This window comes from Arthrobacter sp. SX1312 (assembly GCF_002929295.1).
Taxonomy (GTDB): Bacteria; Actinomycetota; Actinomycetes; order Actinomycetales; family Micrococcaceae; genus Arthrobacter_D.
This window is the reverse complement of sequence record NZ_PJIM01000002.1, coordinates 1,153,383-1,209,052: the sequence shown is the minus strand read 5'-3', so window position 1 is coordinate 1,209,052 and position 55,670 is coordinate 1,153,383. Positions and strand designations below refer to the sequence as shown.

The following is a 55,670-nucleotide window of genomic DNA, read 5'->3' as shown; positions in this document are numbered from 1 at the left end:
GGGTGCGGGCCGGGGAGACGAACGTGGACTGGAGTGATGCGGCCGAGGAGCTGAGGACGGCGATCGACATCAGGATGGCGAACGGACCCATCACGGGACCGGCCAGCGCAGCGAAGATGCTCTCCTGGTTGTCCGGGTTGCCCGCTCCGAGTTCACCCTCCCCGACGCCCGCGAAGGAGAGGGTCGCGAGGGCGACGGTGAGGTAGATGACCACGATGACGACGACGGTGAGGGCGCCGGCGCGGCCCGGGGTCTTCTCCGGGTTCCTGGTCTCCTCGTTCATCGTGAGCGTCACGTCCCAGCCCCAGTAGATGAAGATGGACAGCGAGACGCCCGCGGCGAAGGCGGAGAACGAGCCGACGGCGAACGGGTTGAACCACTCCGCGCTGATCGGCGTGGCGTCGAAGGCGGTGCCGTTGGCGACGTGGACGAACGCGGCGATCGCGAACCAGGCGAGGACGACGACCTGGAAGGTCACCAGCACGTACTGGACCGCCTTGGTGGTCTCCATCCCGCGGTAGGAGACGTAGCAGGCGAGCGCGATGAAGACGAGCGTCGTCGCGATGTTCACCGGCAGGTTGAGCGTGAGGTCGGCGATGCCCGGGTTGTCGAGGACCTGCGCGAGCATCAGGTAGAAGAAGTCGACGGCGACCGCGGCCAGGTTGGAGAGCACGATCACGGTGGCGGCGATGAGTCCCCACCCGCCCATCCAGCCGACCCACGGCCCGAACGCACGGGTGGCCCACGTGAAGGTGGTGCCGGAGTCGGGCATGGCGCTGTTGAGCTCCCGGTAGCCGAGGGCCACGAGCAGCATGGGGATGAAGCCGACCAGGAAGATGGCCGGCAGGTTGACCCCGACCTCGGCGACCGTGGGCCCGAGGGCCGCGGTCAGCGTGTACGCGGGGGCCACGCAGGACACCCCGATGACGACGGCGCCCAGCAGTCCGACGGTTCCGTCGTCAAGGCCCTTCCTGCTGAGCCCTGTTCCTTCCCGTGTTGTCTCCTCGATACTCATGCGTCCGCCTCTGTGGTGTGGGAACCCGGGCCGGTGGTGGTACCGGGTGTTGAGTACGTACGCGGGACGACGACCATGGGGATGGTCAGCGTACGCAGGATCTTGTTCGCCGTGGAGCCGAGGAAGATGCGCATGTGCTGCGCGAGGCGGCTGGACCCGACGAGCAGCACCTCTCCCTCGTCCCAGGCCAGGGCCTCGATGGCCTCCTCGATGGAGGAGCCGTGCGCCGTCTCGACGCTCACCCGCCCGCCGGCGGCGAGGGCGGACGCGGCCTCCGCGAGCCGGCGGTTCGCCGCGTCCTCCATGCCCTCCGGGTCCGAGTGCCCTGCATCGAGTGCGACGAGGGATACGAGGCGCAGCGGGAGGCCGCGGCGCTGCGCCGAGGCCACCGCGACCGAGACGACGTCGTCCGCTCCCGCCCTGTTACCGACCGCGCAGGTCATGCGGGTGACGGGATCGGTGCGGCGGTAGGACTTGGGCGCCAGGGCCACCGGGACGGGTGAGGCGTGGAGGAGGCTCCGGGCCACGTTGCCGATGCTGAACCGGTTGGCGAGGCCGCGGGAGCTGGCCCCGATCACGATCAGGGACGCCTCGTTGTCCTCCGCCGCCCGGATGAGGCCCTCGGCGTTGGATTCCGCCCGCACGATCACGCCACGCGCCGGGACGTCGTCCGGCACGAGCGCGAGGCCCTGGTCCATCCACTCCTGCAGCTGGTCGGTCAGGAGGCTCTCGAAGCCCTTGCCCCGCTGGTGGATCCCCGCGTAGGGGGAATGCTGGGGGGTGACGAGCACGAGGTCGAGGCTCGCGCCCTGGCGGCGCGCGAGGGCGACGGCGAGGCAGACGGCGTCGTGCCCGCGCTCATCGGCGGTGTATCCCACGATGTAGCGCATGGTCATGCCCCCCGACCGGTCGCGGCGGCCTGCACGCCGGTGGACAGGACGCGATGGAGTTCGGCCGCGGTGTGCCGGCCCATCCGGACGGCGCCGTCGACGTGCTGGTAGCCCTCGGCCGCGATGTCGGAGCAGGACCAGTGGATGGGGCCCACGGGCGTGCGCTGGTCCCGGCCGTACCGGTGCAGCCCGCCGAGGTCGTAGCTCGAGGCGTACGCGCCGCGCGTCCACTCCTCCGCCGCCCAGTCCGACTCGTAGTACACCTCCGGCTCGAGCGCCTTCGGGCCGAGGAAGTTCGCGATCGCGGAGAGGATGCGCTCGCGGCGCTCGTGCGGAGGCAGCTCGAACATGGCGTCGGCCTTCTCGTCGGAGACGAAGCCCACGAGGGTACCGCGGGGGTCCTCGAAATTCGTGTTGTCGTAGACCTCCTGGACGATCGACCCCGCACTGAAACCCGTCCCCGAGAGCCCCTCCTCGCGCCAGAACGGGGTGCTGTAGACGGCGTGCACCTTGATTACCAGGCCGAGCGACTGGTGCTGGTGCATCTGGTGCTGGCGGCGCGGCAGCGGCGGGTCGTAACTGATGCGCGAGTAGAGATTGGGAGGGACGGCGACGACGGCGTACCGCGCCCGCACCGTCGTCGTGTCCGAGACCACCGTGACACCCTCGGTGGTGTCGGGGCCCTCCATGCCGCTCCAGCGGAGCGTGCGCACGGGGCTCGAGAGGATGACGTCCTCCCCCAGCTCGGCCGCCATGCGCTCCGACACGGACTGCATGCCGCCGACCACGCGCTTGTCGAGGATGAAGTCCTCGTCCACCAGGTTCGAGAAGGACCCGGCGGTCGCCGCCATGAGGATCGCCTGCAGGGTGGAGAACGAGTGCGCCGGCTTCGTCAGCATGCCACCCGCGATGAAGAGGCCGATGTTGTCACAGGCCTCCTCGTCGTCGGACTGCTGCCGGAGCCAGTGGTGGAAGGAGATGGTGTCGAGGGCGCGGGCGTCCGGGTGGTTCCACGGCGCCTCGGGCCCGGCCTCGTCGACGAGCCGGTCGAGGATCACGATGAGGCGCTCCATCTCCTCGCGCGTGTAGTCGCTGACCGGGAACATCTCCCCGCTGTAGCGGATCGGTTCCCCGTCCGGGCCGATGTACACGGAGTCGCCCTCCCGGTACCGGGAGAAGGTCTTCAGGCCCAGCTCGTGGAGGAGGTCGATGAGCGCGGTCTGGTCCGGCGACACCCACTGCCCCCCGACCTCGAGGACGGCGCCGTCGATGACGTCCGTGTGGGTGCGTCCGCCGACGCGGTCCCGCGCCTCGAGCACGGCGACCGAGTGCCCGGCTCTCCTCAGCCCGCGTGCGGCGGTGAGGCCCGAGGGTCCTGCTCCGATGATGACGACGTCGCGTTCGATGGTGTTCACGTGATCCTCCTGGTGCTGCATGGCGCAGGCCACAAAATGAATGGTATTCATTATTGGGCCCACTATAGCTACATGGCCACCCGGAGGGAAGGGTCCGCCCGTAGGGTTGATGCCATCGCAACAGAGAGCAGGATCGATGACCTCAGCACTACCGACCCCCCGGCGCGCCGGGCGGCCGCCCCGCAGCGTCCTGTCCAGGGACCGCATCACGGCGGCGGCGCTCGACCTCATCGCCGCGGAGGGCTACGAGGGCCTGACGATGTCAGCCCTGGCGCGCCGGCTCCGGGTGGCGCCCTCCGCCCTCTACAACCACGCCGCGTCGAAGCAGGAGGTGCTCCGCTGGGTCCAGGACCACGTCATGACCATGGTGGACTTCGGCGCGTTCGCCCTGGAGCCCTGGGATGAGGCGGTACGGCAGTGGGCCTGGTCCTACCGCGAGGTCTTCGCGCGGCATGCCCCTCTGGTCCCGGTGATCGCCGTCCTGCCGGTGACCGATGCCGCGGAGACGCTGCGCATGTACGAGGAGGTGGCTCGCGGCTTCGCTGCGGCGGGCTGGCCCGAGGACCGCATCGTGCCCGCGATCGTGGCCCTCGAGTCCTTCATCTACGGCTCGGCGCTCGACGTCGCCGCGCCCGGCGACATCTTCGACTCCGGCACGCTCGCGGAGGAGTTCCCGGTGTTCACGTCCGCGGTGCGCAGCGCCTCGGAGGCGGCGGGAGCCGGACGGGCCGCGGATGCCGCCTTCCGGGCCGGGCTCGACGCCATGATCGCGGGCCTCCGCCAGCAGCTGGCCGCCCATTCCTCCTGACCCTCCCGTCCCGCGAGGGGCCGCCGGATCGGACCGACACGCCTGCCTTTTCCTCGGAAGCCTGATTGCTAGGGTGCTTAGCTTTACGAATCCCCGGCGGGCTGTTACGGTACGTGACAGGTCAAGCAACGGCCGAGCCACCCACAGATCCTCAGAGGTTTCCGATGTCCGTTGCACCCCTCCCCCCGAGCCCCGATTCCCTGCCTGCCGCGCGCGCCGCTCACGGCCCCTCGTCCGATGCCGACGTCGTCGATCCGGCGACCCGGGAGGCGCCCGACGCCGAGACCCCGGAGGTCCCCCGCGACCTCTCGTCGGTCTCCACCCGGGAGCTGCGCATCCTGTGCAACGAGCTCTACCGGGCGCTCGATGCCGATTTCCCGCCCTATGGCGTGCTGGACGACTACGAGGCGGTCGTCGAGGCGATCACCGACCGCGAGACCCGTGCCAGCGAGCGCGCGGAGACCGAGCAGCTCCGCGAGAAGTTCCGCGACAATCCGGCGGCCTCGCGCTTCGAGCTGTTCCATGACGGCGTCATGGTCGGCTACGTGAAGTACGATCTGCGGGCCGGCCGCCTGCGCCTGCTGCAGACCGTCGTGGGATCCGACCATGACCGGTCCGGCCTCGAGGCGGTCCTGGTCCGCAAGGCGCTCCTGAACGCCCACCGGCGCCGCCTCGCGCCCGTCCCCTACTGCGAGCATGCCCAGGCCTTCCTGACCGAGAACCCCCACTTCCAGGCCCTCATCCCGGTCGGCTGACCTCCCCGGACCACGACGAAGGCCCTGCAGCACGGACTGCTGCAGAGCCTTCGTCGGGTGTCGGGGGTCAGCCGGCGCTGACCGCGCGGATGGCGGCCTCGAGGACGTCGAGGCCGTCCTCGAGGAGCTCGTCGGTGATGACGAGCGGCGGCAGCAGGCGGACCACGTTGCCGTAGGTGCCGCAGGTGAGGATGATGACGCCCTCACGAAGGCACTGGGCGGCGATCGCCTTCGTGGCCTCGGCATTGGGTGTCCTGCCGCCCGGTTCCACGAACTCGATGGCCAGCATGGCGCCGCGTCCTCGGAGTTCCCCGATGATGCTCCGCTCGCCGAGCTCGGTCTGCAGGGCGGCGACGCGCTCGGAGACCCTGGCCTCGATGCTGCGGGCGCGACCGGCGAGGTCGTGCTCCTTCATGGTGCCGATCGCGGCCAGTGCCGCCGCGCAGGCGACCGGGTTGCCGCCGTAGGTGCCGCCGAGCCCGCCGGCGTGCACGGCGTCGAGCAGGTCCGCGCGCCCCGTGATGGCCGAGAGCGGCATGCCGCCGGCGATGCCCTTGGCCATCGTGACGATGTCGGGCACCACGCCCTCGTGGTTCACGGCGAACCATTCCCCGGTGCGGCAGAACCCGGACTGCACCTCGTCGGCGATGAACACCACGCCGTTGGCCTCGGCCCACTCCGCGAGCGCGGGGAGGAAGCCCTCGGCGGGCACGATGAAGCCGCCCTCACCCTGCACGGGTTCGATGATGATCGCGGCGACGGACTGCGCGCCGATCTGCTTCTCGATCATGGTGATGGCGCGCTGCGCCGCCTCGGGGCCCGTGATGGACGGGTTCTCCTCGCGGAACGGGTAGCTCATGGGGACGCGGTAGATCTCGGGCGCGAAGGGGCCGAAGTTCGCCTTGTACGGCATGGACTTGGCCGTCAGGGCCATCGTCAGGTTGGTGCGCCCATGGTAGGCGTGGTCGAACGCGACGACGGCGTCGCGGCCGGTGGCCAGCCGCGCCACCTTGACCGCGTTCTCGACCGCTTCGGCGCCGGAGTTGAACAGGACCGTCCGCTTCTCGAAATCGCCCGGCGTCAGCTCGGCGAGCTGCTCCGCGACGGCGATGTAGCCCTCGTAGGGCGTCACCATGAAGCACGTGTGCGTGAAGTGCCCCACCTGCTCCCTGACCGCGGCGACCACCGCGGGGTCCGACGCGCCGACGCTCGTCACGGCGATGCCGGAGCCGAGGTCGATGAAGGAGTTGCCGTCGACGTCCTGGATGATCCCGCCGTCGGCGTCCGCCGCGTACACGGGTACGCCCGAGGCGACGCCCTTGGCGACGACGGCGGAGCGGCGCGCGGCCAGCTCGGTGGATTTCGGGCCCGGGAAGTCGCCGGTGATGCGGCGCTTCTGCTCGAGCCGGAAGGTCGGCGCGACGGCGCCGGGGGTGGTTGCGATGGTCATCAGGGGGTTCCTATCCAGAAGGGGACTGTCAGACGTCCAGCACGCTCATGACGTGCTTGATGCGGGTGTAATCCTCCACGCCGTACATGGAGAGGTCCTTGCCGTAGCCGGAGTGCTTGAAGCCGCCGTGGGGCATCTCGGCGGTCAGCATGATGTGCGTGTTGATCCAGACGGCCCCGAAGTCGAGGTCGCGGGACACGCGCATCGCGGTGCCGTGGTTCGAGGTCCAGACGCTGGAGGCCAGCGCGTAGTCCACGCCGTTGGCGAGCTCGATCGCCTCCTCCTCGGTGGCGAACGTCTGCACCGTCACGACGGGCCCGAACGTCTCCTGCTGCACCACGGAGTCGTCCTGCCGGGCGCCCGTGACGATCGTCGGCTCGAAGAAGTAGCCCTTGTCCCCGGCGCGCTTGCCGCCGGTCGCGATGCTGCAGTGGGCGGGCAGCGCGTCGATGACGGCGTTCACGGCGTTGAAGTGGTTGATGTTGTTCAGCGGCCCGAAGTAGTTCTCCGAGTCCTCCGCGCTGCCGGTCGTCAGGGTGGCCGTGTGCGCGACCATGGCGGCGACGAACTCGTCGTGCGCCTGTTCCTGCACGAGGACCCTGGTGATGGCCGTGCAGTCCTGGCCTGCGTTGAAGAACGCGAACTCGGCGATGGCCTCGGCGCTCTTCCTGAGGTCGGCGTCCGCGAAGACGACGGCGGGAGCCTTGCCGCCGAGCTCCAGGTGGGCCCGCTTGAGGCCCTTCGCGGCGCTGGTCGCGACCGCGATGCCGGCGCGTACGGATCCCGTGATGGACACCAGGCCGGGCACGGGGTGCTCCGTCATGGCGGCGCCGGTCTCGCCCGTGCCGAGCACCACGTTCAGGACGCCGTCGGGCAGGATGCCCTGCGTGAGGCGTGCGAGGACGAGGGTCGACTCCGGGGTGGTGTCGCTCGGCTTCAGGACCACCGTGTTGCCCGCGGCGAGGGCGGGGCCGATCTTCCAGATGGCCATGAGGAACGGGTAGTTCCACGGCGCCACCTGGGCGACGACGCCGATGGGCTCGCGGCGCACGTAGGAGGTGTGGCCCTCCATGTACTCGCCCGCGGACTTGCCCTCCATGAGCCGCGCGGCGCCGGCGAAGAACCGCAGCTGGTCGGCGCCGACGGCCACCTCCTCGGCGGCGATCATCGCGCGCACCTGGCCCGTGTTGCGGTGCTGTGCCTCGACGAGCTCGTCACTGGCGGCCTCGACGGCGTCCGCGAGCTTCAGCAGCATGAGCTGGCGCTGGCTCGGCGTGGTCCGCTTCCAGGTGGTGAAGGCACGCGCTGCGGCGCGCATGGCGTCGTCGACATCCGCGGTGGTGGAGACGGGCGACTGCGCGACCACCTCGCCGTTGGTCGGGTTGACGATGTCGAGGAGCTCGGTCCCGGCGGGCGTGACGAACGCTCCGTCGATGTAGTTCTGAAGGGTCTCGGCCACGCTGCAGTGCCTTTCACGAGGAGGGAGTCGGCGGCGCGTACGGGTACGTCCGGCCACGGGGTATCGACATGACGCTACCGGGGCACCACGGGGCGTGCCAGAGCTATCTGCACAGCGCTTGCCGCTTGCGTACGTGCAGGGGCACAACGCCCCCTACGCTGGACCCATGGCCATCACCCTCGCCGACCTGCTGTCCGATCCCGCCCTGGGCCTGGTCGTGGAGGGCGGCTCGGAACCGCCCGCCCAGCCCATCCAGTGGGTCGCCGTGACCGAACTCGAGGACCCGCGGCCGTTCCTCGGCGGGGCCGAGGTGGTGCTCACGACGGGCGTGCGGCTGAAGACCGGCGCCGCCCAGCGGGCCTTCGTCCGGCGGACACACGACGCCGGGGCCCTGGCCATCGGGTTCGGCGTGGGGCTCACCCATCGGAGGATCCCCGCGGCCCTGCTCGCGGAGGCGGACGCCGTCGGCCTCCCCGCGTTCCGCGTCCCGTACGAGGTCCCGTTCATCGCCATCGGCAAGAGGGTGGCCGACGCCCTGTCCGCCGATCACTACGCCGGGCTCGAGGACCTCCTCGAGGGGCACGCCGTCCTGGCCTCGGCGCTGCTCGGCGCGGGAGGCCTCGCCGCACTCCTCGGCGAACTCGCCCGGATGCTCGGCACCGACGTCGCGCTGTTCCAGTACGGCGCGTGCATCGCACGTGCCGCGGGCCCGGCTGCCCGCACCCCCGGCGGCGCAGCCGCCCCCCGGTCCCACGCGGTGGCACCGGATCCCAGGACGTGGCATCGGCTGCCGGTCGCCACCGGCCTCAAGGACCGCTGCACTCTCGCCATCGCCGAGCCCTACGCCCGGACCGCCGTCGTCGACTACGCGCAGAGCCTGATCTCGGTCGAGCTCAGCAACCAGGCCAGGAACCGGACCGGCGCCCGCGCGGCGTCGGGCCAGTTGCTCGAGGACGTGGTGCGCGGCGCGCTCGCCGGCACCGAGGCGGCGGCCCGGCTCGCCAGTTCGGGTATCGATACGACGCTCCGGCACAGCGTGCTGATCGTCGACGTCGCCTCCGGTCAGCGACGCGCACTGCGGACCCTCCCGCTGCCCGACGGCTGGAACGGAGCCGCCACGGGGCTCGTCGACGACCGCCTCGTGCTCGTCCTCCCCGCCGGGGCGCCCGACCCCACCGAGCTGAGCCGCTACCTGCACGGCGCCGGGCTGACGGCACGGGTCGGTGTGGGCGGCACCTACGCGCAGCCGAACGGCCTGCGGTGGAGCTACTTCGAGGCACGCGAGGCGCTCCAGCGGGGCCAGCCCCTCAACTTCGCCGACCGCCTGAGCCTGACGTCGCTGCTGATGGCCAGCGCGGACGTGCCGCTCGCCGACCTCGCCGCGGAGACCCTCCGGCCGCTCGAGGCCTTCGACAGCGCGCACGGCGCGGGACTGCTGACCACGCTGCAGCGCTACCTCGACCTCGACGGCTCGGTGGCCGCCGTCGCCGCGGACCTCGACCTGCACCGCAACACCATCCGCTACCGGCTCCAGCAGGTCGTGGCGCTCACGGGCTACGACCCGGCGGTCACCGCGGACCGCGTGCACCTGTACCTGGCCCTGCGCGTCCGGGCCCTGGGCTGACGCGATCCACCCCTGCCACGGCACCATCCCGCTCGCCGGCCCACGGCCGTGCGATAGTTGACGCACGCACACCGGTCTCACTGTTCTTCGGGGGTATTCGTGACTCTGCTTTCTACCGACGAGGTCGACCTCCAGGAGCTCGCCCGCCAGGCGGTCCTGCAGGAATACCGGCTTCCCTACGGCGAGGCCGGCGGGAAGCCCGTGGAGAAGCCCGACTACGAGACACCGCCGGAACTGCTCAACCTCGTCAAGCTCGCGGTGCGGGTGAGCGGCATGGACGCCGGCGTCATCAACATCATCACCGCGGACCAGCAGCACCAGATCGCCGCCGTCGGAGTGGACGCCGCGGTGTGCTCGCGCGACGACTCGATGTGCTCCAAGGTCTTCACCAGCGGGGCGATCACCGCCCTGGCGGACGCCTCCCTCGACCCGCGGTTCGCCGACAACCCCTTCGTCAACGGCGGCATCGCCCACGTGCGCTCCTATGCGTCCGTCCCGCTCGTGACCGGGCGCGGCGCGGCCCTCGGCACCCTCTGCGTGTTCTCGCCGACGGTCCGGGCGTTCCAGGCGGAACAGCGGGAAGGGCTGGAGATCCTCGCACGGCAGGTCGTGGAGGTCCTCGAACTGCAGTTCAAGACACGTCAGCTCGTCGAGGCCCTCGAGGTGGTGCGGCGCAGCAACGAGGACCTCGCAGGATTCGCGGCGCGTGTCAGCCACGATCTCAAGAACCCGCTGACGGCGATCCTCGGCTACACCGAGCTCAGCGAACAGGACGACGACGTCGCACCCGCCGGGCCGGCGGCGCGCTACTTCAGCATCATCCGGGGCAGCGCCAGCCGGATGCTGTCCACGGTGGAGGAGGTCCTCGAGTTCTCCCGCATCGGCGGGACCATCAATCGCCGGGCGGTCCGCCTGAACACGATGATGAACGCCGTGCTTCAGGACGTCCTGCCGCTCAGCAGCGCCTGCGACGCCGTGGTGACCGTGCAGGACGCCGAGCTGACGGTCGATCAGGCGCAGGTCACCGCGCTGCTGCAGAACCTGGTGGCGAACGGCATCAAGTACTCGACACCCGGGTGTCCCCCGCGCGTCGAGGTGATCGCGAGCGTCGGTGAGACGCAGGTGCTGCGCGTCGTCGACCACGGCAAGGGCATCGACCCGGCGGACCGGCAGCGGGTCCTGGAACCCCTGGTGCGGCTGCACCGTGACGGCGATCCGGCCGGCAGCGGGATCGGCCTGGCGACGTGCGCACGCATCGCCGCGGCGCACGGAGGTTCGATCGGCCTCACGGAGACACCCGGCGGCGGCATCACGGCGACCGTGGATCTCGGGCCGGCCTGACCGGGTTCCCGGGTCCGGCACCCGGATCCTGCACCGTGCTGACGGGCCTGCGGTCGGCCTGCCCGGACGCTAGAGTCCCTGCGCCTGCAGTTCCTGGACCTGGTCCGCGCGGGCGAGCGGGAGGCGGAACGCGAAGGTGGACCCTTCGCCGACGACGCTCCGGCAGGTGATGGTCCCGCCATGGCGTTGGACGATCGCCTGGGAGATGGCGAGCCCGAGGCCCACCCCCGGGATCGCCGCATTGCGGGCTCCTGCGGTCCGGAAGAACTTGGAGAAGACGCCCTTCTGCTCCTCCGCCGTCATACCGCTGCCCTGGTCGGTCACGCTGCACTCCACCTCGCCCTCGACCTCGCGGGCGCGGATGGTCACGCGTCCACCGGCCGGGGAGTACTTGATCGCATTCGAGAGCAGGTTGTCCAGCACCTGGCCGATCCGGGAGGCGTCGCAGAGCGCGACGAGCCCCGGATCGGTGAGGTCCTCGAAACGCACCAGCGGGTTCGTGTTGCCCTGCTCGGCCGTGGACACGCGCCGGCCGACGAGGTCGGAGAAGTCCGTGGGCACCGGGCTGATCTCCGGGGACCCCTCCGCGGTGGAGAGCAGGTCCACCACGAGCTTGTGCAGCCGTTCGGAGTTCCGTGACACCACCTCGAGGCCGGAGGCGACCTCGGGGTCGAGGTCGGGCGTCCCCAGCAGCAGTTCGAGGTAGCCCCGGATCGCGGTCAGCGGGGTCCGCAGCTCGTGCGAGACGGTCGCCACGAACTCGTCCTTCGCGTTCAGGGCGGTGACGAGTTCCGTGACGTCGTTGAACGTCACCACGGACCCCTCTCGGTCCCCGGCCTGGTTGGTCATCAGCCGGGACGACGCCGAGAGCACCCGCTGTCCCGGTCGCTCGCCCCACCAGAGGAGGTAGTCGGAGAACACATGGCCCTCCGCCGCGCGCCGTGTCGGCCGTCGGGCCGCCGGCAGATCCGTCTCGCCGTCCTGCTGGAAGATCCGCAGGGCCGCCTCGTCGGACTCACCGGTCCCGCCGGCGAGCGCGCGGAACTGGTCCAGCTTGCGGTTGGCGAGGACCGTCCGCCCGGCCTCGTCGACGGCGGTCACACCGATGTCCACGCTGTTGACCACGGTGTCCAGCAGCCGTTCGCGGCGCGCACTCTCCTCGAGCAGCACCCGCAGGGCGCGGTCCTTCTCCTCCACGACGGCCTGCTGCGCCATCATGCTCGCGGTCATCACGCGGATCGTCACGCCGATGGCGAGCATGATGAAGGGCAGGAGGAAGGACTGCGTCAGTGACTGCGACGTGACCTCGACGTCCGTGACGAAGACCGGCGCCCAGACGATGCCCAGCGAGGCGAGGAAACCTGCGGCGAGGAGGGCCCGCGGATACAGGCCGGACGCGGCGAGCCAGATGATGGGGAACACGGTGAGCAGACCCACCCCGGTGATGACCGTGCCTGCCCCGTAACGCATGAAGCCGATCGGGACGAAGTCGAGCAGCGGGATCACGAGGAAGGCGGCGTACGGGAGCCGGTCCCACGGCACGAGGACGCACAGCGCGAGCAGCACGGCCTGCAACCAGAGACCGATCATGAAGGACCGGCTGGTGAAGAGGTCCGGATGGAAGAGCAGGCCTCCGACGAGGATCAGCAGGACCGTGAGCGAGAGGGGCAGCTGGCTGAGGATCACGCGTGACCGCAGCGTGAGTTCGTGGAACTGCCTCGTGTCGAGCGTCAGGTAGGAGAGCACTCTGTCCATCTGATGGCCGCGCCCCCTGGTGCTCGTCGAACTCGTCCGTCGGAATGAACGGGGCGATTCCCGCCCGCAGCGAAAGAATAACGCGGCAGCCCCGTCATTCCGGGGCGTGAAAGACGGTCGACCCCTCAAGATCGCCTCAAGTTCGCCGCAACAACCCGGTGATTCGGGCGAAGCCGTGTGCCGCGTCCGGAAGGCCGCGCACCGTAGCGTTTAATGAGGACCATGACTGTCGCCCCGGAGATCCGCCGTGCCCTCGTTGTCGAGGACGACGTCGATATTCGGGGCCTGCTCGTCCAGATCCTGAAGCGCGAGGGCTTCGAGGTCACCGAAGCCGCGACCGCGCGCGAGGGGCTCCGCCTGGCACGCGCGGGCGCCGATCTCATCACCCTGGACCTCAACCTGCCCGACGGCGACGGCGTGGAGATCTGCCGCGAGGTCCGCACCTTCTCCGACGCCTACATCCTCATGATCACGGCCCGCACCGACGAGATCGAACGCCTCACAGGCCTCGAGACGGGCGCCGACGAATACATCAGCAAGCCCTTCAGCCCCCGGGAGCTGGTGGCCCGCATCAACTCGCTGTTCCGCCGCCAGAGCCACCAGTCCGCCGTCGACGTCGCGAACGCGGACGAACGCCAGCGTGCCGCCGAGGTGCAGCAGAACCTGCTCCCCCGCGACCGCCTCGTCCTCGACGACTTCGAACTGGCCGGGCGCTTCAGGCCGTCGAGGAGCGTCGGCGGTGACTTCTACGACTGGTACCCGACGCCGGACGGCCTGCACTTCACCGTCGCCGATGCCATGGGCAAGGGCATGGGCGCCGCGTTGGTCGCGGCGACCGTCCGCGCGATCATGCGCTCCGTCGCGTCCCAGCCGAGCCTCGAGACCGCGTTCGCGACGGCGGCGCGGGCCACGGAGGCCGACCTCGACCACACCAGCTCCTTCGTCACGCTGTTCCACGGCCGCCTCGATGCCGCCAGCGGCGTCGTCGGCTACGTCGACGCCGGGCACGGCCTCGCACTGCACGTCGCGGCGGACGGCACCGTGACCCGCCTGCCCTCGGCGGGGCCGCCCGTCGGTGCGTGGCCGGACCAGGTCTGGCCCGCCGCCACCCTGCGCCTCGAGCCCGGCGATTCGCTCGCGATCGTGAGCGACGGCCTGCTCGACATCTACGAGACGGTCGACCAGTTCACGGAGGCGGTGGCCGGCGTGGTCTCCGCGGCGGCGGGCGCCGAGGAGGCCTGCGCGGTGCTGCTGGGTCTGGCGGATGTCCCCGAGGTCGCCGACGACGTCACGGTCGTCATCCTGCGCCACGCGCGGGGCTGACGCTCCCGGCCGGAACCGGGCCGGCAGGACCCGGCTCGCGCCCGACGCACGCGACGATTCACGAGATCCAGCACATGCCGACAGGCAGCGGAAGAGGGAAGAGCAGATGGAATTCACGGTCCAGGACAAAGGCCATTACACCGAGGTCGCGGCGAACGGACGCCTGAACATGGTCGCGGCACCGAAGCTGCGCAAGGTCGTGGACGAGGTGGTCAACGGGGGCGGGAAGCGGATCGTCGTGAACCTGGCGGACACCAGCTTCATGGACTCCTCGGGCCTCGGCGCGCTCATCGGCTGCCTGAAGCTGGCCCGGCAGTCCGGCGGCGACCTGCGGATCGCCGCCGTCCAGCCGCAGGTCACCATGGTGCTCGAACTCACCAGCATGAACCGGGTGCTCACGCCCCATGCAACCGCCGGCGAAGCCTTCGGCAATGACTGACATCCTGGCACGGCGCACCCTCGAGGAACCCGCGGCGGAGCAGGCCATCGAGGACCTGCACGTCCTCCTGGAGCAGTTGTGGCTGGACGCCGCCTTCGTGCCGGCGCCTGACCAGATGGCCTTCACCACCGCGGTGATCGAGGCTGCGAGCAACGTCGTCCAGCACGGCGTCCCCACGGAGGGCGCCACCCTCCTCCTCGGCGTCGAGCTCACCGTCGCCGTCGAGAGGCTCCGCGCCGTCATCAGCGAGATCGGCGCCGCGCCGCTGGACCCTGTGCCCGACCTCGCGGGACCCTCCGACCTCCCCGGTCCGGACGACGACGCGCTGCTGGAGGACTACGACGAGTCCGGGCGCGGGCTCTCGATGATCCGCGCCCTCGTCACCACCGTGACGGTGGAGCGTGAGGGCGACACCAACGTCTGGGTCCTGTCCCGGGACTCCGGCCAGGGCTGACCCGTCGGCAGCCGGCTCTCCCGGGACTCAGGATTCGGGGGGGCCTGTCACGGGAGGGCCGGCCTGCCGAGGAACGCGGCGATGTCCGCATAGACCTCCCGGGACTCCGGGAGGCGCGGGAACGCCGGGAACACGTGGAAGCCGCCGGGGTGGACCTTCATCTCGACGGCGGCACCGGCCGCGACCGCACGGTCCCGGAAGACCACCGCGTCCGCCATGCAGACGTCGCGCGTGCCCTGATAGATCCGCGTGCGCGGCAGGGCCGCCAGCAGATCGTCCGGTGCGCAGGCAGGGCTGACCAGCGGCGTCCGGGGGTCGTCGCCGTCCGCCCACCACAGCCCCGCCTGCACGCCGCCCGCCACGGAGAGCATCGGATCGACGGCGTCGTAGGCCGGGATGTCGGGGTTGGTGGCGGTGACGTCGAGCCAGGGCGAGAAGGCGACGACACGACCGGGCGCGGGAAGCCCGGCGTCCCGGAACGCCCAGGTCTGTGCGACGGCGAGCGCGCCGCCCGCCGAGTCGCCCATCAGCGTGACGTCCTCGGGCGCCGACGTCGTCAGGACGTCGCGGAACACGGACACGAGGTACGGGAAGGCCTCCCGGTAGCTGCTCTCGGGTGCCAGCCTGTACAGGGGCACCGTGACGGCGGCGCCGGTCCGCTTCGTCAGTTCGGCGATGATCCACCAGTGCGGCCGGGCCAGCTCGTTGATGTAGATCCCGCCGTGCGTGTAGATGATGTGCGAGCGGGTCGCGCCGAGCAGCGGGCGGACCGTGATGGTCCTGATGCCGTCGATCCGCTTCTCCTGGATGGTGTGTGTCTGTTTCAGCGTCCACGGGATGGCGGCCGCCGCCGGGTAGCTGCGGCCCGGGTACTTCGCGTTCACCCAGTCGGTGCCGTCCAGGTTCCTCTTCGTCGGCAGGAGGCCGATCAGCCGGGCCGCCACGCGCATCGCGCGTGAGCCGTCCTTCGCACTCGGCTCCGTCGTCGTCGTGCCGCCCGCGTCCGTGCTCGTCATGGGCCCAGCCTAGTGCCGGGCCGGCCCGGCCCGTCTGTCATGCTGGATGGGCCCTCCTGGCGCCCGTCCCCCGGGCCCCGCGGGCGCCCCCGCCGGAACGCCGAAGGATGAGATGGATACCGCTTCACACGTGGCGCTCGGCGCCGACCTCCTCGGCGTGTTCTTCTTCGCCGTCTCGGGATCCCTGCTGGCGGCCCGCAAGGGCTTCGACCTCGTGGGGTCGCTCCTGCTCGCGTCCCTGGCCTCGCTCGGCGGCGGGGTGGCCCGGGACCTGATCATCAACGTCCCGCCCGCAGCCTTCACGAATCCCGCCTACCTGGTGCCCCCACTGCTCGCCACCGTGCTCGTGTACTTCGTGTTCTCCGGCGTGGAACGCGGCATGCGCGTCCTGGTCGTCTTCGACGCCGGCGGGCTGGCCCTGTTCTGCATCACCGGCACCCTCAAGGCGCTCGATGCCGGCCTGCACCCGGTCTCCGCCGCCCTGCTGGGCGTCACCACCGCGGTCGGCGGCGGTCTGCTGCGCGACGTCGTCGCGAACGAGGTCCCGCAGCTCTTCGACCCACGGGACATCTATGCGCTCCCCGCCATGCTGGGCGCCGTCGTCGTCACCGTGCTCTACCTGACCGGGACCTTCACGCTCGTCACGGGGACGCTCGCCGCCTCCCTCGTGTTCTCCCTGCGGGTCCTCGCCTGGCGCTACGGCTGGCACGCGCCGCTCGCCGCGCGGACGCGGGACGCGCAGAGGTAGCCCGGGCGTCGGACGCGGCCGCTAGGATGGGGGTATCCCCAACCCCACTCCTGGAGTACTTGTGACTGAGCTGTTTTCCGACAAATTCCGCGCCCTGGTGCCCCAGTACTTCGAGGACGAGTGGGCCGAGGAGGACGGCCTGTCCGACGACGAGCTGGCCGAGATGCTCGAGGGCAAGGACTTCGACCTGCCCCTGGCCCTGCGCGACTTCTACCGTGCCGTGGGTGCCACCGAGGACATCATGGAGGCGTTCCACTTCTTCTGGGATCCCGACGAACTCGAGATCGAGGACGGCTTCCTGCTGTTCCTCGAGGACGAGGACGAGGAGTACACCTGGGGCATGCGGGCGGACCAGCTGGACGTCCCCGACCCCATCGTCTGGCGGCGCAACAACGTCCGCGGCGAATGGCAGAGCGAGGAGGGCACCTTCAGCGAATACGTGCTCGACCTGTTCGAGTGGGTCTTCGAGGAGGACGACGAGGACTGATGCCGTTCGCCCACCACGCGCCGGAGGGGTACCGGTGCCCGTTCTGCGATCTCGCGCGGGGGGACTTCGGCAACCCGAGGAACCTCTGCCGTCCGGGCGACGTCATCTACGCCGACGACCTCGCACTCGCGTTCATCGCCTCGCACGGCTTCGACCCGAACCCCGGCCACGTCCTGATCACCCCGCGTGAGCACGTCGAACTGCTGTACGAACTGCCGGACGCCGCCGCCGCCCGCATCATGACGCTGACGCGCGACATCGCGATCGCCATCAAGCTCGCCTGGGAGCCCGACGGCGTCTCGACCCGGCAGCACAACGAGCCGGCCGGCAGCCAGCACGTGTGGCACTACCACCAGCACGTCCTGCCGCGCTGGCACGACGACGGCTTCTACTTCACCCCGAAGCGGCCGATCGTGGACCCGGCGATCAGGGCGCGGAAGGCCGACGAGCTGAGGGCCTTCCTGCCCCGCTGAACCACGGCGGGAGTCGGCGATGCGGGGAACGACGGCGGGGGCTAGACGTCCCGGCTGACCACGGCCTGCGCGAAGCTCGCCAGCGCGTGCTTGACCACGCTGTCCGGGAGCGGTTCCAGCGCGGCCACGGCCTCGTCAGCCCACTGCTGGGCCACGGCCCACGCCTCCTGGGTCTGCGGGTGCTCGCGCACGGCGGTGACGGCGGCGGCGAGGGCGTCGTCGGAGGACAGGTCGCCGTCGACGAGCGCGACGACGTCGGCGGCCGACCGGTCGCCCGCGGCCGCGGCGCGGCGCAGCAGGATGACCGGGAGGGTGGGGACGCCTTCGCGGAGGTCGGTGCCGGGAGCCTTGCCCGACGTCACCTTGCGGCCCGTCACGTCGATGACGTCGTCCGCCAGCTGGAACGCGACGCCGACCTTCTCCCCGTAGGAGACCATGACGTCGATGACCTCCCGCGGGGTGTCCGCGAAGAGGGCGCCGAGCTGCCCGGAGGCGGCCACGAGGGAGCCGGTCTTGTCCGCGATCACCGAGAGGTAGTGCTCGAGGGCGTCCTGGCCGTCGCGCGGGCCCACGGTCTCGTGGAGCTGGCCGAGGCAGAGACGTTCGAAGGTGCGCGCCTGGATGCCGAGGGCCTCACCGCCGAGTTCGGAGACGAGGATCGACGCCCGGGCGAAGATGAGGTCCCCCGTGAGGATGGCGACGGAGTTGCCCCACACCTCGTGCGCGGTCGGGGCGCCTCGGCGGTAGGGGGCGGAGTCCATGACGTCGTCGTGGTAGAGCGTGGCGAGGTGCGTCAGTTCGACGACGACGGCGGCCTGGACCACCTTGGCCCGCGCGGGGTTGCCGAGGTGCGAGGCGAGGATGGTCAGGAGCGGCCGGATACGCTTCCCGCCGGCCTCCACGAGGTGACGGCTCGTCGCGTCGGCCAGGGGGTCCGAGTGGGCGATGGCGCTGCGGAGCTGCTTCTCCACCTCGGCGAGGCAGGACGACACGGACGGTCCGAGCTCCGGGTCCTCGGCGATGAGGGCGAACCCGGGAGGCAGGCGCACGGCGTCGCCGGGGGTGTCCGCCGTGTCCAGCGCGCTGGTCACGCCCGCGCTGGCCCACCCGGAGTCGAAGGATTGTGTCACGGTCTAAGACTAACCAAGTGAGGCGGCGCTTTGCGCACGCAGGTGACCGGTCAGGGACGGCTGGTTGGAGGTGGGGGGCACCAGCGACTCGAGCAGGTGGATGACGCGGTCCTCGAAGCCCCGGCCGCCGGCGTCCGTGAGGTTGGCGAGCATGCGCACCACGAACCGCATGAGGAGGGGGACGGGCATGCCGGTGCGGAGGGCCAGCGACATGACGGCGGGCTTGCCGATCAGCTGCGCGAAGATGCGGCCGAGCGTGAAGTGGCTCCCCCACTGCTCACGCACGTAGGGCGCGTACCCGGACATGACCTGGTCGCGGCCGAGCGGCGAGCCCACGCCCTGCGCCCGCTCGATGAACTCCGCGGCGTACCGGGCGGACTCCATCGCGTAGGAGATGCCCTCACCGTTGAACGGCGACACCATGCCGCCGGCATCGCCGAGGAGCAGGAGCCCGGGGCTGTAGTGCGGAGTCCGGTTGAAGCCCATGGGCAGCGCCGCGCCACGGATCCCGCCCACCATGTTCGACGGCGTGAACCCCCACTCGGCGGGCATGCCCGCGGTCCAGTCCCGCAGCACCTGCTTGTAGTCCAGCTTGCCGAACTCGGCGGAGGAGTTCAGGATGCCGAGGCCCACGTTGGAGGTGCCGTCGCCGACGCCGAACACCCAGCCGTACCCGGGCAGGGGCCTGCCGCTGGCGTCGGGCAGCTCGAGCCAGCCCTCCATCCAGTCGTCGTCCGTGCGGGGGCTGGTGAAGTAGGTACGGACGGCGACGCCGAGCGGACGGTCGTCGCGCTTCTGCATGCCGAGGCTGACGGCGGTCCGCGTCGAGTTGCCGTCGGCGGCGAGGACGACGTCGGCCGTGAAGGTGCGGGTCCCGCCGGTCCTGCGGCCGTCGGCGTCGAGCAGGTTCACGGTGACGCCCGTGACGCGTCCGGCGTCGTCGCGCACGGCGGAGGACACGGAGTGGCCCTCGAGGATCGTGGCGCCGGCGGAGCGGGCATGCCGGGCCAGGGCCTCGTCGAAGCCGAGGCGCGTGCGTACCAGGCCGTAGTCGGGGAAGTCGCTGAGCTCGGGCCAGGGCACCTCGACGGTGCGCTTGCCGGCGATCAGGCGGAGGCCGCGGTTGCGGCGCCAGCCCTCGCTCTCGTCGTGCGGCAGGCCGAGCAGCTGCAGTTCCCGCGTGGCGCGGGGTGTCAGGCCGTCGCCGCAGACCTTCTCCCGGGGGAAGAACGTCTTCTCGAGGACCGTCACCTCGATCCCGGCGCTCGCGAGGTAGTAGGCGGCGGTGGAACCGGCCGGGCCGGCCCCGACGATGAGGACCGACATCTAGTCGACCGCCGACGTCCGGCGGCGCAACCGCACCTGGCCCGGCAGGAGCGGTTCCTCGCCCGGCGCTGCGGACGCCTTCGTGGCACGGTGCACGGCGACGATGCCGCCGTTGAGGTTCCGGTACTCGACGTCGCCCCAGCCGCTGTCACCGATCCATGCGGCCAGCCGGTCCTGGTCGGGCCAGGCCCGGATGGACTCGGCGAGGTACACGTAGGCGTCCGGGTTGGAGCTGACCTTGCGGGCGATCGCGGGAAGTGCGCGCATGAGGTACTCGGTATAGGTGGTGCGCCAGAGCGCGACGGTGGGCTGGGAGAACTCCGCGACGACCAGGCGTCCGCCCGGCCGCGTGACGCGCAGCATCTCGGCGAGTGCCTTCTTCGGTTCGTTCACGTTGCGCAGGCCGAAGGAGATGGTGCATGCGTCGAAGGAGTTGTCCGCGAAGGGCAGGTTGGTGGCGTCCCCCGCCACGAAGTCGATGTCCGGGCGGCGTCGCTTGCCCACCTTCAGCATGCCGAGCGAGAAGTCGCAGGCCACGACGTCGATGCCCGCGTCCGCGTACGGCTCGCTCGACGTGCCGGTGCCGGCAGCGAGGTCCAGGACGCGTTGCCCCCGCTCCGCGCCGACGGCGTCCACGACGATGCGGCGCCATCGGCGCGTCTGCCCCATCGACAGGACGTCGTTGACGACGTCGTACTTGGGCGCCACGTCGTCGAACATGGCTGCTACTTCGTCAGGCCGCTTCTCCAGTGATGCACGATTCACCCGCTCATTGTCTCAAAGAAACTCCGATCGCCCGACCGGCGTCCTCCCGACGTGCCGAACCTCACGACCCCGCACGAATGCGGCGCCACGCCGCGGAGTACGCTTGAGGCATCATGAGCACTCCGTCCCTCACTGCGCTGCCCCCTGCGCCCGGACAGTCCCGCGGACTCCGCAGCATCACCGTGGCGCAGGCGGACATGGACCCGCGGACGGGTCTGCTCGAGTACGTGGTCCGCAACGACGCCCACACCTGGATCCGCCGCGGAGGCGGACTGGTGGCCTACGGTGAGACCGCCCGGTTCACGGTCACCGGCCCGGACCGCTTCACGCAGGCCCAGGAGTGGTGGCGCCGCGAACTCGCCGGCGCGGAGGTGCTGGACGATCTCGGCGTCCCGGGCAGCGGCCTCATCGCCTTCGGCTCCTTCGCCTTCTCCAAGACCTCACCGCACGAATCGCGCCTGATCGTCCCTGCGGTGGTGGTGGGCTGCAGCGAGGGCCGGGCCTGGCTGACCCTCATCACCGACGACGCCGAGGCCGAGCTGAGCGCGGAGGCGGCGGAAGCGGCTCTCGCCGCCTACCTCATCGAGCCCGACGCCGGGCGTTCGCCCGGCCCCGGCGACCGCCTGGGCCCGGGCGTGCTCAGCGAGGACCAGTACCAGCGTGCTGTCGCCGAGGGCGTGAAGCACGTGCAGGCCGGCGAGCTGAGCAAGCTCGTGCTGGCGCGGGACGTCGTCGCGCACCTCGAGACGCCCGTCGCGACGGCGCAGGTGCTGCGTGAGCTCGCGGTGCGGTACGAGGACTGCTGGACGTACGCCGTCGACGGCCTGATCGGGTCGACGCCGGAGATGCTCATCAAGGTGGAGAACAACACGGCCCGCGCCCGCGTGCTCGCCGGGACCCTGGACCGGGCCAACGCCCCGGCCGGCGACCCCGGCTACGCCGACCGCGTCCTCGCGGGGTCCGAGAAGCAGCTCCACGAGCACCAGATCGCGATCGACTCGCTCACCGAGACCCTCCAGCCGTTCACGAGTTCCATGACCTCCCACAGCGAGCCGTTCGTGCTGCAGCTGCCCAACGTGTGGCACCTCGCCTCGGACGTCACGGCGCAGCTCGCCGCGGACGACGACGGCCGGGTGCCGACGTCGCTGGCCCTCGTCCAGGCGCTCCATCCCACGGCCGCGGTCTGCGGCACCCCCACGACGGTCGCCGGAGCGCTCATCCGCGAACTCGAGCACCTGCAGCGCGGTCCGTACGCCGGGCCGGTGGGCTGGATCGACGCCGGGGGCAACGGCGAGTGGGGCATCGCCCTCCGCGGCGCCGTCGTCGAGACGCCCACGCGCGTGCGGCTCTACGCGGGGTGCGGGATCGTCGAGGGTTCGCAGCCGGAGGCCGAGCTCGCGGAGACGTGGAGCAAGTTCCGGCCGATGATCGAGGCCCTCGGACTGTCCCGATGACAGGACCCGGATTACCGATGGGCAACCCCTGTCGCCTGTGATGCACCTCTCCTTGAGGCTAGAATCAGCAGGACCGTCCCCCGTTCCACCCCCGTCCGCCCAAGTGAGGTACCCATGCTTTCCAAGAAATCAGCACTGCTGGCCGCCATGGCCGCCGGCGCACTCGCGCTGAGCGCCTGTGGCGGAGGCTCCGACGACGCCGGGTCCGAGGAGGCGAGCGGCCTGAACCTCGTCTCCGAGGGTTCGCTCACCGTCTGCTCGGACATCCCCTACCCGCCCTTCGAGTTCGAGGAGAACGGCGAGTACACCGGCTTCGACATGGACCTGATGAAGGAGATCGCCGCGGGCATGGACCTCGAGCTCTCCGTGCAGGACGTCGGTTTCGACGGCCTCCAGAGCGGCGCCGTCCTGGGCTCCCGCCAGTGCGACATCGGCGCCAGCGCCGTCACCATCACCGAGGAGCGCAAGGCGAACCTGGCGTTCTCGGACCCGTACTACGACTCCCTGCAGTCCGTCCTCGTGCCGACCGACTCGGACATCGCCTCGATCGACGACCTCGCCGGCAAGCAGGTGGGCGTCCAGCAGGGCACCACCGGTGCCACCTACGCCGCGGAGAACGCACCCGAGGCGGAACTGGTCCAGTTCCCCTCGGACGCCGAGATGTTCGCCGCCATCCAGGCCGGGAACGTCGACGCCCTGCTGCAGGATCTCCCGGTGAACATCGGCCACACCGAGGACGGCGCGTTCACGATCGCCGAGGAACTGCCGACCGACGAGCAGTACGGCTTCATCATGGCCAAGACCGGCAGCGAGGAACTCGTGGCCGCCGTCAACGGACAGCTGGCCTCGCTGCGTGAGAACGGCAAGTACCAGGAAATCTACGACTCCTACTTCGCGGAGTAGCCCAGCCCTACCCGTGCGGCCCCGGATGTCCGACGACTCCGGGGCCGTACGGGTGCCACCTCCCGAAGGAAGGTAGATCCCCGCGTGAAACGTTCAACCCGCAGACGCCTCACCCAAGGCGTCCTCTACGCGGTCTTCGCCGCCGTCGTCGTCTTCGTGCTCCTCGCCGCCGACTGGGCGACGATCCGGGCGTACTTCTTCAACCTCGACGTGGCCATGGGAGTCTTCCCCGAGATCGTCACGATCGCGGCGAAGAACACGGTCGTCTACACGGCCATCGCCTTCGTCGGAGGCCTGCTGCTCGGCCTCCTGCTGGCACTCATGAAACTCTCCCCTGTGCTGCCGTACCGCTGGTTCGCGACCGGCTACATCGAGCTGTTCCGCGGTCTCCCGGCGCTGCTGGTCATCTTCGGGTTCGCGTACGCCATCCCCATCGCCTTCCAGTGGCGGGCGCCCGGCGGCAATGCCGGTGCGGGACTGATCGCCCTCATCATCGTCTCGTCCGCCTACATCGCCGAGACCATCCGGGCCGGCATCGAGGCCGTCCCCAAGGGGCAGGTCGAGGCGGCGCGCTCCCTCGGCATGAACGGGCCGTGGACCATGCTGACCGTGATCCTCCCCCAGGCCTTCCGCATCATCACGCCCCCGCTGACGAACGAGCTGGTCATCCTCATCAAGGACACCTCGCTCCTCTTCATCGCGGGCATGGCCATCGGCGACCGCGAACTGACCACGTTCTCGCGGGACGCCCTCACCAGCCAGGCCAACGCGACACCCCTCGTGGTCGCCGCCCTGCTGTACCTGGTGATCACGCTGCCGCTCACCCAGCTCGTGGCGAAGCTCGAACGACACAACAAGAGAGGCCGGTGATTCCGGTGGCACATCCAGCATCGGCCGCCGCGCGTTCGACGGCGGCCCCCGCCATCGAGGTCCGCGCCCTGTGCAAGAACTTCGGCACCAACGAGGTGCTCAAGGGCATCGACTTCCACGTGGACCACGGCGAGGTGGTGTGCGTCATCGGGCCCTCCGGCTCGGGCAAGTCCACCCTGCTGCGCTGCGTCAACCGGCTCGAGGAGCCCACCACCGGCACGGTCATGGTGGAGGGCGTGGACATCACGGACAGCGAGACGGACCTCGACGCCGTGCGCACGCGCATCGGCATGGTCTTCCAGCAGTTCAACCTCTTCCCGCACCTGAGCGTCCTGAAGAACCTCACCCTCGCCCAGCAGCGCGCCAAGAAGCGCGGCAAGGCCGAGGCGATCGAGGTGGCCCACCGGAACCTCGCCAAGGTGGGCCTCGCGGAGAAGGCCGACGCCTTCCCCGCGCAGCTCTCCGGCGGCCAGCAGCAGCGCGTCGCCATCGCCCGCGCCCTGTCGATGGACCCCGACATGATGCTGTTCGACGAGCCCACCAGCGCCCTGGACCCCGAGCTCGTCGGTGACGTCCTCGAGGTCATGAAGCAGCTGGCCAGGGAGGGCATGACCATGATGGTGGTCACGCACGAGATGGGCTTCGCCCGGGAGGTCGGCGACCGCGTGGTCTTCATGGACGGCGGCGTCGTCGTGGAGCAGGGCAAGCCCGAGGACGTGCTCGGGAACCCGCAGCACGAGCGCACGAAGCTCTTCCTCTCGAAGGTGCTCTAGGCGGGACGCACCGCGGACGCCACCGCCAGGCGGACGCGCGCGTGGAGGTCCCGGAGCGTCGAGCGCTCCGCCCGGACCTCCAGGATGGAGCGGCCCCTGATGGGCCGCTCCATCGCCGTATCCAGCTCCTGCAGCGTCGTCGCCCGCTCGTAGCGCAGCCCGTAGGCGGCGGCGAGCGCGGCGAGGTCCACGGTGTGCGGCGTCCCGAACAGTCGCTCGACGGCGGGGCCGTAGCGCGCCGTCGTCCTCGGGGCCCCGTGCTCGAGCAGCCCGAAGATCCCGCCCCCGCCGTCGTTGAGGACCACGAGCTGCAGGTCGGGCTGCGGTTCGCCGCTGCCGAGCAGCAGCCCCCCGACGTCGTGCAGGAAGGTGAGGTCCCCCAGGAGGGCGCGCGTGGGGATGCCCGCCGCGAGGGCCACGCCGGTCGCCGTCGAGATCGTGCCGTCGATCCCGGCGAGCCCGCGGTTCGCGAAGACCTCCAGCGGATGCCAGTCCGTCGCGGCGACGAGGTCTACGTCCCGGATCGGATTGGACGAGCCGAGCACCAGGTTGCCGTCCGTGTGCTCCCAGACGGCGTCGGCCACGTGCAGCCCGGTCATGGACCGCTCGTCCGCCAGCAGCGACTGGAGGCGGGCCTCGGCCGCAGCCCCGGCCTCCCGCCACGACCGCAGCCAACCCTCCTCACCGCGCCCGGCGAACGCGAGCAGTTCAGGCAGGGAGTCGATGATGCGCTCGGGACGCCGACCCTCCTCGAACCAGGCGGCGGGCACGGGCAGGTACAGCGCGTGCCCGACGTCGGCCCGGGCCAGCAGCGCCGTGACCGGGCGGGACAGCGTGGGGCGCCCGAAGACCACCACGCGTGTGATGGCGGGGCCGAGATGCTCCAGGAGCAGCCGGTACGGGGCGACGGCGCTGCTGCCGAACCGCGCGTTGGAGGACGGCTCCGCGAGCAGCGGGAGGTCGAGGTGCGCGGCGAACACCGCGGCGAGCTCCCCCGCGCCGTGACCGGCGACGACGACGGTCCTGCTGCCGGGCCGCTGGGGGGCCACCGGCCCTGTCTCCTCGCGCGGCTCCTCCTGCGGCTCCTCCCGAGCGACCGTGCCGGCGGTGACGGGGGCGACATCGGATCGGACATCGGGTGCGGGCTCCTCCGGGTGGTCCCCGGGCACCAGCGGATCGCGGAAGGCGAGGTTCAGGTGCACGGGACCGGGCGGCCGGGCGGCCGGGCCGTCCGCGGGACGACCCACGGCGGCGCGCAGGGCATCCCCGATCGCGCCGGTCGGGTCCTCCCCCGCTCCGACGTCCACGCCCGCGCGTACATGCACGCCGAACAGGCCCGGCTGCACCGTGGTCTGGTTGGCGCCGGTGCCGCGCAGCTCGCCGGGCCGGTCGGCGGAGACTACCACCAGGGGCACGGCGGCGTGGTTCGCCTCCATGACCGCGGGCAGGAGTTCGCCCACGGCCGTGCCCGACGTCGTGACCACCGCCGCCGGGCGCTGGGCGCCGAGCGCGAGCCCCAGGGCGGTGAAGGCGCCGGACCGCTCGTCGATCCGCACGTGCAGGCGGACGAGGCCGGCGTCCTCCGCCGCGGACAGGGCGTAGGCGAGGGGGGCGCTGCGGGACCCGGGGGCGACGACGACGTCCCTCACGCCGCCGGCCACGAGAGCCCGGACGGCACGCGCGGCCGAGGTCGCGGAGTCGAGGGGTGTCGCTGCTGGTCCGGTCTCTGTGTCGCCCACGTGTGTCACCGTTCCATCCTTCCACCCCGACGGTGACGCGACCCCACCCGGGGGTGGGGTCGCGTCGGCGTCGGGGTGTCAGTGCCTACTTGGCGTCACGGCCGCCCCGGGTCTCGTTCGGGTTGCCCTTGGGGCGCGGCTTGCCGGGCTGCCGTCCGCGCCCCCGGCCCGAGTGGTCCTCGTCGCGGCGACCCTCGGACGCCTTGTAGACCTGGACGACCGACGGGCGCGGCAGCGCGGCGTCGCCCTTGCGGGGGCTGCCGCCCAGGGGCACGTAGTCGGGGAAGAGCGAGGCCTGCGCCTCCCAGCTGCCGTCCTCGCCGGGGTGCTGCACCGCGACGAAGACGGTGCCGTCCTGGTCGTGGATGATGGGGCCGCAGGTCTCGGCGTCGCGGGGGACGGCGAGGAACTGCTGCACGCGGCCGCGCTCGGCACCCTCGAGTCCCACCTTGAACAGGCCGTCGGCGAAGCCGATGGCGCTCGGCTGGCCGTCCGTCGAGATCCACAGGTTGCCCGCCGAATCGAAGGCCACGTTGTCGGGGCAGGAGATGGGGGAGACCTTGTCCGTCGGGTAGCCCGCGAAGTAGGTGGTGGGGTTCCGGGCCGGATCACCGCAGACCAGCAGCAGGTTCCACGTGAAGCGCGTGCCGGTGGCATTGCCGCCCGTTTCCGTGAGCTCGACGACGTGCCCGTCACGATTCGCGGTGCGGGGGTTGGCCTCATCGGCGACGGCGCTGGTACCGACGCCGCGGTTCGTGTTGTTGGTGCACGCCACGTACACCTTGCCGGTCCGCGGGTTCGGCTCGACGTCCTCGCACCGGTCCATCTTGGTGGCGCCCATCTTGTCCGCGGCGATCCGCGTGAAGACGGACACCTCGGCAGCGGTCATGCCCGCGACCACGGACGTGTTGTCGACGAGCAGCGGCAGCCACTCGCCCACGCCGTCGAACGCGCCGTCGGACGGGAGCGTGCCGGTGCCGTTGATCTCGGCCACGGAGTTGCCCTGGAAGCGGGCGACGTACAGCGAGCCCTCGCTCAGCAGCGTCATGTTGGCCCTGCGCGCAGCAGGGCTGGTGCCCGGCTGGACCTTCTTCGTGGACACGAACTTGTACAGGTAGTCGAAGCGCTCGTCGTCGCCCATGTAGGCGACGACGCGCCCGTCGGCGGCGACGGTCACGTTCGCGCCCTCGTGCTTGAAGCGTCCCAGCGCGGAGTGCTTCCTCGGCGTCGACGTGGGATCGAACGGGTCGACCTCCACGATGTAGCCGAAGCGGTGCTTCTCGTTCTCGTAGCCTGCGTTGCGGGTGTCCCAGCGCGGCTCGTCGATCTCCCAGCCGCGCGCCGTCGGCTTGCTGGTGATGCCGTAACGGCGGTCGCCGTCGCTGGTGCCGGCAGCCACGAAGTAGCCGTTGAAGTTCTCCTCGCCGGAGAGGATGGTGCCCCACGGCGTGGTGCCGCCGGCGCAGTTGCCGAGGGTGCCGAGGATGGTGCGGCCTGCCGGGTCGTCCCTGGTCTTCAGCAGGTCCGATCCGGCGGCCGGGCCGGTCACCTCATAGGGGGTGGTGGTCAGGTAGCGCCGGTTGAGCGGGGCGCCCTGGACATAGGACCATGGCTTGTTCCTGTTCCTGCGCTCGAGTTCGACGACGGACAATCCGTGGGCCGCCTTGCCGATGCCGCGGACCTCAGCCGCGGGCGTCGTCGGGGGCACCATGATGTTCTCGTTCGTGTACTCGTGATTGGCGAACAGCACCGCACGGCGGCCCTTGCTCCCGGCGATCTCGAGGACGTCGGTGTAGTCGCAGTTGTAGCCGAACTGCAGCGCCTGCGCGGCGGCGGTCTGGTTGTTCGCGTCGAAGTCCGGTGACGTGCGGAAGAGCGGATCGCCCCACCGGATGACGGGCTTCCAGCCGTAGCCCTGCGGCACGGTCATGTCGTCGACCAGCGCGTCCACGGGCGCGATGGCGTTGAAGGCCAGTGCGTTCGACCCCGCGCCGCCGGGGGCGGCCTGTGCTGAGCCCGCACCGGTCTGGCCCGCGACGAGGAGCGTGAGGGCACCTGCCGCTCCCGCGCCGAGAGCGCTGCGGCGCGAGAATTCGCGCGAGACGATGTCGCGGAAGTAGTTGTTGCCCGACGTGTTGCAGACGGCGTCGGCGCAGGCGTTGTCACACTTCAGGGCGCACGTGACGGCGCTGCGCTTTCCCTTGGTGTGGCCGAGCATGGGCAGCAGGCGGCGCGCGGTGTCAGTCATGGGGGTACCTCTCGACAGGATGAGCAGTGTTCCACCTCACCCTGTCGAGGGCAGCTGAACAGCCGCGGTGCCCGCCGGTGAACCGCCGGTGAACGGGACCGGAACAGGCATCAGCGCTGCCGGCCCGCGGCGAGCACCCCGTGGCACCGTGCCAGGCGGTCCAGCCACCAGCGCCGCCGGTCCTCGCCGGCCGCGTAGCGTTCCAGCCGCTCCTGGGAGACCTCGACGTCCCGCACCGGGAGGGACCCGTGCTCGGGGACGAGGGAGGTATCGGTGACATCGCCGGCCATGAGCGAGACCGTGGCGAGGCCGCACGCGTACGGGAGTGCCGGGAGCGCGGCGGCGAGGGCCACCCCGGCGCGGATGCCCACGGAGGTGTCGAGGGCGGAGCTGACGACGGCGGGCAGCCCGGCGCGGTCGATGATGTCCAGGGCCCGCCGCACGCCGCCGAGCGGCGGAGCCTTGATGACGAGGACGTCGGCGGCGTCCTCGCGGGCCACCCGGAGCGGATCGTCCTGGCGCCGCACGCTCTCGTCGGCCGCGACGAGGACCGTCTCCCCCCGGCGGCGCAGTTCGAGCCGGACCGTGCGGAGCCCGGGGATGTCCGCCACCGGCTGCTCCACGTACTGCAGGCCGAACCGGCCGAGGGCGTCGAGGGCCCGGAGCGCCCCGCCCACGTCCCAGCCGCCGTTCGCGTCGATCTTGATGCCGGCCCCGGGAAGGAGGCGGCGCACCTCGGCGACCCGGGCGACGTCGTCGGCGAGTGACTGCCCCCGCTCGGCCACCTTCACCTTGACCGCGCCGACGTCCCCGAAGCGGGCCAGCACCCCCTCGACATCGGCGGCACCGACGGCCGGCACCGTCGCGTTCACCGGGACCGCGGACCGCACCGGGTCCGGGAAGCCGTGCCAGGCCGCTTCGAGGGCGCCTGCGAGCCACGGGGCGGATTCGGTGTCGTCGTACTCCAGGAACGGGCAGAACTCCCCCCAACCGGCCGGCCCCCGGACCAGCAGGGCCTCCCGGACGAGGACGCCGCGGAACTTCACGCGCATGGGCACCGAGACGATCCGCGCGGACGCGGCCACCTCCTCGAGGGCCGGTAGGGGAAGGGCGTCCGGCAGGGGCGGGTCCGAGGTGTGCACGCCCTCAGGCTACGGGAGCTGCCGGCCTCCTCGGAGGTCACAGGACGGTGACGGAGCCGGACGCATCGTGTGGAACGATGGACGGGATGACGTCCCAGCGAACCTCCACCGGATCGGCGCGGGCAGCACGCTCGCCGCTGTTGTTCGTGCTGGCCGCGGTCTTCTGCGCCTCGGCGCTCGGCTGGACCTACTGGGCCTTCGTCCGGACCACCAGGGGCCAGTTCGCGGACGAATCCGCCTGGCGCGAGGCCGACGTCGCCGCGCCCGACACGCAGCTCCCGTTCCTGCAGTTCCTCGACACCCTGCCGCTCGTCTCGGTGGTCGTCGCTGCCGCCGCCATCCTGTTCGTGGCCGTGGTGCGCCGGCGGCTCGCGGCCGCGGTGACCGCCGTCGGCGTCATCCTCGCCGCGAACCTGACCACGCAGCTGCTCAAGAACATCGTGTTCGACCGCCCGGACCGGGGCGTGGCGACACTCGCCTTCAATTCATTACCCTCCGGGCATACGACGCTCGCAGCCTCGGCGGCGGCCGCCGTCTTCATCATCGTGACCCCGCGGTGGCGGCCGTTCGCCGCGGCCGCCGGCGGGTCCTATTCCGTCCTGGCGGGCGCGGCCACGTTCTTCAACCTCTGGCACCGCCCGGCGGACGTCGTCGCCGCGCTCCTCGCCGTCGGGACCTGGACGCTCATCGGCGGCCTGATCATCATGCGGACCGGCGACCACTGGAACAGCTGGCACGGCTACAACGCACACTGGGCCTCCTGGCGCGGCTGGCTGGTGGCGTGCTGGGTGCTGGGGATCGGTGGCCTGGCGCTGTCCATGGTGCTCTACCTCTCCGTGCTGGCCCTCGGTCCGGCCCCCGAACCGGGCACCGCCGACGTCCCGCTGTTCTTCTGGTGGGGGCTCACCTGGATCATCGGTGTCGGCTTCACCCTCGCGGGCGCCGCCGGGTGGTTCTTCTCAGCGCAGGCCCGCGTGTCCGCCCCCGCACGCACCGCCCACTAACACCCCCGCCGCCGCCGCGCACGTCCTTTTCGGTGGGTCCGCCCAGCGTTGCCCCGCCGCAGCGGTGGTGCAACGCTGGCCGGACCAGCGACGAGGGAGACGTCCGATGAGAGCCATGGTGTACCGCGGCCCGTACAAGATCCGGGTCGAGGAGAAGCCGATGCCGACGATCCAACACCCGAACGACGCCATCATCCGGGTGACCACGGCCGCGATCTGCGGCTCGGACCTGCACCTGTACCACGGCCTCATGCCGGACACGCGGATCGGCCACACGTTCGGCCACGAGTTCATCGGCGTCGTCGAGGAGGTGGGCCCGTCGGTGCGGAACCTCACGCGCGGCGACCGCGTGATGGTGCCGTTCAACGTCTACTGCGGGTCCTGCTACTACTGCGCCCGTGGGCTGTTCTCCAACTGCCACAACGTCAATCCGAACGCCACGGCGGTGGGCGGCATCTACGGCTACTCGCACACCACGGGCGGGTACGACGGAGGCCAGGCCGAGTTCGTGCGCGTGCCGTTCGCCGACGTCGGACCGACGATCATCCCCGACTGGATGGACAGCGAGGACGCGGTGCTGCTCACGGACGCCCTGGCCACCGGGTACTTCGGAGCGCAGCTCGGCGACATCGTCGAGGGTGACACCGTGGTGGTGTTCGGCGCAGGACCCGTCGGGCTGTTCGCCGCCAAGTCCTCATGGCTCATGGGTGCCGGGAGGGTGATCGTCATCGACCACCTCGAGTACCGCCTGGAGAAGGCACGCGTCTTCGCGCAGGCCGAGACCTTCAACTTCGCGGAGTACGACGACATCATCGTGGAGATGAAGAGGACCACGGACTACCTCGGCGCCGACGTCGTGATCGACGCCGTGGGTGCGGAGGCGGACGGCAGCTTCCTCCAGCAGGTCACGGGGACCAAGCTCAAACTGCAGGGCGGCTCCCCCGTGGCCCTGAACTGGGCCATCGACTCCGTGCGCAAAGGGGGCACGGTGTCCGTCGTCGGAGCCTACGGCCCGATCTTCAGCGCCGTGAAGTTCGGGGACGCGCTCAACAAGGGCCTGACCCTGCGCATGAACCAGACGCCGGTGAAGCGGCAGTGGCCGCGCCTGTTCGAGCACATCCGGAACGGCTACCTCAAACCCAATGACATCGTCACGCACCGGATCCCCCTGGAGCACATCGCCGAGGGATACCACATGTTCTCGGCGAAGCTCGACGGATGCATCAAACCGCTCATCATCGCGGACCCCAGCTAGGAGACCCCCATGTCCTCATCGACGCCGTCCACCCCCTACGTCGCGAACAAGCCCAGGGACATCCCCAGCGCCGAGGCCCTCCGGGCGAGGATCCCGGGCTGGGGCGTGGACCTGGACCCGAAGGACCGGCCCTCCTATCCGCGGGAGGTGTTCGATCCGGCCGGCACCGGTGCCCACTGGGACTACCCGGAGGAGCAGCAGGGCCGGGAGGGCCGTGAACGCTCGATCGAGCACGGACAGCTGACACCGGTCTTCGGGACGAGCGCGCCGCTGCACGGCGTCTCGGGGAGCATCCGGCGGTACGCCTACCGGTACGGCGAGGGGCGGGCCGCCCACTGGCTCATCCTTCTGGCCGGCGACCGTGTGGACGCCTGGGGTGCGCATCTGAGGTCGTTCGCCTCGCTGCGCCCGGACAACCCGGTCACCGAGACGGGCATCCTCGCGGAGCGGCGGCGGCACGGGATCGCGTCGCGCGTCGGCAGGAAACGCGTGGACGTCAACCACCTGTGGATCGACCCGATCGTCGTCGCCGGCCCCTGGGTGGCCGCGACGGCGGGGGCGGCGCTGGCGGCGCGGGCGATCGCCCGCAGGGCGCGGCGCTGAGGCCGGCGGCACCGCGACTCCTCCCACTGCACGACGACGGCGGGTGGGCATGGTCGAACAGTCCCCCTCCCGGCCCTGCTGCACCGGGAGGCATCGCTCGATGCGGCAGGACCCGGACGCCCTGACGCCGCGGGTCAGCGCCGGGAACGCACGGGTGCGGCCGACCCCGGGGCCGCCCGCGGGATCCAGTACCAGAGGACCCCGGCCCCGAGGAAGCCGAGGACGGCCGTCGCCCAGATGCCGGCCGACAGGGTGGCCAGGGCGGTCACGAGGGCGAGCAGCCCGGGGCCGGTCATGGTCCCCACGTCCGTGAACAGGCGCCAGATACCGAGGAACTGCGGACGGCCGGGCGAGGGTGAGAAGTCCGCGCCGAGCGTCATGACGATGCCCGAGCCGATGCCGTTCCCGAACCCGATGAGCAGGGCCACCAGGAGCAGTCCGGTCGCGTCCCCGGTGAGCGGCAGGAGCGTGAGCGCGACGCCCATGATGAGCATGCAGGGGACCGCGATCCACCGGCGGCCCCGGACGTCCATGACCTTGCCGGACGGGTAGAAGATCAGCATGTCGATCGCGCCCGACAGTCCGTAGATCAGCGCCGTCGCCGAGGCGTCCAGGCCGATGTTCTCGGCCCACAGCGGCAGGACCGCCTGCCGGGTGGCCCGTACCGCCGCGATCAGCAGGACCCCGATCCCGACGGTGAGGAAGATCCGGGCGTGGCTGCGCATCATGGATCGCACCGTCGGCGGAGCCAGTGCGGCCTCGATCGGCGTCCGAACCGTCATCGCGATCCGCCCAGGGGCGTCGAGTTCGGGGACACGCCAGCTCAGGGCCGCCGCGGCGAGGCTCGCCACCCCGCCCACCCAGTAGGCGCCGTCGAGCCCGAGGGCGCTCATGGCGAGGGCCGCCGCGAAGGGCCCCGCGAAGACCCCGATGCGCGTGACGCCCCCGAGCGTGGACAGCGCGCGGGCGCGGAAGTACGCGGGCACGGCCTCGGTGAGGTAGCTCTGGCGCGCGAGCCCGAACACCGCGCCCGCCATGCCCACCATGAAGACGGCGGCCGCGAAGACGGGCAGCGTCGGGGCCGCGAGCGCGAGGAACATGGCCGCCGCGCACCAGAGCGCCGCTCCCACGAGGGCCTTGCGTTCGCCGAACCGCGTGGCGATCAGCGTCGCGGGGACATTGGTGACCAGGGAGCCGATGCCGGAGAGCGTGATGACGAGGGCCGCCGTCGCGACGTCCGCGCCGAGATCGCGCGCCGTCAGCGCGATGACCGGCAGGATGGCGCCCGTGGCGACCCCGTACAGGAGCGACGGGCCGTAGGCCCCCACTGCGATCGCACGGAGGTCGAAGGTTTCCTGGGGCACCCTTCCACACTAGTGGGCAGGGCGACCGCCCGTCGTCCCGGTCTGGACAGCATCGGGCAGGTGCACTATTTTGTCGTACCATCGACCCGGCGCGCCCTACCCCGGCGGGAGTATCGCATGGCTATACCTACCTCAGGCTTCACCGGCAGGCGACAGAACCGGGACGCGAACCTCCCGCCCGGCCAGTACCTCACCGATGGTTTCCCCGTGCTGTCCGCGGGTCCCACGCCCCACGTCGTCCTCGCCGACTGGACCCTGCAGATCGCCGAAGGTCCGCGCACGATGCACCAGTGGACGTGGGAGCAGCTGCAGGCACTCCCCCAGGAGGACATCACCACCGACATCCACTGCGTGACGCGCTGGTCGAAGCTCGGGACCAGCTGGCGTGGCGTCTCCCTCGACACCCTGTTCGAGGACGTGGAGTCCGAGGCCGAGTACGCGATGGTGCACTCCTACGGCGGCTACACGACGAACCTCCCGCTGGACGACCTCCTCGACGGCAAGGCGTGGATCGTCCACGAGTTCGACGGCGAGCCCCTCCCGCCCGCCCACGGCGGCCCCGCGAGGCTGCTGGTCCCGCACCTGTACTTCTGGAAGAGCGCCAAGTGGGTCAGCGGGATACGCCTGATGGACCAGGACCTGCCCGGTTTCTGGGAGAGCAACGGCTACAACATGTACGGGGACCCGTGGCGCGAGGAACGCTACTGGTGAGGCGGACGTGGCAGGACGTCGAGGTCAGCGCGGTCCGCCCCGAGACCGCCCGCGCGCGGACCGTGAGGCTCCGCTTCCCCGACGTCGTCACCGGCGTGCCCGGCCAGCACGTGGACCTGCGGCTCACCGCCGAGGACGGCTACCAGGCGGTGCGCTCGTACTCCGTGGCGGCCTGGGTGCCGCCCCGCGAGCTGGAACTGACGGTCGAGGAGCTCGACGACGGCGAGGTCTCTCCCTTCCTCGTCGGCGTCCTGTCGGTGGGCGACCGGCTGGAGGTCCGCGGCCCGGTGGGCGGCTGGTTCACCTGGACGCCGGACCTCGCCGGTCCGCTGCAGCTGATCGCCGGAGGCTCGGGCGTCGTCCCGCTCATGGCGATGCTCCGCTCGCACGCCGAGGCCCGGGCGATCGCACCGGCGCGACTGCTCTACTCGGTGCGCAGCCCCGACCATGTCTTCTACCGGGGTGAGCTCGCCGTGCTTGGGCAGGAGGATCCGCAGGTGACGATCGACATCGCCTACTCACGCGAGGCACCCGACGGCCGGGCGGCCGGCCGCCTCACGCACGAGGCCGTCACGGCGTCCTGCTTTCCGCCGGACGAGGCTCCGGCCGTCTACATCTGCGGCTCGACGGGCTTCGTCGAGGCCGTCGCCGCGTGGCTCGTCGAGGACGGGCACGACGCCGGCCGCATCCGCACGGAGCGGTACGGCGGCTAGGAAAGGACTGCCATGGACAGCACGGAGCAGTACCACCCCGACCAGGACCACCTCGACGGCAACGCCCTCGCCGGGGCGCTCGACCAGTTCGTCTCCGACCTCACGAGCGCGGAGTGCAGGTGCGCGGGCTGTGGCTCGTCCGGCCCGCTGGCCGCTGCGCTGCTCTACACGAATGCGCCCGGCATGGTGCTGCGCTGCCCTACGTGTAGGGCGGTGCTGCTCTGTTTCACGGACCAGGGCGATCGTCAGATCCTCACCGTCGACGGCGTCCGCCACCTGGTGATCGACACGGACCGAGAGGCACGACGCATCACGTAGCGATCACCACCCGTACCCCGGTGTGCACCGTGCGGAGTCCGATGAAGGTCAGGGTCCCACTACCCCTCCACAATGGCACCCCCGCCTCGATTAATCGAACACGCGTTCGATAATATCAAGTCATGGCCATCACATCGATCACCCGCTCCTCCCGGCCGGGATCCTCCCTGGAGGAGGCTCGTACCGTCCTCGGCGACTGTGCGCTCGGCCTGGCCCAGTACCACCACCTCCTGTCACGGCAGGACGCCCTCCGGTTCGTCGTCGATGTGGAGCAGGTGTCGAAGGTCGTCGACCACCTGCAGGTCCTCGCCGCCCGGGTGGCGGATCACCATGGCCTCTTCTCGGCACAGGGCGGCGGCCCCGGCGCATCCGGTCCTGCAGAAGCTGCTTCGGTGGCGCAGGACCCCGGGGTCACGTCATCCAGCTCGGCCGGTTCATCCAGTTCATCCGGTTCATCCGGTTCATCCAGTTCATCCAGTTCATCCAGTTCATCCAGTTCATCCAGTTCATCCAGCTCGTCCAGCTCGGCCGGTGATGCCGGTCATGGGTTCAGGAACTGTGCGGATTTCCTTCGGGAGACGCTGGGCATCAGCCGTACCGAGGCGAGACGTCGTCTGCATCTGGCGGCGGTCGTGCTGCCGAGCTTGTCACCCACCGGGAACCCGCTCCCTCCCCGGCTGGAAGTGCTGGGGGAAGCCGTGAACTCCTTCGTCATCAGCGCGCGTGCCGCCACCGTCGTGGCGCAGGCGATCGAGCGGGTGCAGTCCTTCGCGACGCCGGATCAGCTTGCGTCGATGGAGCAGCACCTCACCCGGCAGGCGGTCGAGTCCGACGAGGACATCCTCCGCGTCCTGGCGCGCCGCTGGGAATCAGTGCTGGACCAGGACGGGCAGGAACCCACGGAGAAGGTGCTTCGGGCGCGTCAGGGCGTCTTCCTCAAGGGACGACGCCATGGATTGCAGGTCCTGGAGATCGGCGCCACGGACGAGCAGTTCGAACAGCTCGCAACCGTCATGAATGCAGCCGCCAACCCGAGAGGATCCTCGGGGCATGCCGAACACCCGGTCGGCGGCGTAGTACTTGAGGTGACAAACCGGCAAGCACCCGGGTCAGCACGGGAGTCGGCTCCCGGGTCAGCACCCGCTTCGCAGGAGCCGTCGGTCGATCGCGGTGATCCGACCCGGGCGCAGCAACTCCTCGACGGTCTGGTCTCGGCCTGCAGGATCGCCTTGTCGACCGGCGGCCTGCCCGCGACGGGTGGGCATCGTCCACAGGTGATGGTGACCATCGACTACCAGGACCTGATCGGCGAGACCGACCGGGCCGGCGATGCCGTCTTCTCCGGACAGGTCGATGTGCGGACCATCAGGAGGCTGGCCTGTGACGCGGACATCATGCCGTTGGTCCTGGGCGGCGACGGGCAGGTGCTCGACGTGGGACGTGCGCAACGCCTGTTCCCACCACATCTCCGGCGAGCGCTCGTCGCCCGGGACAAGGGGTGCGCGTTCCCGGACTGCTCCATTCCGGCCAGCTGGTGTGAGGCACACCACCTGACACCGTGGTCGCAGGGTGGCGTGACCAGCGTCGACAACGGGGTGCTGCTGTGCTCGCGTCACCACCACGTCATCCATGAGGACCCGTGGACCGTCGAATCGCGTGGTGGCATCCCGTGGTTCACCCCGCCGGCTCATCGACGACGAACCGGCAACCCCCGAAGGAATCTGTACTGGCAGGCAGGGCGTACAGTTCGCGGCGAACTCGCCGCTACACCTGCGGACATCCCGACCCACCAGCCACCCGTTTCCGACCTGACGGATACGGGTGCTGGATGACGAGGGCGGCATGACCCGGCCGAATGATCCGGGGCGGCATGACCCGGGCGGCATGACCCGGGCTCGCTCCGGCCGACGGACTGCGAGCGCCGCGGTCACTGCGCCACCCTGGCGCCGGCCCTTCGGTCCTGCCTGCCTGTCCGCTTCGGCCCCGCCCGCCGACGGACTTCAGCTCCCGCCCATCAGCTTCGGTCCGTCCGGCGGTTCGGCCCGTCCGGCGGTTTCGGCCGCGCCCGCCGACGGACTTCAGTTCCCGCCCAGCCCGGCCACGAGGAAACCTACCCACAGACCCGACGCGGCTGCCGCGAGCGCCGCCAGTGCCGTGCCCGCTCCCGCGAGCACTGCGGCGCCGATGCGGTCCGCCTGCAGCAGACGGACCGTTTCGCTGCTCGCCGTGCTGAAGGTGGTGTAGCCGCCGAGGAAGCCGCCGCCGCAGATCAGGATCCACTCGGGCGTGAGGACACTGACCATCCCGAGCGCGGTGAGGAGACCGAGCAGGAATGAACCGGTGATATTGACGGTCATGGTCCCGATGGGGACCACGCCCCGGAGTGGGGCCCGGATGACGCCGTCGAGCACGAAGCGTGCCACCGCGCCCACCCCGCCCGCGACGCCGAGCGCAAGCACCACCCCGACGCTCACGCCCGCCCTCCGGCGAGACCTGACGACCGACGGCGGACCAGGCTGCCCGCCGCGATCCCGAGCACCGTCGCCCCGAGCCCCACGAGGACGGACACCGCGAGGTACCCCAGTCCCGCCGCAACCCGTCCGCCGCCCACAAGGAGCGCGGAATCGACGGCGAGCGCGCTGTAGGTGGTGAAGCCGCCGAGGAATCCGGTGCCGAGGAGGAGCCGCAGCCCCCGGCGCCGGCCCGCATCGGGTCCCCTGCGTGCCAGGGCCTCGAGGAGCAGACCGAGGGCGAACGCTCCCGCGATGTTGATCAGGAAGATCCCGACCGGCAGACCCGCAGGGGTCGGGAGGACCTCGGACAGCCCGAACCGCGCGAGGGTCCCGCCCATGCCGCCGAGGAACACCAGCCCGAGGTACCCGGGCCGGAGGTGGGGTGGTGCCTCACCCCGAGGGTGACGGCCGGGGCCCTGCGGATCAGGCAACGTACCGGGCGAGGAAGTCCAGGGTCCGGGCCCATGCGTCCTGGGCCGCTTCGGGGCGGTAGGCGAAGCGGTTCGAGTCGTTGAAGAACGCGTGCCCTGCCCCCGGGTACACCGCGGCGGTGAAGTCGACGCCCGCCTCCGCCATCGCCGTCTCGAGTGCGGGCAGGCCGGTGATCAGGCCCTCGTCCTCCTCCCCGTAGAAGGCGAGGACGGGCGCCGTGATGCGGGACAGCTCCTCGCCGGAGAAGTCCGCGTGACCGTAGAACGGCACGCAGGCGAGCAGACGCGGCTCGTGGACGGCGAGCGAGAAGCTGTAGGTCCCGCCGAAGCAGAACCCGGTGATGCCCACGCGTCCTGCCACCTCGCCGTCGTCGTGCAGGAAGGTGAAGCACGCCCGGACGCGCTCCGTGGTGAGCGCCCCGAACGCGGGATCCCGCAGCGGTGCGAGAAGGGCGCGGAACGTCGGCTGTGCCTCGTTGCGCGTCTCCTCGTCCGGCCCCATGAGGGCCTCGCCGAGCCGCGCGCCGTCCTCCTCCGCGATGCCGTGATCGGCCAGGAGATCAGGGGCGACGACGACGTAGCCTTCGCGGGCGAACCGGTCCGCGACATCGCGGGTGTGGGAGACGAGCCCCCACACCTCGTGGATGAGGACGAGGCCGCCCCGCACCGGTCCGTCGGGTCGCGCCACGTAGGCCGAGAGGGGGCCGGTGGTGGTCGGGATGTCCTGGAGCGGGCTCATCCGCCTAGGTTTGCACGCTTGGTGATGCTGCGCCAACCGCCGGCGCGGTTGTCCGCGATGATGGCCCGGAAGATCTCCCGGAGTGCGTCCTCGTTCACGGGACGATCCTCGTGGAGAGCGATCGTCCGTCCGGTCACATTGCCGTGGCCACCCGTGATGATGCCGTGCGGATCGGGCGCGAGGCCGCCGTCGTAGAGGAAGACGTTGACGTGGTCCCTGGCGGCGAGGAGGGCACACACGTTGCCCTGGAGCACGAAGTAGGGCTGGCGGGTGCGCTTGATCGTCTCCTCGACGTCCGGATCGGCCTCGTGCACCAACCGGCGGACGGTGCGGCAGATCTCCTGCTGCCAGCCGGGCAGCGCGGCGATGTAGTCGTCGATACGGGCATCAGGGGCTCCGGCCATGGGGACAGTCTGGCAGCGCGGAAAAGCGGCCGGAAGGGCCGGTATCCCCTGGGCGTGCGCGAAGTCGGCCGCGTCCGTGGGCGTCGCCTCACGGATGGCCCGGGTCCCGTCCGTGCGTCATCCTCTCCGCCGCTTCCCGCCCTGACCGGTGGCACCGGGCACCGCGGACTACAGTTACCGGGTGCCCCCACCCACCTTCCCATCAGGCGTGAGCCTGCGCCCCTTGAGGGCGACGGACGCGGCCGCACTCGCACAGGCGTACCGGGACAACCGGGAGCACCTCGCGCCGTGGGAACCCCTGCGGGAGGACGGCTTCTTCACCGAGGCGGGCCAGGCGGAGCAGATCGCCCGGCGGCTCGAAGGCCGGGCGGCGGGCACCGACATGCCGTGGGTCCTGGCGACGGAGGAACGGATCATCGGCACGATGACTCTCTCCGGCATCGTCCATGGTCCGTTCCTCAGCGCCCATGTCGGCTACTGGGTGGCCCGATGGATGCAGGGTCGGGGCGTCTGCTCGACGGCCCTGCAGGACGTGCTGCGGCATGCCCGGGACGAACTGGGACTGCATCGCGTCCAGGCGTCCGTCCTGCCGCACAACACCGCGTGGACGACCGTCCTGCGACGGGCCGGATTCACGCTCATCGGGACGGCGCCGTCCTACCTCCGCATCGCCGGGTCCTGGCAGGACCACCTGCTGTACCAGCGCATCCTGCACTGATCGGCAGCCCTCCCGGGCCGGCGCCGACCCCGTCCGTTCTTCCGCTTCCCCTTCGGCGATCGGGACGCGAGGACGATCGCCGCGGTGGACGACCGGGGGTAGGTCGCCGTCCGGTGGACCGTGGACACCCTGGGTTGGAAGGGCGCCAGTGGTGGCATCAGCACGCAGACGGTCACCGCCCGGGTGCTCGGCGGACTCCAGCCCGGCGAGATCGTCCCCATGCATGCCGGAGCCCGCCCGGACGACGGCAGCACCCTCGGCGCCGACGCACTGGCCCGGGTCGTCGATCGGATCAGCAGCGCCGGTCACGGCTTCGTCACCCTCGACCAGCTCCTGGGGTGAACTCCCTTCCCGCAGCCCTAGGACCGGCCCCTCGACCGGGGCCAGTAGCCCTCCACCTGGCTGACCGGGCGGACGGACGCCCCATCGGGGTTCTCGCCGTACTCCTTCTTGGCCCGGCGCTGCCGCAGCAGGTCCCAGCACTGGTCCAGGCTCTCCTCGATGCGGCGCAGGCGTCCCTCGTTCTCGTGGCCCCGGACGCTGGTGGCGGCGTTCTGCCGGAGCCGGTGCTCCTCCTCCACGAGGGAGCGGATGGTGGACAGGATGTCCTGGTCGTCCATGCCGGGCCTCCTCACCGTGCCTGGGGGTACCGTACCCGCGAACGCCGGACGGGACCAGAGTTCCCCGCGGCGGCGAGAGGGCGCAGCAGGACCTCCGCCGGTCCTACAGGGCCGAGATGGTCCAGCCCGTCCGGTGGGTCGCCCCGGGCTCGAGGACGATCAGGTCCTCGCCCGTGTTGAAGGCATCCGGCGGGCAGGTCATGGGTTCGACGGCGAGACCGAGGCGCGTGCTCTCCGGCTTCAGCGGCAGGTCAGCCGTGTGGATCTGGACCCACGGGCAGCTCCCGTCCCACACCATGGCCGTCCCGGTGCCGTGGGTCGGGTCGGTGACCCGCACCATGGCACGGCCGGCGGCGTCGCGCTCCAGGTCGGTGAACGCGTGGTCGATCTGCACGTCGCCGAGCGCGTGGGCCGTCCGGAAGTCGAACGGCGTCCCGGCGACGGCCTCCTTCGCCACGGGTAGCAGCCGGTCGGGCGTGACCGTCAGGACCGTGGCCGCGGGAAGTTCGAGCACCCAGGCGTCGAGGGGCGACGGCCCGGCGACGAGATACGGGTGCGGGCAGACGCCGTAGGGCGCGCGCCGACCACCGGTGTTGAGGGCCGTGACGTCCGTCCTGAAGCCCCCACCGCTGACGCTGAAGCGCACTTCGAGGGCCACCTCGAAGGGGTAGGCCGCGACCGGCTCGATAACGCACGCGAGCGTGACGGAGGACCCGGTGTGCTCCACGAGCGACCAGGGGACGTCGAAGACGAGCCCGTGGAGGGCCGCGCCGCGCTCGGGCTCGTTGATCGGCAGCTCGTAGTGGGCGCCGTCGAACGCGTACCGACCGTCCCCGATGCGGTTCGGCCACGGGGCGACGAAGGCGCCGCGGAAGTTGGGCATCGCCTCCTGTGCACCGAACCCGACCACGAGCGGACGGCCGTCATGGGTGAGTTCGCGGACGGCTGCGCCGAGCCCGAGGACGACGGCCGTGTACCCGCCACCCTGGATCCGGTATTCGATGGGAGCCTGGCGGTTCATGCGAGGGCTACGGCCGTCCAGGAGACGGGCGGGAGCGTGATGGTGACGGCGCCGCCGTCGAGCTTGGCGGAGGTGTTCGGTCTCATGGTCACGCGGTCGGGCTCCTCGAGAGTGTTCCGGGCATATACGTCCGTATCGTACAGCGACTCCGCGGTCACCCCGGTGATTCCGGGGAGCGCCGCGACATCGATGGTCACGGTCGTCTCCTCGGTCTGCGACCGGTTGACGAGGAACACGGCGGCGGCGCCCGTCGCGTCGTGCGTGGCCACGGCGTCCACGAGGGGCACGACGCCGTACTCGCCGGTCTCATACGTACCGGCGTCGAGCTTGAGCTCGAGGACGGAGCCCCGCGCCAGCTTCGAGGTGATGGAGAACGGGAAGAAGGTCGTCTGGCGCCACGCAGGACCGCCGGGCTCGGTCATGATCGGGGCGATCACGTTGACGAGCTGTGCCAGCGATGCGGAGGTGACGCGGTCCGCGTGCTTCAGCAGCGAGATCATCAGATTGCCGAACACGACGGCGTCCGCCACCGAGTAGCAGTCCTCCAGCAGGCGTGGGGCGACGGGCCAGTTGTCGAGTCCCTCGATCTTGTCGACGTTCTCGAAGCGGCTGATGTACCAGACGTTCCACTCGTCGAAGGAGATGTTGATGGTCTTCGTACTGCCGCGGACTGCCTTCACGTGGTCGGCGGTCGCGACGACGGACTCGATGAAGTGGTCCATGTCGACGGCGGACGCGAGGAAGGAGCCGAGGTCGCCGCCCTTCTCCTCGTAGTAGGCGTGGCAGGAGATGTAGTCGACGTCGTCGTACGTGTGCGAGAGGACCACGCGCTCCCACTCGCCGAAGGTGGGCATGTGCGCGCTGGAGGAGCCGCAGGCCACGAGTTCGATGGACGGGTCGAGCTGCCGCATCGCCTTCGCCGTGCGGGACGCGAGCTTGCCGTAGTCCTCGGCGGAGCGGTGGCCGAGCTGCCAGGGGCCGTCCATCTCGTTGCCGAGGCACCAGATCCTGACGGCGAACGGATCGGGCCGGCCGTTGGCCATGCGCTGGTCGGCGAGGGCGGTGCCCTTGGGCAGGTTGGAGTACTCGAGGAGTTCCAGGGCCTCGAGGGTGCCGCGGGTGCCGAGGTTCACGGCGAGCATGAGATCGCTGTCGACCTTCCGCAGCCAGGATGCGAATTCGTGCAGGCCCACCTGGTTGGTCTCGGTCGAATGCCAGGCCAGGTCCAGCCGCGTGGGGCGCTCCTCACGGGGCCCCACGCTGTCCTCCCACCGGAACCCCGAGACGAAATTGCCTCCGGGGTACCGGATGGTCGAGACACCCATCTCGCGGACCAGGTCGATGACGTCCTGCCGGAAGCCCTCGTCGTCGGCCGTGGCATGCCCGGGCTCGTGGATGCCGTCGTAGACGTGGCGGCCGAGATGTTCGACGAAGCCGCCGAAGATGTTGCGGTTGATGGGCCCGACTGCGAAGTGGGGGTCCAGCGTGAGGCGTGCGTTCTGCATGGGGCTGCTTTCTCTGGTGGGTGTCGTGGCGTGGAGAGGCGTGCGGGCTACTTGAGCGAGCCCAGCGACAGCCCGCCCTGCCAGTACTTCTGGAGGGACAGGAAGGCGATGATCAGCGGGATGATCGAGATGAAGGCACCCGTGGTGATCAGGTTCCACAGCGCCTCACCGCCGCTGCCGGCGTTCGAGAGCGCCTGCCAGCCGTTCAGCCCGACCGTGACGGGGAGCAGCAGCGGGTCGCTGAGGACCGCCAGCGGCAGGAAGAAGTTGTTCCAGGTCCCGACGACGGAGAGGAGGAGGACGGTGACGATGGCCGGCCGCAGCAGCGGCAGGGCGATCTGGAAGAAGGTGCGGAGCTCCCCCGCACCGTCGATCCTGGCGGCGTCGAGCAACTCGTCCGGCACGGCTTCCTGGGCGAAGACCCTCATGAGGTAGACGCCGAAGGGGCTGAGCAGGGACGGCAGGATGACGGCCCAGATGGTGTTCACCAGGCCCACCGAGCTCAGGAGCACGAACGTGGGGATGACCAGCGCGGTGAGTGGCACCATGACCGCTCCGAGGAGGATCCCGAAGAAGGCTCCGCGGCCGCGGAAGTCGTACTTGGCGAAACCGTACCCCGCGAGGACGGCGAGGATCGTCGCTCCCACCCCTCCCGAGATCGCGTACAGGAAGGAGTTGCCGAGCCAGCGCCAGTAGATGCCGTCCTGGCGTTCGAACAGGCCCTGGATGTTGCTGACGAAGTGGAACTCGTCGTCGAACCAGAGCGGTCCGCCGCTTCCTCCGAACAATCCGGCGGTGTCCTTGGTGCTCGCGACCGTCAGCCACCAGAGGGGGGTGATGAAGTAGATGACCAGGATGAGCAGGAAGATGTGCGAGCCGATGCGTGGGCCGCCGTTGCGGGCCCGGTTCCGCGATGCCGAACTGCGGGCCTTCTGGCCGCCCTGCCGGTGTGGGGTGTCTGTGACGAGTGCCATGGCTTATTTCAGTCCGCTCTGCTTGCGGGTCAGGAAGAGGAAGATGAAGGAGAAGACGAAGACCACGATCCCGAGCGCGAAGGAGATCGCGGAGGCGTAGTTGAACTGGCTGTAGGAGAAGGCCAGCGAGAACGCATACATGTTCGGCGTGTAGGACACCGGGATGGCGCCCTGCGCCACTCCCCTCAGGACCTGCGGTTCGGTGAAGAACTGCAGGGTGCCGATCAGGGCGAAGATGACCACCATGACCAGGGACGAGGAGATCATCGGGATCTTGATCCGCCAGGCGATCTGGCGGTCGGTGGCGCCGTCGAGCACCGCGGCCTCGTAGATTCCCGGATCGATGCCGCGGAGGGCGGCGTAGATGATGATCATGTAGTAGCCGGCCCACTGCCACGTCACGATGTTTACGAGGCTGCCGAAGATGTTGTCCTGCGAGAGGAACTCGGGCGCTGCGAGTCCGACGAGGTTGAAGAGGTCCGCTGCCGGGCCGAAGCGGGGGCTGTAGAGGAAGCCCCACATCAGGGCACCGATGACCACCGGCACCGCGTAGGGCACGAAGATCATCAGCCGGGAGAATTTGGAGGCCCAGGTAGCGAGGTTGTCGAGGACGAGCGCAGCGAGGAGGGCCACGATCATCTGCGCGGGGATCATGATGAGGGCGAACTTCGCGACGGTACCGAGTCCGCTGAGGAAGATCGGGTCGGTGAACGCCTTCACGTAGTTGTCGACACCCACGAAGTCGGTCCCGCTCGCGAGCGTGTTGGTGAACAGGCTCATCCTGAACGCGAAGAGCAGCGGCAGGATGAGGAAGCTCAGGAAGATCAGGGCGAAAGGTGCGACGAAGAGCCAGCCCCATCGCTGCCTGCGCCGGTAGTTCCGGTCGGGGCGGTGCTTACCCTGCTGTGATGCCTCGGCGCTCGGGGACGACGTCGGCGCGGTAGTCGTAGCCATGGAAAGTCCTTCTCGGGCTGGCGGATGTCACGGTGGGTGGGTCCGGGAAGGACCGGGCGGGAAGGTGCCCGCGCGGGACGCGGGCACCTTCCCGGCTGACTACTTCAGGGTGAAGCCCTGCTCGGTCGCGTACTGCTCGAGCGATGCCTGGAGATCGTCGAGCGCCTGGCCCGAGTCCTTCTCGCCCTGCACCATCGCGTAGATCTGCTCGGTGAGCTGGTCGTACGCGTAGTTCTGGAACGGGCTGAAGGTGGCTCCCTCGTAGCCGGCCGCAGCATCGAGGAACACGTCCTGGTTGATCTGCTGTCCGCCGAAGAACTCGTACTCCTTGGTGGCGAACTCGTCGGACTCGAGAACCGGTGCATAGGACGGGAAGAGCGCCCCCGCGTCCACACCGAGGTTCATGCCTTCCTCGTTGCCGAAGATGCCCATGGCCACCTTGGCTGCCAGCTCCTTGTCCCCGGCCTGTTCGGTCACGGCGAAGGTGGAACCACCCCAGTTCACCTGGACGGGGTTCGCTGCGTCCCACTGCGGCAGCGGAGCTGCACGCCAGATCGCCTCGGGATCGGCGTCGGACAGGCCCTGCAGGTACCCGGGCCCCCAGGCCGCCGCGAGGTAGACGGCGTAGGAGCCGTCGACGAGCTTGGTGTTGTAGTCGGCGGTGAAGGCGTCGTCGGTCGCGACGAGGCCGTCCTTGACGAGGCCGTCCCAGTAGTCGAGCACCTTCTTGGCGCCCTCGTCGTTGACCTTGATGCCGATCTCCTGCGGGTTCGCGGAGTCGTACACGAAGGGCTCGGAACCGGCCTGCGCGAACAGCGCCTGGTTGAACGCACGCCCGTTGGTCGGGAAGTCGGCGATGACGGCTTCGCTCCCGGATTCCTTGAGCGTCCGGGCCGCAGCCTCGAACTCCTCCCACGTGGTGGGCACCTCGATGCCGGCGGCGTCGAAGATGTCCTGCCGGTACAGCATGCCCATGGGTCCGCCATCGACCGGGATGGCGTAGACGGCGTCACCGCTCGAAGCGTCCTCCCAGGCGCCTGCGGCGTACTGGTCCTCGACCTCGTCGGCGCCGTACTCCGTCAGGTCCACGAGCGCGTCGCGGATCGTGAAGCTGGAGAGGACCTCGGACTCGAGCTGGATGACATCCGGGGCGCCGGAGCCGGACTCGATCGACGTGGAGAACTTCGTGTACTCGTCGTTGCCCTGACCCGCGTTCGTCCAGCAGATCTGGACGTCGTCGTTGGCGTTGTTGAATTGGTCGACCACCTGGTCGAACGCCGGGTACCAGGCCCAGACGGTCACCTGGGGAGCCTCGGTGTTGACGATCGTGTTGGTGCAGGACGCGGCCTCGGAGCCGCCTCCGCTGTCGCTTCCTCCGGAGCAGCCGGTCAGTACTACGGCGGCGGCTGCGATGCCCGCCGTTGCCAGGTATGTGGCCTTCATATCTCTTGCTTCCTCTCGCGGTGGCATTCCACCGTGGTCCGCCCGGGGTGGCCGGTCCAGGTGCTGCAGGGAGGAGGATCGCCGGGGCACGAGGTGCCGAGCCCGCTCGAATCTTCCTTGATCCGGGTCCTTCCTCCTGCCGATCCGCCCGATCGGGCGGATACCTGCGAGAGTCGGTTCCGTCATTTACATCGTTGTAGGTAAACGATGTAGAAACTATGCAGAGTAGCTCGGGCCGGTGTCAAGCATTCGATAAAAAAGGCACACAGGCCTCAATGTGACCGGGCCAGCGCGGAGGACTCCCGCTCGATGACCTGGAAGCGCGCCTCGAACTCGCGGGGCGGGACGCCGCCGACACGTCCCGAGATACGCTCCTGCAGCACCCGCACCGCGGTGTCCGCGATCTCGTCCCTGCCCGGATCGATCGTGGACAGCGTCGGCAGCGAGTACCTGCCCTCGTCCAGGTCGTCGAAGCCGATCACCGCGACGTCGTCGGGGATCCGCAGCCCCGCCTCCTGCAGCACGCGCATCGCACCCAGCGCGAGGGTGTCGTTCATGCCGAACAGCGCATCGAATCCGACGCCGGAGGCGAGCAGTTCCCGCATGGAGGTGGCGCCGTTGGCCCGGTGCCAGAGTGTCGTGTACGCGACGAGGTCAGGATCGAACGGGATGCCTGCCGCGTCGAGAGCCTGCCGGTAGCCGCGCAGGCGCAGCCCGGCCGATCCGATCACCTCGCCCTCGTGGCCGCCGACGACGGCGATACGGCGCCGGCCCCGCGAGATCAGGTGCTCGGTCGCGGCGCGGGCGGAGTCGACGTTGCTCATGGTCACGTGGTCGGTGGGCCCGCCGAAGATCCGCTCCCCGAGCAGCACGAGCGGGAAGTTGACGTTCAGGTGGTCGGCGTCCTCGTTGGACATGCCGAGCGGGCTGAACAGCAGTCCGTCCGTCATCTGCAGCCGCGGACTGGACAGGATCTCGAGCTCGCGGGAGCGGTCGCCGCCGGTCTGCTCGATGAGCACCTTCAGCCCGCGCCGCTCCGCAGCCTTGATGGTCGAGTCGGCCAGTTCCGCGAAATAGCTGAGCGACAGCTCGGGGACGGCGAGCCCGATCACCCCGGTGCGGCCCGAGCGCAGGCTCCGCGCGGAGAGGTTGGGGCTGTAGCCGAGGTCGGCGATGGCGTCCATGACGCGCTGCTTCGTGTCGGCGCGGATGTGCTCGTAGTCGTTGATGACGTTGGAGACGGTCTTGATCGAAACGCCGGCTGCCAGTGCGACGTCCTTCAGTGTGGCCGCCATGCCGCTCCCTCGGGTCCTGTCGTGATGCCCTGCACGTCACGCGTGTGGTGATTCTACAACGTTGTAGGATAGGCGGGCACGCCTCTCGACGTGCCGCTGCGGCCCCGACGCCGGCCGCCGCGACACCGGCCAGACAGGGACCATCATGCTCGAGGAACAGGTACGCGACAGGCTCAACTGGGCAGGCAACTACGAGTACCGGGCCGGGACGATCCTGCACCCCACCTCGCTCGCCGACCTCCAGCGAGCCGTCGCGGGGGCCACCCGCATCCGCGCGCTCGGCTCACGCCACTCCTTCAACGACATCGCGGACAGCCCCGGGACCCTCGTCTGCCTGGACGTACTCGACCCCGGGGTGCACATCGACGAGGACACCCTCACCGTCACGGTGGGCGCAGGCGTGCGCTACGGAGTCCTCGCCGAACACCTGCAGCGACGCGGCTTCGCCCTGCACAACCTGGCCTCCCTCCCCCACATCTCGGTCGGAGGCGCCATCGCCACCGCCACCCACGGTTCCGGGGACGCGAACGGCAACCTCGCCACCGCCGTCGTCGGGCTCGAGCTCGTGACCGCGTCCGGCGACGTCCTGGTCCTGGCCGCAGGCGACGACGACTTCGACGGCGCCGTCGTGGGCCTCGGCGCCCTCGGCGTCGTCCACCGCGTGACCCTGCGCATCGAACCCTCCTTCGACGTGCGCCAGGACGTATTCACGGACGTCCCGTGGGACGCGGTACTCGCGGACTACGACGCCGCCACGTCCGCCGCGTACAGCGTCAGCCTGTTCACGGACTGGGCGGGCGACACCATCGGCCAGGCGTGGCTGAAGAGCCGCGTCGACGGGGCCCGCCCCGTCCCGGATGCGTTCTACGGCGGTTCACCGGCGGACCGTGCCCACCACCCGGTGCCGGGGGTGGCCGCGGACCACTGCACGCAGCAACTCGGCGTCCCCGGACCGTGGTCGGACCGGCTGGCCCACTTCCGCCTCGCATTCACTCCCAGCAACGGGCAGGAGCTGCAGACGGAGTACCTCGTAGGCCGTGAGCACGCCGTCGAGGCGATCCAGGCGGTGCGCGCCCTGGCGCCGAGGATCGCGCCACTGCTGCTGGTCTCGGAGGTGCGCTCCATGGCGGCGGACGAGCTGTGGCTCAGCAGCAACTACCGCCGCGACGGGATCGGCCTCCACTTCACCTGGAAGCCGCTGCAGGACGAGGTCGAAGCACTGCTGCCGGAGCTCGAGGCGGCGCTGCTCCCCCTGGGTGCCCGCCCGCACTGGGGAAAGCTGTTCGCGGCCGACGCCGCCCAGCTGGCCCCGCTCTATCCCCGCTTCGAGGACTTCCGGCGCCTCGCCCGTCGCCTGGATCCCGAGGGCACGTTCCGCAACGCCTTCCTCGACCGCACGGTCTTCGGCGCCTAGGAGGACACCGCCTCAGTGCTTGCGCGCCAGCCACTTCCAGTGCGCGAGGGTGCGCAGGCGGATGAGCAGTGCCCGGGACTGCTCCGGGCCGTACGGCAGGAGCGGGATGGCCTTGGTCATGTCCACCGAGGCCTCGTCCATGGCAACCCGGGTCACCCGGATGGCGCTGCGCATCGTGTTCATCTGCGTGACGACGGCCTCGACGGCCACCGGCTCGCCGTGACCGGGCACGAACACGTCGTAGAGGTCCTCGAGGGCCACCATCTTGCCGAGGGTCCGCACCCAGTCCACGGGGAACGAGTCCTCGAAGACCGGATCCGCGCCGTCCTCCACGAGGTCCCCCGCGAAGAGCACGTTCCCGGCGCCCACCAGCAGGTCGTGGTCGGTGTGACCGCGTCCGAGGTGGAACAGCGTCACGGACTGGCCTCCCAGGTCGAGGTCCACGGGAGTGCCTTCCACGAGCCGGTTGGCGGGGACGATCCGGGTGTGCTCGCCGTCGCCCGCACCCATGGCCGGCTCGACGGAGGCGACCGGCGCCCGCTGGTCCTCGCCGTTCTCGGCCTGGACGGCGCTGCACCGCGCCGTCGCCCAGAACTCCTCGACGCCGTGCGCGGCGAAGTAGTCGTTGCCGAAGAAATGGTCCGCATGGGCGTGGGTGTTCACGACGACGAGCGGCAGGCCCGTGACGGCCCGCACCTGCGAGTACACCTCCGCCGCAGCGATCGGTCCTGGCCCCGTGTCGACGACCAGCGCCTGCTCGGAGCCGACGACGAGCCCGATATTCGTCCGGGAACCCGCAGTGCGCAGCACATGGATGCCCGGTCCGAGCTCCCGCCACGGGCCGCTGTTCTCGCTGGGGACGTCGGTGGTCATGGGGTCCTCTCTGACGGCAGGAGCTCCAGTCTAGGTCGGTGGCACGCGACCCGGCTGCACGGCGCGACCGCCGGCCGGTATGTGCCCGGTCCGTGCCCGGCGGCCGCGCGTCCGGTGCGTGCCCGGTCCGGCTCCGGCTGTCCGGTCAGGCGGCGCGGCCCAACCGGTCCGGCGCGTGCCCGGTCGGCCCGGACCGTCCGGTCAGACGGTGACGGCGGCGGGCGTCCGAGGGGCTCGCTCGGGCATACGGAAGATCGGCAGCGTGACGTTGATCAACGGCCCGATCAGCAGGGCGAAGGCGACCGTGCCGAGGCCGACCGACCCGCCGAGCAGCCAGCCGAGCAGCAGCACGGTCCCCTCGATGGCCGTGCGGACGAGCCAGATCGGCAGCCCGAAGCGGGCATGGAGGCCCGTCATGAGGCCGTCGCGCGGGCCCGGCCCGAGGCGGGCGCCGATGTAGAGGCCGCTGGCCACCGCCAGCAGCACCAGTCCGCCGGTGAACAGCAGGATCCGCCCCCACAGCTGGCTCGGCTCTCCGAGTACCGCGAGGCCGATCTCCGCGCTGGGCCCCACGAGCAGGACGTTCAGGACGGTCCCGATGCCCGGACGCTGCCGGAGCGGGATCCAGAGCAGCAGGACGATCAGGCCGATGATGTTGGTCATGAAGCCGAACGGGATGCCGGTCTGGAGGGAGCCGCCCTGCCCCAGGACGTCCCAGGGCGAGACCCCGAGCGTGGCCCTGATCATCATCGCGAGCGAGAAGCCGTAGAGGAAGAGGCCGAGCAGGAGCTGTAGCCCGCGCCGGGCGCCGAGGAACGTCATGGTCCCAGTACAACCGGGAATTGGACTTACATCAAGATGCCAATCGTGCCATGGTGGCTTCATGATGGTTCTTCCCGCCCGCCGCCTCGCGGCCGAACTCGGAGCGTGGCGCACCACGGGCCCGGCCTACGGGGCCCTGGCCGACCGCATCCGGCTGCTCACCCTCGACGGGCGAATCCCCCTGGGGACGCGCCTGCCGGCCGAACGCGAGCTGGCCGTGCAGCTCGGCGTCAGCAGGACCCTCGTGGCGGCCGCCTATGCACGGCTGCGGTCGGCCGGGTACGTGGAGAGCACGCGCGGCTCGGGCAGTGTCGTCGCCATGCCGGGACGGGAGGTACCGGCGCACGACGACGGCGGACCCGGCGTGGTCCTCGACCTCAGCAAGGCGGCACTCCCCGCGGCCCCGCAGGTCGGCGAGGCCGCGGCGAGAGCCGCGCAGGAGCTTCCCGCCTACCTGAACGGCAGCGGCTACGATCCGCTCGGCCTGCCCCGCCTGCGGCAGGCCCTCGCCGACCGGTATGCGGCGCGGGGCGTCCCCACCGAACCCGGGCAGATCATGGTCACCCTCGGAGCACAGCACGCCATCTCCCTCCTGGCACGCGCACTGCTCGGCCGCAGCGACTCGGCCCTCGTCGAGGCGCCGAGCTACCCCCACGCGTACGAGGCCCTGCGCGCCGCAGGCCGACGCCTCCTGCCGGTGGCCGTCGATGCCCGCGACGGCTGGGACGACGACGGCCTCGAGCAGGCGTTCCGGCGGGGGCGCCCGACGCTGGCCTACGTCATGCCGGACTTCCACAACCCCACCGGAGCGGTGATGCCTCCTGCGCAGCGCGACCGGCTGATGACGGCGGCGGCACGGCAGAACACGGTGGTCATCGCGGACGAGACGATGGCGGAGCTGCGGATCGACGCCGATCCCATGCCTCCCCTTGCGGCCTTCGGACCCGCCGTGCTGGTCGGATCGATGGGCAAGACCGTCTGGGGCGGACTGCGTATCGGGTGGATCCGGGCGGAGGAGGACCTCATCCTCCGGCTCGTCCAGTCCCGGTATGCGCAGGACCTCGGGACGCCGATCCTCGAGCAGCTCATCGCCCTCGAGATGCTGGGCACGTACGACGAGCTGCTGCTCCTCCGGTCCAGGCAACTGGCCGAGGGCCGCAGCCACCTCGAGGGGCTCCTTCACGACGCGCTACCTGCGTGGGACGTCCCCCATGTCCCGGGCGGACTGTGCACGTGGGTGAATCTGGGGGCGCCCGTCAGCTCGCAACTGGCCCTCGCTGCCCGGGACCGGGGCCTGCTGCTCGGCGCGGGTCCCCGCTTCGGCATGGGCGGGGTGTTCGAGCGGTTCCTCCGCGTCCCCTTCAGCTACCCGTCCGAGGACACCCGCCGGGCGGTGGGCATCCTCTCATCGGCCTGGCGGTCGCTGGATGCCCGGGCTCCCGTCGAGAACGACTTCGCGCCGGCACTGGTGTAGGTCCGCGCAGCACGGGCCGGGTTGCCGGTCAGGCCCCGCTCCGGGCTCCGAGGTGCTCGGCGAGGTACGGCGCCGTCGCGCTCACCTCGGGCGCGAGCCCCGCGATGTGCGCGGGTGTCCCGGAGGCGACGATCCTGCCGCCGGCAGAACCTCCGCCCGGACCGAGGTCGATCACCCAGTCGGCGGCCGCTACGACCGCCATCGTGTGTTCGACGACGACGACCGTGTTGCCGGCCTCGACCAGTTTCCGCAGCTGCGCGAGGAGCAGCACGACATCCGCGGGATGCAGTCCGGTGGTCGGCTCGTCCAGCAGGTAGAGGGTATGGCCGCGCCGGGCCCGCTGCAGCTCGGTGGCCAGCTTGATGCGCTGGGCCTCTCCCCCGGAGAGCTCCGTGGCCGGCTGCCCCAGCCGCAGGTACCCCAGGCCCACCTCCTGCAGCGTGGCGAGCGAGCGGGCCGCGGCCGGAATGTCCCGGAGGGCGGACGCGGCGTCGTCCACGGTCATCCCGAGGACGTCCGCGATGGTGCGGCCGTCCAGCGTGACCTCGAGGGTCTCCTCGTTGTAGCGGGACCCGGCGCAGGCCGGGCAGGGGCCGTAGCTCCCGGGCAGGAACAGGAGTTCGACCGCCACGAAGCCCTCGCCCTGGCAGGTCTCGCAGCGTCCACCCTGCACGTTGAAGGAGAACCGGCCGGCCCCGAAGCCCCGCGACCTCGCGGCGGGCGTCGCGGCGAACGCCTTCCGCACGGCGTCGAACAGTCCCGTGTAGGTCGCGAGGTTGGAGCGCGGTGTCCGCCCGATGGGCTTCTGGTCCACGCTGACCAGGCGGTCGAAGGCTTCCAGTCCGCCGATGCCCGCCACTGTGGAGCCCGTGTCTGCCTCGGGGGCCGTCCCGTCGTCGACCGGTTCGAGGTCGGCGGGGGTGTCGTCACGGACGTGCGCCCCGACCGCCTCGGCGAGGACCTTGCTGACGAGCGTCGACTTCCCCGATCCGGACACGCCCGTCACTGCGGTCAGGACGCCCACGGGAACGGCTGCGTCGAGACCCTGGAGGTTGTGGCGGCGGATGCCCTCGAGGCGCAGCCAGGCCGAGGGTTCCCGGGCGGCGCCGTCCACCGCCGCCGCCGGCGCGGTCCGGGCCAGGAACGGCGCCGTGAGGGAGGCCTGGACGTCCACGAGCCCGCCGGCTGGGCCGCTGTAGATGATTTCTCCCCCGCCCTCCCCTGCGAGCGGGCCGACGTCGACGATCCAGTCCGAGCGTCGGACGACGTCCATGTTGTGTTCGACGACGAACACCGAGTTCCCGGCGTCCTTGAGTGCTGCGAGGACGGCGAGGAGCGGCTCGACGTCGGCTGGGTGCAGTCCGGCGGACGGCTCGTCGAGCACGTAGACGACGCCGAACAGACCGGACCGGAGCTGCGTGGCGATGCGCAGTCGCTGCATCTCGCCGGGCGAGAGCGTGGGGGTGGCGCGGCTCAGGCTCAGGTAGCCCAGCCCGAGGTCCACGAGGACCCGGAGGCGCTGGACGAGGTCGCGACTGATGGTGACGGACACTTCCGTGCCCTCCCCCGAGGTCCACGACCCGTGCGCTGCGACCGGGTGCTCCAGCGTGGCCGCCGGCTCGAGGTGCGCGGCGAGGTCCGCCAGAGGCAGGGCGTTCGCCTCCGCGATCGACAGTCCGGCGAAGGTCACCGCGAGCGCCTCGGGACGCAGCCCGCTCCCGCCGCACACCCCGCACGGGCCGGACTCCATGAAGGGCAGCACGCGGTCGCGCATCTGCTGGCTCTTCGAGTCGCGGAGGGTGTGCATGACGTAGCTCTTCGCGCTCCAGAAACGGCCCTTGTACGGCTTGGCCACGCGGTCCCGCTGGGGCGTGACCTCGACGACGGGCTGCTCCTCGGTGAACAGCAGCCAGTCCCGCGCCTGCTGCGGCAGCTCCCGCCAGGGGACGTCGATGTCGTGGCCGAGCTCGCCGACGACGTCGCGGAGGTTCTTGCCCTGCCAGGCGCCCGGCCACGCGGCGATCGCACCCTCGCGGATGGTCAGGGAGGGGTCGGGGACGAGTGTCTCCTCGGTGACGTCCCGTGCGATGCCCAGCCCGTGGCACCGCGGACACGCTCCGCCGGCGGTGTTGGGCGAGAAGGCATCGGATTCCAGGCGTTCGACGGCGTCCGCCGGGTAGGTGCCCGCACGCGAGTAGAGCATCCGCAGCGAGTTGGAGAGGGTGGTGAGCGTCCCGACGGTCGAGCGCACGCTCGGCGTGCCGCGCCGCTGCTGGAGCGCGACGGCGGGAGGGAGCCCGGTGATCGAGCCGACGTGCGGGGAGTGCCCCTGCTGGATGAGCCTCCGCGCGTAGGGGGCGACCGATTCCAGGTAGCGGCGCTGCGCCTCGGCGTAGATCGTGCCGAACGCCAGCGAGGACTTGCCCGACCCCGAGACCCCGGTGAAGGCGACGACGGCGTCGCGAGGGACATCGACGTCGACGCCCCGCAGGTTGTTCTCGCCGGCGCCGCGGACGCTGACGAAGCCGTCCCGGGCGATGGCGGACGGGGCGACGGCGGAGGGGGCAGGGGCGTTGTTCGGCGACTCGATCACCACCCCAACCCTACGGTTCTCCCGGAAGCGCAGGGGACCGGGTTGCCCGGGCCGTGGTCGTGCTACCGGCCATGGCCCTCCGAACGGGGCGGGACCGGAGACGCCTA

The 55,670-nt window shown here is 70.7% G+C and carries 54 protein-coding genes (2 of these 54 cut by a window edge); 25 read left to right on the top strand and 29 right to left on the bottom strand.

The window, feature by feature from the left end; translation table 11 throughout:
- The 3 genes in view from CXQ92_RS13215 to CXQ92_RS13205 are tightly spaced (each overlapping or abutting the next) and all read right to left on the bottom strand, a layout consistent with a single transcriptional unit that may run on beyond the window.
- A protein-coding gene (locus CXQ92_RS13215) for an APC family permease (RefSeq protein ID WP_104168135.1) crosses the window boundary here: on the bottom strand, positions 1–1,015 show its 5' portion. Its footprint begins 506 nt before the window's first position; only the first 1,015 of its 1,521 coding nucleotides appear in the window; it begins with the start codon at positions 1,013–1,015; its stop codon lies off the left edge, out of view.
- Entirely contained in the window at positions 1,012–1,911 is a 900-nt protein-coding gene (locus CXQ92_RS13210; protein WP_306738608.1) for a universal stress protein, read from the bottom strand. The genes CXQ92_RS13215 and CXQ92_RS13210 overlap by 4 nt, the downstream gene beginning before the upstream one ends.
- Entirely contained in the window at positions 1,908–3,341 is a 1,434-nt protein-coding gene (locus CXQ92_RS13205; RefSeq protein ID WP_258069907.1) for an NAD(P)/FAD-dependent oxidoreductase, read from the bottom strand. The genes CXQ92_RS13210 and CXQ92_RS13205 overlap by 4 nt, the downstream gene beginning before the upstream one ends.
- A gap of 115 nt (positions 3,342–3,456) precedes the next feature.
- Between CXQ92_RS13205 and CXQ92_RS13200 the strand changes: the two genes are divergently transcribed.
- Complete coding sequence (locus CXQ92_RS13200) at positions 3,457–4,128, top strand: TetR/AcrR family transcriptional regulator (RefSeq protein WP_258069906.1); 672 nt, start codon at positions 3,457–3,459, stop codon at positions 4,126–4,128.
- A 164-nt stretch (positions 4,129–4,292) separates the two neighbouring features.
- Positions 4,293–4,883: a GNAT family N-acetyltransferase gene (locus CXQ92_RS13195; RefSeq protein ID WP_104168132.1), complete on the top strand. Its 591-nt coding sequence runs from the start codon at positions 4,293–4,295 to the stop codon at positions 4,881–4,883.
- Between the two features lie 67 nt (positions 4,884–4,950).
- Here the strand turns inward: CXQ92_RS13195 and gabT are convergent, their stop codons facing one another.
- Together gabT and CXQ92_RS13185 are read right to left on the bottom strand one after the other, a co-directional pair.
- A complete protein-coding gene (gene gabT, locus CXQ92_RS13190; RefSeq protein ID WP_104168131.1) occupies positions 4,951–6,333 on the bottom strand; it encodes a 4-aminobutyrate--2-oxoglutarate transaminase in 1,383 nt (460 codons plus the stop codon).
- Positions 6,334–6,361: 28 nt separating this feature from the next.
- The gene (locus tag CXQ92_RS13185; protein WP_104168130.1) at positions 6,362–7,792 is read right to left on the bottom strand and encodes a gamma-aminobutyraldehyde dehydrogenase; all 1,431 of its coding nucleotides are present in this window, start codon (positions 7,790–7,792) and stop codon (positions 6,362–6,364) included.
- 166 nt (positions 7,793–7,958) lie between these two features.
- Between CXQ92_RS13185 and CXQ92_RS13180 the strand changes: the two genes are divergently transcribed.
- Positions 7,959–9,416, top strand: coding sequence for a PucR family transcriptional regulator (locus CXQ92_RS13180; protein ID WP_104168129.1), 1,458 nt, complete (start codon positions 7,959–7,961; stop codon positions 9,414–9,416).
- A gap of 99 nt (positions 9,417–9,515) precedes the next feature.
- Positions 9,516–10,757 (top strand): GAF domain-containing sensor histidine kinase, encoded by a 1,242-nt coding sequence (locus CXQ92_RS13175; RefSeq protein ID WP_104168128.1) that lies wholly within the window; start codon positions 9,516–9,518, stop codon positions 10,755–10,757.
- Positions 10,758–10,826: 69 nt separating this feature from the next.
- Here the strand turns inward: CXQ92_RS13175 and CXQ92_RS13170 are convergent, their stop codons facing one another.
- Positions 10,827–12,512 (bottom strand): cell wall metabolism sensor histidine kinase WalK, encoded by a 1,686-nt coding sequence (locus CXQ92_RS13170; protein WP_104168127.1) that lies wholly within the window; start codon positions 12,510–12,512, stop codon positions 10,827–10,829.
- 222 nt (positions 12,513–12,734) lie between these two features.
- Between CXQ92_RS13170 and CXQ92_RS13165 the strand changes: the two genes are divergently transcribed.
- The 3 genes from CXQ92_RS13165 to CXQ92_RS13155 all read left to right on the top strand — a co-directional run bounded on the left by CXQ92_RS13165 (position 12,735) and on the right by CXQ92_RS13155 (position 14,728).
- Positions 12,735–13,835 carry a PP2C family protein-serine/threonine phosphatase gene (locus tag CXQ92_RS13165; RefSeq protein ID WP_104168126.1) on the top strand — a complete coding sequence of 367 codons (1,101 nt, stop codon included), beginning with the start codon at positions 12,735–12,737 and terminating at the stop codon, positions 13,833–13,835.
- 106 nt (positions 13,836–13,941) lie between these two features.
- Positions 13,942–14,274: an STAS domain-containing protein gene (locus tag CXQ92_RS13160; RefSeq protein WP_104168125.1), complete on the top strand. Its 333-nt coding sequence runs from the start codon at positions 13,942–13,944 to the stop codon at positions 14,272–14,274.
- Positions 14,267–14,728 (top strand): ATP-binding protein, encoded by a 462-nt coding sequence (locus CXQ92_RS13155; RefSeq protein ID WP_104168124.1) that lies wholly within the window; start codon positions 14,267–14,269, stop codon positions 14,726–14,728. Before CXQ92_RS13160 ends, CXQ92_RS13155 begins: the two co-directional genes overlap by 8 nt.
- Positions 14,729–14,775: 47 nt before the next feature.
- Here CXQ92_RS13155 and CXQ92_RS13150 read toward each other — a convergent pair whose 3' ends face one another.
- Positions 14,776–15,744, bottom strand: coding sequence for an alpha/beta hydrolase (locus CXQ92_RS13150; protein ID WP_104168123.1), 969 nt, complete (start codon positions 15,742–15,744; stop codon positions 14,776–14,778).
- Positions 15,745–15,856: 112 nt separating this feature from the next.
- On the opposite strand from CXQ92_RS13150, the gene CXQ92_RS13145 reads away from it, so the two are divergent.
- The 3 genes from CXQ92_RS13145 to CXQ92_RS13135 all read left to right on the top strand — a co-directional run bounded on the left by CXQ92_RS13145 (position 15,857) and on the right by CXQ92_RS13135 (position 17,452).
- Positions 15,857–16,492, top strand: a complete 636-nt coding sequence (locus CXQ92_RS13145) for a trimeric intracellular cation channel family protein (RefSeq protein ID WP_104168122.1) — start codon at positions 15,857–15,859, stop codon at positions 16,490–16,492.
- Positions 16,493–16,553: 61 nt separating this feature from the next.
- The gene (locus CXQ92_RS13140; protein ID WP_104168121.1) at positions 16,554–16,979 is read left to right on the top strand and encodes a hypothetical protein; all 426 of its coding nucleotides are present in this window, start codon (positions 16,554–16,556) and stop codon (positions 16,977–16,979) included.
- On the top strand, positions 16,979–17,452 hold the full coding sequence (locus tag CXQ92_RS13135) for an HIT family protein (RefSeq protein ID WP_104168120.1): 474 nt from the start codon (positions 16,979–16,981) through the stop codon (positions 17,450–17,452). The genes CXQ92_RS13140 and CXQ92_RS13135 overlap by 1 nt, the downstream gene beginning before the upstream one ends.
- 41 nt (positions 17,453–17,493) lie before the next feature.
- Here the strand turns inward: CXQ92_RS13135 and CXQ92_RS13130 are convergent, their stop codons facing one another.
- Genes CXQ92_RS13130 through CXQ92_RS13120 form a run of 3 tightly spaced genes read right to left on the bottom strand, consistent with a single transcriptional unit; the run spans position 17,494 to position 20,673 of the window.
- Positions 17,494–18,543 carry a polyprenyl synthetase family protein gene (locus tag CXQ92_RS13130; protein ID WP_258069939.1) on the bottom strand — a complete coding sequence of 350 codons (1,050 nt, stop codon included), beginning with the start codon at positions 18,541–18,543 and terminating at the stop codon, positions 17,494–17,496.
- A gap of 48 nt (positions 18,544–18,591) precedes the next feature.
- A complete protein-coding gene (locus CXQ92_RS13125) occupies positions 18,592–19,908 on the bottom strand; it encodes a geranylgeranyl reductase family protein (protein WP_104168118.1) in 1,317 nt (438 codons plus the stop codon).
- Positions 19,909–20,673: a demethylmenaquinone methyltransferase gene (locus tag CXQ92_RS13120; RefSeq protein WP_104168117.1), complete on the bottom strand. Its 765-nt coding sequence runs from the start codon at positions 20,671–20,673 to the stop codon at positions 19,909–19,911. It lies immediately after the preceding gene.
- Between the two features lie 197 nt (positions 20,674–20,870).
- Between CXQ92_RS13120 and CXQ92_RS13115 the strand changes: the two genes are divergently transcribed.
- The 4 genes from CXQ92_RS13115 (at position 20,871) to CXQ92_RS13100 (ending at position 24,673) form a co-directional block, all read left to right on the top strand.
- Positions 20,871–22,127 (top strand): isochorismate synthase MenF, encoded by a 1,257-nt coding sequence (locus tag CXQ92_RS13115; RefSeq protein ID WP_258069938.1) that lies wholly within the window; start codon positions 20,871–20,873, stop codon positions 22,125–22,127.
- Positions 22,128–22,241: 114 nt separating this feature from the next.
- Positions 22,242–23,030, top strand: coding sequence for a transporter substrate-binding domain-containing protein (locus tag CXQ92_RS13110; protein ID WP_104168115.1), 789 nt, complete (start codon positions 22,242–22,244; stop codon positions 23,028–23,030).
- An 84-nt stretch (positions 23,031–23,114) separates the two neighbouring features.
- Positions 23,115–23,900, top strand: coding sequence for an amino acid ABC transporter permease (locus CXQ92_RS13105; RefSeq protein ID WP_104168114.1), 786 nt, complete (start codon positions 23,115–23,117; stop codon positions 23,898–23,900).
- Positions 23,901–23,905: 5 nt separating this feature from the next.
- Positions 23,906–24,673 (top strand): amino acid ABC transporter ATP-binding protein, encoded by a 768-nt coding sequence (locus tag CXQ92_RS13100; RefSeq protein ID WP_104168261.1) that lies wholly within the window; start codon positions 23,906–23,908, stop codon positions 24,671–24,673.
- Here CXQ92_RS13100 and menD read toward each other — a convergent pair.
- From menD to CXQ92_RS13085, 3 genes are all read right to left on the bottom strand, one after another.
- Positions 24,670–26,421 carry a 2-succinyl-5-enolpyruvyl-6-hydroxy-3-cyclohexene-1-carboxylic-acid synthase gene (gene menD / locus CXQ92_RS13095; protein WP_181033654.1) on the bottom strand — a complete coding sequence of 584 codons (1,752 nt, stop codon included), beginning with the start codon at positions 26,419–26,421 and terminating at the stop codon, positions 24,670–24,672. The genes CXQ92_RS13100 and menD overlap by 4 nt on opposite strands.
- A 76-nt stretch (positions 26,422–26,497) precedes the next feature.
- The gene (locus CXQ92_RS13090) at positions 26,498–28,660 is read right to left on the bottom strand and encodes a PhoX family phosphatase (protein ID WP_104168112.1); all 2,163 of its coding nucleotides are present in this window, start codon (positions 28,658–28,660) and stop codon (positions 26,498–26,500) included.
- Between the two features lie 110 nt (positions 28,661–28,770).
- Complete coding sequence (locus tag CXQ92_RS13085; RefSeq protein ID WP_104168111.1) at positions 28,771–29,802, bottom strand: o-succinylbenzoate synthase; 1,032 nt, start codon at positions 29,800–29,802, stop codon at positions 28,771–28,773.
- Positions 29,803–29,888: 86 nt separating this feature from the next.
- Here CXQ92_RS13085 and CXQ92_RS13080 point away from each other — a divergent pair, with 86 nt between their 5' ends.
- From CXQ92_RS13080 to CXQ92_RS13070, 3 genes are all read left to right on the top strand, one after another.
- Positions 29,889–30,806 carry a phosphatase PAP2 family protein gene (locus CXQ92_RS13080; RefSeq protein WP_146067468.1) on the top strand — a complete coding sequence of 306 codons (918 nt, stop codon included), beginning with the start codon at positions 29,889–29,891 and terminating at the stop codon, positions 30,804–30,806.
- Positions 30,807–30,912: 106 nt separating this feature from the next.
- Positions 30,913–32,061, top strand: coding sequence for a zinc-dependent alcohol dehydrogenase (locus CXQ92_RS13075; protein WP_104168109.1), 1,149 nt, complete (start codon positions 30,913–30,915; stop codon positions 32,059–32,061).
- Positions 32,062–32,070: 9 nt separating this feature from the next.
- Positions 32,071–32,664, top strand: a complete 594-nt coding sequence (locus CXQ92_RS13070) for a hypothetical protein (RefSeq protein WP_104168108.1) — start codon at positions 32,071–32,073, stop codon at positions 32,662–32,664.
- A 134-nt stretch (positions 32,665–32,798) separates the two neighbouring features.
- On the opposite strand, the gene CXQ92_RS13065 is transcribed toward CXQ92_RS13070, so the two are convergent.
- The gene (locus CXQ92_RS13065; protein ID WP_104168107.1) at positions 32,799–34,028 is read right to left on the bottom strand and encodes an MFS transporter; all 1,230 of its coding nucleotides are present in this window, start codon (positions 34,026–34,028) and stop codon (positions 32,799–32,801) included.
- Positions 34,029–34,145: 117 nt separating this feature from the next.
- Here CXQ92_RS13065 and CXQ92_RS13060 point away from each other — a divergent pair, with 117 nt between their 5' ends.
- From CXQ92_RS13060 to CXQ92_RS13045, 4 genes are all read left to right on the top strand, one after another.
- Positions 34,146–34,739, top strand: a complete 594-nt coding sequence (locus CXQ92_RS13060; RefSeq protein WP_104168106.1) for a sulfite oxidase-like oxidoreductase — start codon at positions 34,146–34,148, stop codon at positions 34,737–34,739.
- Positions 34,736–35,452: an FAD-binding oxidoreductase gene (locus tag CXQ92_RS13055; RefSeq protein ID WP_219815723.1), complete on the top strand. Its 717-nt coding sequence runs from the start codon at positions 34,736–34,738 to the stop codon at positions 35,450–35,452. The genes CXQ92_RS13060 and CXQ92_RS13055 overlap by 4 nt, the downstream gene beginning before the upstream one ends.
- Before the next feature lie 12 nt (positions 35,453–35,464).
- Entirely contained in the window at positions 35,465–35,770 is a 306-nt protein-coding gene (locus tag CXQ92_RS13050) for a DUF6510 family protein (protein WP_104168104.1), read from the top strand.
- Between the two features lie 122 nt (positions 35,771–35,892).
- On the top strand, positions 35,893–37,602 hold the full coding sequence (locus CXQ92_RS13045) for an HNH endonuclease signature motif containing protein (protein WP_104168103.1): 1,710 nt from the start codon (positions 35,893–35,895) through the stop codon (positions 37,600–37,602).
- A 246-nt stretch (positions 37,603–37,848) separates the two neighbouring features.
- Here the strand turns inward: CXQ92_RS13045 and crcB are convergent, their stop codons facing one another.
- Genes crcB through CXQ92_RS13025 form a run of 4 tightly spaced genes read right to left on the bottom strand, consistent with a single transcriptional unit; the run spans position 37,849 to position 39,857 of the window.
- Complete coding sequence (crcB, locus tag CXQ92_RS13040; RefSeq protein WP_104168102.1) at positions 37,849–38,244, bottom strand: fluoride efflux transporter CrcB; 396 nt, start codon at positions 38,242–38,244, stop codon at positions 37,849–37,851.
- Complete coding sequence (locus CXQ92_RS13035) at positions 38,241–38,714, bottom strand: CrcB family protein (protein ID WP_258069905.1); 474 nt, start codon at positions 38,712–38,714, stop codon at positions 38,241–38,243. Before CXQ92_RS13035 ends, crcB begins: the two co-directional genes overlap by 4 nt.
- Complete coding sequence (locus CXQ92_RS13030; protein ID WP_104168101.1) at positions 38,707–39,453, bottom strand: dienelactone hydrolase family protein; 747 nt, start codon at positions 39,451–39,453, stop codon at positions 38,707–38,709. Before CXQ92_RS13030 ends, CXQ92_RS13035 begins: the two co-directional genes overlap by 8 nt.
- Complete coding sequence (locus CXQ92_RS13025) at positions 39,450–39,857, bottom strand: DUF1801 domain-containing protein (protein ID WP_104168100.1); 408 nt, start codon at positions 39,855–39,857, stop codon at positions 39,450–39,452. The genes CXQ92_RS13030 and CXQ92_RS13025 overlap by 4 nt, the downstream gene beginning before the upstream one ends.
- A 181-nt stretch (positions 39,858–40,038) precedes the next feature.
- Here CXQ92_RS13025 and CXQ92_RS13020 point away from each other — a divergent pair, with 181 nt between their 5' ends.
- A complete protein-coding gene (locus tag CXQ92_RS13020) occupies positions 40,039–40,575 on the top strand; it encodes a GNAT family N-acetyltransferase (protein ID WP_104168259.1) in 537 nt (178 codons plus the stop codon).
- Between the two features lie 120 nt (positions 40,576–40,695).
- On the top strand, positions 40,696–40,917 hold the full coding sequence (locus CXQ92_RS13015; RefSeq protein WP_258069904.1) for a hypothetical protein: 222 nt from the start codon (positions 40,696–40,698) through the stop codon (positions 40,915–40,917).
- Positions 40,918–40,934: 17 nt separating this feature from the next.
- On the opposite strand, the gene CXQ92_RS13010 is transcribed toward CXQ92_RS13015, so the two are convergent.
- From CXQ92_RS13010 to CXQ92_RS12980, 7 genes are all read right to left on the bottom strand, one after another.
- Entirely contained in the window at positions 40,935–41,195 is a 261-nt protein-coding gene (locus CXQ92_RS13010; RefSeq protein WP_104168099.1) for a DUF2630 family protein, read from the bottom strand.
- 103 nt (positions 41,196–41,298) lie between these two features.
- Positions 41,299–42,216, bottom strand: a complete 918-nt coding sequence (locus CXQ92_RS13005; RefSeq protein WP_104168098.1) for an aldose 1-epimerase family protein — start codon at positions 42,214–42,216, stop codon at positions 41,299–41,301.
- Complete coding sequence (locus CXQ92_RS13000) at positions 42,213–43,721, bottom strand: alpha-N-arabinofuranosidase (protein ID WP_104168097.1); 1,509 nt, start codon at positions 43,719–43,721, stop codon at positions 42,213–42,215. Before CXQ92_RS13000 ends, CXQ92_RS13005 begins: the two co-directional genes overlap by 4 nt.
- A 47-nt stretch (positions 43,722–43,768) precedes the next feature.
- The gene (locus CXQ92_RS12995; RefSeq protein ID WP_104168096.1) at positions 43,769–44,695 is read right to left on the bottom strand and encodes a carbohydrate ABC transporter permease; all 927 of its coding nucleotides are present in this window, start codon (positions 44,693–44,695) and stop codon (positions 43,769–43,771) included.
- Between the two features lie 3 nt (positions 44,696–44,698).
- On the bottom strand, positions 44,699–45,649 hold the full coding sequence (locus CXQ92_RS12990; RefSeq protein ID WP_104168095.1) for a carbohydrate ABC transporter permease: 951 nt from the start codon (positions 45,647–45,649) through the stop codon (positions 44,699–44,701).
- A 99-nt stretch (positions 45,650–45,748) separates the two neighbouring features.
- Positions 45,749–47,092: an ABC transporter substrate-binding protein gene (locus CXQ92_RS12985; protein ID WP_219815722.1), complete on the bottom strand. Its 1,344-nt coding sequence runs from the start codon at positions 47,090–47,092 to the stop codon at positions 45,749–45,751.
- 272 nt (positions 47,093–47,364) lie between these two features.
- The gene (locus CXQ92_RS12980; protein WP_104168094.1) at positions 47,365–48,387 is read right to left on the bottom strand and encodes a LacI family DNA-binding transcriptional regulator; all 1,023 of its coding nucleotides are present in this window, start codon (positions 48,385–48,387) and stop codon (positions 47,365–47,367) included.
- A 145-nt stretch (positions 48,388–48,532) separates the two neighbouring features.
- Between CXQ92_RS12980 and CXQ92_RS12975 the strand changes: the two genes are divergently transcribed.
- Complete coding sequence (locus tag CXQ92_RS12975; protein WP_104168093.1) at positions 48,533–49,801, top strand: FAD-binding protein; 1,269 nt, start codon at positions 48,533–48,535, stop codon at positions 49,799–49,801.
- A 12-nt stretch (positions 49,802–49,813) separates the two neighbouring features.
- Here CXQ92_RS12975 and CXQ92_RS12970 read toward each other — a convergent pair whose 3' ends face one another.
- On the bottom strand, positions 49,814–50,674 hold the full coding sequence (locus CXQ92_RS12970) for an MBL fold metallo-hydrolase (protein WP_104168092.1): 861 nt from the start codon (positions 50,672–50,674) through the stop codon (positions 49,814–49,816).
- Positions 50,675–50,875: 201 nt separating this feature from the next.
- Positions 50,876–51,496, bottom strand: coding sequence for a YitT family protein (locus CXQ92_RS12965; RefSeq protein WP_104168091.1), 621 nt, complete (start codon positions 51,494–51,496; stop codon positions 50,876–50,878).
- 61 nt (positions 51,497–51,557) lie between these two features.
- Here CXQ92_RS12965 and CXQ92_RS12960 point away from each other — a divergent pair, with 61 nt between their 5' ends.
- Positions 51,558–52,970: a PLP-dependent aminotransferase family protein gene (locus tag CXQ92_RS12960; protein ID WP_104168090.1), complete on the top strand. Its 1,413-nt coding sequence runs from the start codon at positions 51,558–51,560 to the stop codon at positions 52,968–52,970.
- Positions 52,971–52,998: 28 nt separating this feature from the next.
- Here the strand turns inward: CXQ92_RS12960 and CXQ92_RS12955 are convergent, their stop codons facing one another.
- Positions 52,999–55,560 (bottom strand): excinuclease ABC subunit UvrA, encoded by a 2,562-nt coding sequence (locus CXQ92_RS12955; protein WP_258069937.1) that lies wholly within the window; start codon positions 55,558–55,560, stop codon positions 52,999–53,001.
- A gap of 107 nt (positions 55,561–55,667) precedes the next feature.
- On the bottom strand, positions 55,668–55,670 hold the end of the coding sequence (locus CXQ92_RS12950) for a hypothetical protein (RefSeq protein WP_104168089.1). Its footprint extends 381 nt past the window's final position; the window shows 3 of its 384 coding nt (coding positions 382–384); its start codon lies off the right edge, out of view — the gene reads right to left on this strand; its stop codon occupies positions 55,668–55,670.

Excerpts from the sequence above, each read along its gene's own strand:
- CXQ92_RS13210 (WP_306738608.1), bottom strand. The coding sequence starts at position 1,911 with ATGACCATGCGCTACATCGTGGGATACACCGCCGATGAGCGCGGGCAC.
- CXQ92_RS13205 (WP_258069907.1), bottom strand. The coding sequence starts at position 3,341 with ATGCAGCACCAGGAGGATCACGTGAACACCATCGAACGCGACGTCGTC.
- CXQ92_RS13200 (WP_258069906.1), top strand. The coding sequence starts at position 3,457 with ATGACCTCAGCACTACCGACCCCCCGGCGCGCCGGGCGGCCGCCCCGC.
- CXQ92_RS13195 (WP_104168132.1), top strand. The coding sequence starts at position 4,293 with ATGTCCGTTGCACCCCTCCCCCCGAGCCCCGATTCCCTGCCTGCCGCG.
- gabT (WP_104168131.1), bottom strand. The coding sequence starts at position 6,333 with ATGACCATCGCAACCACCCCCGGCGCCGTCGCGCCGACCTTCCGGCTC.
- CXQ92_RS13180 (WP_104168129.1), top strand. The coding sequence starts at position 7,959 with ATGGCCATCACCCTCGCCGACCTGCTGTCCGATCCCGCCCTGGGCCTG.
- CXQ92_RS13170 (WP_104168127.1), bottom strand. The coding sequence starts at position 12,512 with ATGGACAGAGTGCTCTCCTACCTGACGCTCGACACGAGGCAGTTCCAC.
- CXQ92_RS13165 (WP_104168126.1), top strand. The coding sequence starts at position 12,735 with ATGACTGTCGCCCCGGAGATCCGCCGTGCCCTCGTTGTCGAGGACGAC.
- CXQ92_RS13160 (WP_104168125.1), top strand. The coding sequence starts at position 13,942 with ATGGAATTCACGGTCCAGGACAAAGGCCATTACACCGAGGTCGCGGCG.
- CXQ92_RS13155 (WP_104168124.1), top strand. The coding sequence starts at position 14,267 with ATGACTGACATCCTGGCACGGCGCACCCTCGAGGAACCCGCGGCGGAG.
- CXQ92_RS13150 (WP_104168123.1), bottom strand. The coding sequence starts at position 15,744 with ATGACGAGCACGGACGCGGGCGGCACGACGACGACGGAGCCGAGTGCG.
- CXQ92_RS13145 (WP_104168122.1), top strand. The coding sequence starts at position 15,857 with ATGGATACCGCTTCACACGTGGCGCTCGGCGCCGACCTCCTCGGCGTG.
- CXQ92_RS13135 (WP_104168120.1), top strand. The coding sequence starts at position 16,979 with ATGCCGTTCGCCCACCACGCGCCGGAGGGGTACCGGTGCCCGTTCTGC.
- CXQ92_RS13125 (WP_104168118.1), bottom strand. The coding sequence starts at position 19,908 with ATGTCGGTCCTCATCGTCGGGGCCGGCCCGGCCGGTTCCACCGCCGCC.
- CXQ92_RS13115 (WP_258069938.1), top strand. The coding sequence starts at position 20,871 with ATGGACCCGCGGACGGGTCTGCTCGAGTACGTGGTCCGCAACGACGCC.
- CXQ92_RS13110 (WP_104168115.1), top strand. The coding sequence starts at position 22,242 with ATGCTTTCCAAGAAATCAGCACTGCTGGCCGCCATGGCCGCCGGCGCA.
- CXQ92_RS13090 (WP_104168112.1), bottom strand. The coding sequence starts at position 28,660 with ATGACTGACACCGCGCGCCGCCTGCTGCCCATGCTCGGCCACACCAAG.
- CXQ92_RS13080 (WP_146067468.1), top strand. The coding sequence starts at position 29,889 with ATGACGTCCCAGCGAACCTCCACCGGATCGGCGCGGGCAGCACGCTCG.
- CXQ92_RS13075 (WP_104168109.1), top strand. The coding sequence starts at position 30,913 with ATGAGAGCCATGGTGTACCGCGGCCCGTACAAGATCCGGGTCGAGGAG.
- CXQ92_RS13070 (WP_104168108.1), top strand. The coding sequence starts at position 32,071 with ATGTCCTCATCGACGCCGTCCACCCCCTACGTCGCGAACAAGCCCAGG.
- CXQ92_RS13060 (WP_104168106.1), top strand. The coding sequence starts at position 34,146 with ATGGCTATACCTACCTCAGGCTTCACCGGCAGGCGACAGAACCGGGAC.
- CXQ92_RS13050 (WP_104168104.1), top strand. The coding sequence starts at position 35,465 with ATGGACAGCACGGAGCAGTACCACCCCGACCAGGACCACCTCGACGGC.
- CXQ92_RS13045 (WP_104168103.1), top strand. The coding sequence starts at position 35,893 with ATGGCCATCACATCGATCACCCGCTCCTCCCGGCCGGGATCCTCCCTG.
- CXQ92_RS13030 (WP_104168101.1), bottom strand. The coding sequence starts at position 39,453 with ATGAGCCCGCTCCAGGACATCCCGACCACCACCGGCCCCCTCTCGGCC.
- CXQ92_RS13025 (WP_104168100.1), bottom strand. The coding sequence starts at position 39,857 with ATGGCCGGAGCCCCTGATGCCCGTATCGACGACTACATCGCCGCGCTG.
- CXQ92_RS13010 (WP_104168099.1), bottom strand. The coding sequence starts at position 41,195 with ATGGACGACCAGGACATCCTGTCCACCATCCGCTCCCTCGTGGAGGAG.
- CXQ92_RS13005 (WP_104168098.1), bottom strand. The coding sequence starts at position 42,216 with ATGAACCGCCAGGCTCCCATCGAATACCGGATCCAGGGTGGCGGGTAC.
- CXQ92_RS13000 (WP_104168097.1), bottom strand. The coding sequence starts at position 43,721 with ATGCAGAACGCACGCCTCACGCTGGACCCCCACTTCGCAGTCGGGCCC.
- CXQ92_RS12995 (WP_104168096.1), bottom strand. The coding sequence starts at position 44,695 with ATGGCACTCGTCACAGACACCCCACACCGGCAGGGCGGCCAGAAGGCC.
- CXQ92_RS12990 (WP_104168095.1), bottom strand. The coding sequence starts at position 45,649 with ATGGCTACGACTACCGCGCCGACGTCGTCCCCGAGCGCCGAGGCATCA.
- CXQ92_RS12985 (WP_219815722.1), bottom strand. The coding sequence starts at position 47,092 with ATGAAGGCCACATACCTGGCAACGGCGGGCATCGCAGCCGCCGCCGTA.
- CXQ92_RS12980 (WP_104168094.1), bottom strand. The coding sequence starts at position 48,387 with ATGGCGGCCACACTGAAGGACGTCGCACTGGCAGCCGGCGTTTCGATC.
- CXQ92_RS12975 (WP_104168093.1), top strand. The coding sequence starts at position 48,533 with ATGCTCGAGGAACAGGTACGCGACAGGCTCAACTGGGCAGGCAACTAC.
- CXQ92_RS12970 (WP_104168092.1), bottom strand. The coding sequence starts at position 50,674 with ATGACCACCGACGTCCCCAGCGAGAACAGCGGCCCGTGGCGGGAGCTC.
- CXQ92_RS12965 (WP_104168091.1), bottom strand. The coding sequence starts at position 51,496 with ATGACGTTCCTCGGCGCCCGGCGCGGGCTACAGCTCCTGCTCGGCCTC.
- CXQ92_RS12960 (WP_104168090.1), top strand. The coding sequence starts at position 51,558 with ATGATGGTTCTTCCCGCCCGCCGCCTCGCGGCCGAACTCGGAGCGTGG.